Annotated in this window: 47 protein-coding genes and 1 pseudogene (2 of these 48 cut by a window edge); 36 read left to right on the top strand and 12 right to left on the bottom strand. The window is 31.0% G+C overall.

Annotated elements, in window-relative coordinates:
- Nucleotides 1-1,220 carry the 3' portion of an ABC transporter ATP-binding protein gene (locus ACJDT4_RS17455; RefSeq protein ID WP_406788859.1) on the top strand. 535 nt of this gene lie to the left of the window's left edge, so 1,220 of the gene's 1,755 nt are visible here — the last part of the coding sequence; the start codon falls outside the window, past its left edge; the stop codon is at nt 1,218-1,220.
- A complete protein-coding gene (locus tag ACJDT4_RS17450; protein WP_406788858.1) occupies nt 1,217-3,301 on the top strand; it encodes an ABC transporter ATP-binding protein in 2,085 nt (694 codons plus the stop codon). Before ACJDT4_RS17455 ends, ACJDT4_RS17450 begins: the two co-directional genes overlap by 4 nt.
- A gap of 293 nt (nt 3,302-3,594) precedes the next feature.
- Here the strand turns inward: ACJDT4_RS17450 and ACJDT4_RS17445 are convergent, their stop codons facing one another.
- Both ACJDT4_RS17445 and ACJDT4_RS17440 read right to left on the bottom strand, forming a co-directional pair.
- Entirely contained in the window at nt 3,595-3,891 is a 297-nt protein-coding gene (locus tag ACJDT4_RS17445; protein WP_406788857.1) for a hypothetical protein, read from the bottom strand.
- Between the two features lie 231 nt (nt 3,892-4,122).
- Complete coding sequence (locus tag ACJDT4_RS17440; RefSeq protein WP_406788856.1) at nt 4,123-4,629, bottom strand: flavin reductase; 507 nt, start codon at nt 4,627-4,629, stop codon at nt 4,123-4,125.
- Between the two features lie 263 nt (nt 4,630-4,892).
- On the opposite strand from ACJDT4_RS17440, the gene ACJDT4_RS17435 reads away from it, so the two are divergent.
- The 9 genes and pseudogenes from ACJDT4_RS17435 to ACJDT4_RS17395 all read left to right on the top strand — a co-directional run.
- A complete protein-coding gene (locus ACJDT4_RS17435) occupies nt 4,893-7,124 on the top strand; it encodes a ribonucleoside-diphosphate reductase subunit alpha (RefSeq protein ID WP_406788855.1) in 2,232 nt (743 codons plus the stop codon).
- Between the two features lie 67 nt (nt 7,125-7,191).
- Nucleotides 7,192-8,226, top strand: coding sequence for a ribonucleotide-diphosphate reductase subunit beta (locus ACJDT4_RS17430; RefSeq protein ID WP_406788854.1), 1,035 nt, complete (start codon nt 7,192-7,194; stop codon nt 8,224-8,226).
- A 105-nt stretch (nt 8,227-8,331) separates the two neighbouring features.
- Complete coding sequence (locus ACJDT4_RS17425; RefSeq protein WP_406788853.1) at nt 8,332-9,126, top strand: alpha/beta hydrolase; 795 nt, start codon at nt 8,332-8,334, stop codon at nt 9,124-9,126.
- Between the two features lie 561 nt (nt 9,127-9,687).
- Nucleotides 9,688-10,323, top strand: coding sequence for a TetR/AcrR family transcriptional regulator (locus ACJDT4_RS17420; RefSeq protein ID WP_406788852.1), 636 nt, complete (start codon nt 9,688-9,690; stop codon nt 10,321-10,323).
- Nucleotides 10,313-11,056, top strand: coding sequence for an HlyD family secretion protein (locus ACJDT4_RS17415; protein ID WP_406788851.1), 744 nt, complete (start codon nt 10,313-10,315; stop codon nt 11,054-11,056). Before ACJDT4_RS17420 ends, ACJDT4_RS17415 begins: the two co-directional genes overlap by 11 nt.
- Nucleotides 11,057-11,070: 14 nt before the next feature.
- The gene (locus tag ACJDT4_RS17410) at nt 11,071-11,853 is read left to right on the top strand and encodes an ABC transporter ATP-binding protein (RefSeq protein ID WP_406788849.1); all 783 of its coding nucleotides are present in this window, start codon (nt 11,071-11,073) and stop codon (nt 11,851-11,853) included.
- Between the two features lie 8 nt (nt 11,854-11,861).
- The gene (locus ACJDT4_RS17405; protein ID WP_406788899.1) at nt 11,862-12,992 is read left to right on the top strand and encodes an ABC transporter permease; all 1,131 of its coding nucleotides are present in this window, start codon (nt 11,862-11,864) and stop codon (nt 12,990-12,992) included.
- A 132-nt stretch (nt 12,993-13,124) separates the two neighbouring features.
- Nucleotides 13,125-13,484 carry a GerW family sporulation protein gene (locus ACJDT4_RS17400; protein ID WP_406788848.1) on the top strand — a complete coding sequence of 120 codons (360 nt, stop codon included), beginning with the start codon at nt 13,125-13,127 and terminating at the stop codon, nt 13,482-13,484.
- Nucleotides 13,485-13,667: 183 nt separating this feature from the next.
- Nucleotides 13,668-13,874: pseudogene (locus tag ACJDT4_RS17395) on the top strand (methyl-accepting chemotaxis protein); the annotation flags it as partial.
- A 96-nt stretch (nt 13,875-13,970) separates the two neighbouring features.
- Here ACJDT4_RS17395 and ACJDT4_RS17390 read toward each other — a convergent pair.
- Complete coding sequence (locus ACJDT4_RS17390) at nt 13,971-15,245, bottom strand: ATP-binding protein (RefSeq protein ID WP_406788847.1); 1,275 nt, start codon at nt 15,243-15,245, stop codon at nt 13,971-13,973.
- A gap of 241 nt (nt 15,246-15,486) precedes the next feature.
- On the opposite strand from ACJDT4_RS17390, the gene ACJDT4_RS17385 reads away from it, so the two are divergent.
- Nucleotides 15,487-15,942 carry a methylated-DNA--[protein]-cysteine S-methyltransferase gene (locus tag ACJDT4_RS17385; protein WP_406788846.1) on the top strand — a complete coding sequence of 152 codons (456 nt, stop codon included), beginning with the start codon at nt 15,487-15,489 and terminating at the stop codon, nt 15,940-15,942.
- Between the two features lie 169 nt (nt 15,943-16,111).
- On the opposite strand, the gene ACJDT4_RS17380 is transcribed toward ACJDT4_RS17385, so the two are convergent.
- Together ACJDT4_RS17380 and ACJDT4_RS17375 are read right to left on the bottom strand one after the other, a co-directional pair.
- Entirely contained in the window at nt 16,112-17,728 is a 1,617-nt protein-coding gene (locus ACJDT4_RS17380; RefSeq protein WP_406788845.1) for an ABC transporter substrate-binding protein, read from the bottom strand.
- Nucleotides 17,729-18,866: 1,138 nt separating this feature from the next.
- Nucleotides 18,867-20,990, bottom strand: a complete 2,124-nt coding sequence (locus ACJDT4_RS17375; protein WP_406788844.1) for a sodium-translocating pyrophosphatase — start codon at nt 20,988-20,990, stop codon at nt 18,867-18,869.
- A gap of 340 nt (nt 20,991-21,330) precedes the next feature.
- Between ACJDT4_RS17375 and asnS the strand changes: the two genes are divergently transcribed.
- The 5 genes from asnS (at nt 21,331) to ACJDT4_RS17350 (ending at nt 26,705) form a co-directional block, all read left to right on the top strand.
- Nucleotides 21,331-22,722 (top strand): asparagine--tRNA ligase, encoded by a 1,392-nt coding sequence (gene asnS, locus ACJDT4_RS17370; RefSeq protein ID WP_406788843.1) that lies wholly within the window; start codon nt 21,331-21,333, stop codon nt 22,720-22,722.
- 257 nt (nt 22,723-22,979) lie between these two features.
- On the top strand, nt 22,980-24,770 hold the full coding sequence (locus ACJDT4_RS17365) for a leucine-rich repeat domain-containing protein (protein ID WP_406788842.1): 1,791 nt from the start codon (nt 22,980-22,982) through the stop codon (nt 24,768-24,770).
- Nucleotides 24,771-24,859: 89 nt separating this feature from the next.
- Nucleotides 24,860-25,549 (top strand): lysoplasmalogenase family protein, encoded by a 690-nt coding sequence (locus ACJDT4_RS17360; RefSeq protein WP_406788841.1) that lies wholly within the window; start codon nt 24,860-24,862, stop codon nt 25,547-25,549.
- Nucleotides 25,542-25,913: a DUF6483 family protein gene (locus ACJDT4_RS17355; protein WP_406788840.1), complete on the top strand. Its 372-nt coding sequence runs from the start codon at nt 25,542-25,544 to the stop codon at nt 25,911-25,913. Before ACJDT4_RS17360 ends, ACJDT4_RS17355 begins: the two co-directional genes overlap by 8 nt.
- A gap of 27 nt (nt 25,914-25,940) precedes the next feature.
- Complete coding sequence (locus ACJDT4_RS17350; RefSeq protein WP_406788839.1) at nt 25,941-26,705, top strand: nucleoside phosphorylase; 765 nt, start codon at nt 25,941-25,943, stop codon at nt 26,703-26,705.
- A gap of 232 nt (nt 26,706-26,937) precedes the next feature.
- Here the strand turns inward: ACJDT4_RS17350 and ACJDT4_RS17345 are convergent, their stop codons facing one another.
- The 3 genes from ACJDT4_RS17345 to proB all read right to left on the bottom strand — a co-directional run bounded on the left by ACJDT4_RS17345 (nt 26,938) and on the right by proB (nt 29,410).
- On the bottom strand, nt 26,938-27,198 hold the full coding sequence (locus ACJDT4_RS17345) for a hypothetical protein (protein ID WP_406788838.1): 261 nt from the start codon (nt 27,196-27,198) through the stop codon (nt 26,938-26,940).
- 89 nt (nt 27,199-27,287) lie between these two features.
- A complete protein-coding gene (locus ACJDT4_RS17340; protein WP_406788837.1) occupies nt 27,288-28,550 on the bottom strand; it encodes a glutamate-5-semialdehyde dehydrogenase in 1,263 nt (420 codons plus the stop codon).
- 56 nt (nt 28,551-28,606) lie between these two features.
- Nucleotides 28,607-29,410, bottom strand: coding sequence for a glutamate 5-kinase (gene proB, locus ACJDT4_RS17335; RefSeq protein ID WP_406788836.1), 804 nt, complete (start codon nt 29,408-29,410; stop codon nt 28,607-28,609).
- Between the two features lie 214 nt (nt 29,411-29,624).
- Between proB and proC the strand changes: the two genes are divergently transcribed.
- Nucleotides 29,625-30,434 carry a pyrroline-5-carboxylate reductase gene (proC, locus tag ACJDT4_RS17330; protein WP_406788835.1) on the top strand — a complete coding sequence of 270 codons (810 nt, stop codon included), beginning with the start codon at nt 29,625-29,627 and terminating at the stop codon, nt 30,432-30,434.
- 91 nt (nt 30,435-30,525) lie between these two features.
- Here the strand turns inward: proC and ACJDT4_RS17325 are convergent, their stop codons facing one another.
- The gene (locus ACJDT4_RS17325; protein ID WP_406788834.1) at nt 30,526-32,004 is read right to left on the bottom strand and encodes a DUF3369 domain-containing protein; all 1,479 of its coding nucleotides are present in this window, start codon (nt 32,002-32,004) and stop codon (nt 30,526-30,528) included.
- Nucleotides 32,005-32,421: 417 nt separating this feature from the next.
- On the opposite strand from ACJDT4_RS17325, the gene murI reads away from it, so the two are divergent.
- The 5 genes from murI (at nt 32,422) to ACJDT4_RS17300 (ending at nt 37,091) form a co-directional block, all read left to right on the top strand.
- Entirely contained in the window at nt 32,422-33,192 is a 771-nt protein-coding gene (murI, locus tag ACJDT4_RS17320) for a glutamate racemase (RefSeq protein ID WP_406788833.1), read from the top strand.
- A gap of 145 nt (nt 33,193-33,337) precedes the next feature.
- On the top strand, nt 33,338-33,781 hold the full coding sequence (locus ACJDT4_RS17315) for a hypothetical protein (RefSeq protein ID WP_406788832.1): 444 nt from the start codon (nt 33,338-33,340) through the stop codon (nt 33,779-33,781).
- Nucleotides 33,782-33,817: 36 nt separating this feature from the next.
- On the top strand, nt 33,818-34,195 hold the full coding sequence (locus ACJDT4_RS17310; protein WP_406788831.1) for a DUF3783 domain-containing protein: 378 nt from the start codon (nt 33,818-33,820) through the stop codon (nt 34,193-34,195).
- A gap of 187 nt (nt 34,196-34,382) precedes the next feature.
- Nucleotides 34,383-35,048, top strand: coding sequence for a S24 family peptidase (locus ACJDT4_RS17305; protein ID WP_406788830.1), 666 nt, complete (start codon nt 34,383-34,385; stop codon nt 35,046-35,048).
- 243 nt (nt 35,049-35,291) lie between these two features.
- Nucleotides 35,292-37,091: a heme NO-binding domain-containing protein gene (locus ACJDT4_RS17300; protein WP_406788829.1), complete on the top strand. Its 1,800-nt coding sequence runs from the start codon at nt 35,292-35,294 to the stop codon at nt 37,089-37,091.
- 412 nt (nt 37,092-37,503) lie between these two features.
- Here the strand turns inward: ACJDT4_RS17300 and ACJDT4_RS17295 are convergent, their stop codons facing one another.
- Nucleotides 37,504-38,415, bottom strand: a complete 912-nt coding sequence (locus tag ACJDT4_RS17295; protein ID WP_406788828.1) for a radical SAM protein — start codon at nt 38,413-38,415, stop codon at nt 37,504-37,506.
- A gap of 65 nt (nt 38,416-38,480) precedes the next feature.
- The gene (locus tag ACJDT4_RS17290; RefSeq protein ID WP_406788827.1) at nt 38,481-39,542 is read right to left on the bottom strand and encodes a YkvI family membrane protein; all 1,062 of its coding nucleotides are present in this window, start codon (nt 39,540-39,542) and stop codon (nt 38,481-38,483) included.
- Nucleotides 39,543-39,798: 256 nt separating this feature from the next.
- Here ACJDT4_RS17290 and ACJDT4_RS17285 point away from each other — a divergent pair, with 256 nt between their 5' ends.
- From ACJDT4_RS17285 to ACJDT4_RS17250, 7 genes are all read left to right on the top strand, one after another.
- Nucleotides 39,799-40,914, top strand: a complete 1,116-nt coding sequence (locus ACJDT4_RS17285; protein WP_406788826.1) for a hypothetical protein — start codon at nt 39,799-39,801, stop codon at nt 40,912-40,914.
- A gap of 514 nt (nt 40,915-41,428) precedes the next feature.
- The gene (gene mnmL / locus ACJDT4_RS17280; protein ID WP_406788898.1) at nt 41,429-42,361 is read left to right on the top strand and encodes a tRNA modification radical SAM protein MnmL/YtqA; all 933 of its coding nucleotides are present in this window, start codon (nt 41,429-41,431) and stop codon (nt 42,359-42,361) included.
- An 85-nt stretch (nt 42,362-42,446) separates the two neighbouring features.
- The gene (locus ACJDT4_RS17275) at nt 42,447-43,556 is read left to right on the top strand and encodes an ABC transporter ATP-binding protein (RefSeq protein WP_406788825.1); all 1,110 of its coding nucleotides are present in this window, start codon (nt 42,447-42,449) and stop codon (nt 43,554-43,556) included.
- 125 nt (nt 43,557-43,681) lie between these two features.
- Nucleotides 43,682-44,626, top strand: coding sequence for a PucR family transcriptional regulator (locus ACJDT4_RS17270; RefSeq protein WP_406788824.1), 945 nt, complete (start codon nt 43,682-43,684; stop codon nt 44,624-44,626).
- A gap of 228 nt (nt 44,627-44,854) precedes the next feature.
- Entirely contained in the window at nt 44,855-45,772 is a 918-nt protein-coding gene (locus tag ACJDT4_RS17265) for a zinc ribbon domain-containing protein (protein ID WP_406788823.1), read from the top strand.
- A 20-nt stretch (nt 45,773-45,792) separates the two neighbouring features.
- Nucleotides 45,793-47,211 carry a zinc ribbon domain-containing protein gene (locus tag ACJDT4_RS17260; protein ID WP_406788821.1) on the top strand — a complete coding sequence of 473 codons (1,419 nt, stop codon included), beginning with the start codon at nt 45,793-45,795 and terminating at the stop codon, nt 47,209-47,211.
- Between the two features lie 287 nt (nt 47,212-47,498).
- Nucleotides 47,499-48,209: a 2-phosphosulfolactate phosphatase family protein gene (locus ACJDT4_RS17250; protein WP_406788820.1), complete on the top strand. Its 711-nt coding sequence runs from the start codon at nt 47,499-47,501 to the stop codon at nt 48,207-48,209.
- A gap of 479 nt (nt 48,210-48,688) precedes the next feature.
- Here the strand turns inward: ACJDT4_RS17250 and ACJDT4_RS17245 are convergent, their stop codons facing one another.
- The gene (locus tag ACJDT4_RS17245) at nt 48,689-49,864 is read right to left on the bottom strand and encodes a class I SAM-dependent rRNA methyltransferase (RefSeq protein WP_406788819.1); all 1,176 of its coding nucleotides are present in this window, start codon (nt 49,862-49,864) and stop codon (nt 48,689-48,691) included.
- Between the two features lie 499 nt (nt 49,865-50,363).
- Between ACJDT4_RS17245 and ACJDT4_RS17240 the strand changes: the two genes are divergently transcribed.
- The 6 genes from ACJDT4_RS17240 to helD all read left to right on the top strand — a co-directional run.
- Nucleotides 50,364-51,920, top strand: a complete 1,557-nt coding sequence (locus ACJDT4_RS17240) for an ABC-F family ATP-binding cassette domain-containing protein (RefSeq protein WP_406788818.1) — start codon at nt 50,364-50,366, stop codon at nt 51,918-51,920.
- A 240-nt stretch (nt 51,921-52,160) separates the two neighbouring features.
- Entirely contained in the window at nt 52,161-53,873 is a 1,713-nt protein-coding gene (locus ACJDT4_RS17235; protein ID WP_406788896.1) for a methyl-accepting chemotaxis protein, read from the top strand.
- 325 nt (nt 53,874-54,198) lie between these two features.
- Nucleotides 54,199-55,338, top strand: a complete 1,140-nt coding sequence (locus ACJDT4_RS17230; protein ID WP_406788817.1) for an IS30 family transposase — start codon at nt 54,199-54,201, stop codon at nt 55,336-55,338.
- Nucleotides 55,339-55,779: 441 nt separating this feature from the next.
- Nucleotides 55,780-56,256, top strand: a complete 477-nt coding sequence (locus ACJDT4_RS17225) for a DUF2975 domain-containing protein (RefSeq protein WP_406788816.1) — start codon at nt 55,780-55,782, stop codon at nt 56,254-56,256.
- Nucleotides 56,257-56,278: 22 nt separating this feature from the next.
- The gene (locus ACJDT4_RS17220; protein WP_406788815.1) at nt 56,279-56,500 is read left to right on the top strand and encodes a helix-turn-helix domain-containing protein; all 222 of its coding nucleotides are present in this window, start codon (nt 56,279-56,281) and stop codon (nt 56,498-56,500) included.
- Between the two features lie 330 nt (nt 56,501-56,830).
- Nucleotides 56,831-57,671, top strand: the 5' end (the start) of a protein-coding gene (gene helD / locus ACJDT4_RS17215) for an RNA polymerase recycling motor HelD (RefSeq protein WP_406788814.1). The gene runs 1,400 nt beyond the window's last position; the window shows 841 of its 2,241 coding nt (coding positions 1-841); its start codon is at nt 56,831-56,833; its stop codon lies off the right edge, out of view.

Raw genomic sequence — 57,671 nt, 5'->3', positions numbered from 1 at the left:
TACTTATAGGAGGAGGGGTTGTCCCACTCTTTAAGCTTATGCAGAAAAAGGTTGATAAGATAAATCTTGTACTTCGTGAAGGACTTACAGGTATAAGGGTTATTCGTGCTTTTGATAGACAGGAAGTTGAAAAAAAGCGTTTTGATGAAGCAAATGCTGATTATACAAATACAGCTATTAAAGCCAATAAAATTATGGCTGGAATGATGCCACTTATGATGTTAGTTATGAATTTAACTTCAATCTCTATTATATGGTTTGGAGCAAAGAGAATAGATTTGGGAGAAATGAAGGTTGGAGACATGATGGCATTCACCCAGTATGCAATGCAAATCATGATGTCTGTTCTTATGGTTGCAGTTATGTTTGTATTAATCCCACGTGCACAAGCTTCAGCAGTAAGAATTAATGAAGTTCTCGATATGAAACCTGAAATTAATGATCCTAAAAATCCTATGAAATCTTCTGAAGGTGAAAAAGGATATGTTGAATTTAGAAATGTAAGCTTTAATTATCCTGGGGCAGAAGAACCAGCTATATCAAATATTTCTTTTAAAGCAAGACCAGGTGAGACAACGGCTATAATAGGAGGAACAGGATCTGGTAAATCTACCCTCATTAGTCTTATCCCAAGATTTTATGATGCGAGTGAGGGAAGCATAATTGTTGATGGTGTTGACATTAAAGAAATGAGTCAAGAAGATTTAAGAGCTAAGATTGGATTTGTACCACAAAAAGCAATACTCTTTAGTGGAACAATTGAATCCAATATAAAATTTGGAAATGATAATGCTAGTTTGGATGATATTAAGCATGCTGCTCAAGTTGCCCAAGCAAGTGAGTTTATATCTGGAATGAAAGATGGCTTTAATTCACCTATATCAGAAGGCGGAAACAATGTATCTGGAGGTCAAAAGCAGCGCCTTTCTATTGCAAGAGCTTTGATTAGAAGACCTGAAATATATATATTTGATGATAGTTTTTCTGCTCTTGATTTTAAAACAGATGCTAAACTTAGAGCTGCACTTAACAAGGAAACTTCAAATTCAACAGTTATAATAGTAGCTCAAAGGGTAAGTACAGTAATGAATGCGGACAGAATAATAGTACTTGATGAAGGTAAAGTAGTTGGAATAGGAACTCATAAGGAATTACTTAATAGCTGTGAGATATACCATGAAATAGTAGCTTCTCAGCTTAGCGAGGAGGAATTAGCATGAGTGAAAATAGAAAAACACCCCCAATGAAGCATCATAGAGGTCCTGGTGGCGGCCCGCCAATGGGAAGACCAGCAGAAAAAGCCAAGGATTTTAAAGGCACTTTAAGAAAACTTATGAAGTATCTAGCACCTTATAAGGTGAGATTTATAGTAGTTGTTATAACTGCAATTTTAAGTGTTATGTTCAGCGTTGTTAGTCCTAAAATTATGGGTAAGGCAACTACAAAACTTGCAGATGGGCTTATAGGTAAAATGGCAACTCAAAAATTGGATACTCAAAAAGACAAGATTGCTAAACAGGCAAAGGAAATAGAAGCACAAAAAAATAAATTGGATGCTGCTATAAAGATGAATCCGGCTATGGCAAAGAGTCCACAAATAGTTCAAGGACAGGCAAAATTAATTGCAGCAGAAAAAGCAATCAATAATGGAGAAGCAAAAATAAATCAAGCTATAACTAAAGTAGTAAATAAGTATGGAAGAAAAATTGACTTCGACTATATAGGAAGAATAATTCTTATTTTAATTGGACTATATGTAGTAAGTTCTGCATTTAATTTTATACAGTCATTTGTAATGGCATCTGTTGCTCAAAAGACTGTTTATACAATGAGAAGGGATGTTGAGGATAAGCTAAATAGATTACCGTTAAAATATTTTGATTCAAAAACTAATGGTGAAATACTTAGCCGTGTAACTAACGATCTTGATACTGTAGCAACTACCCTTCAACAAAGTTTAACACAGCTTATATCTTCTATTGTACAAATTATTGGAGCTATAGTTATGATGCTTACAATAAGCGGATGGTTAACACTTATATGCGTATTAACATTACCGGTTTCTGTTTTCATAACTATGTTTATTGCTAAAAAGTCTCAAAAGTTCTTTGCAGCTCAACAGAAGGAACTTGGAATGATTAATGGGCATGTAGAAGAAATGTTTACAGGGCACAAAATAGTTAAGGCTTTTGGTAAGGAAAAGGATTCTATAGAGGAATTTAATAAAATTAACAATAGATTGTATGCTTCTGGATGGAAGGCACAGTTTATGTCTGGTATAATCTTTCCTTTAATGAACTTTGTAAACAACCTAGGATATGTTGCTGTATGTGTAGCTGGAGGAATTCTTGTTTCTAATGGAGCTATTGCAATAGGTGATGTTCAAGCATTTTTCCAATATAACAGACTCTTTACAATGCCTATAGTTCAAACAGCTAATATAGCTAATATAATTCAGTCAACAATGGCAGCAGCAGAACGTGTTTTTGAACTTCTTGAAGAAACAGAAGAAGAACCTGATAAGGAAGATTCAGAAGTGCTTGAGGCAGCTAAGGGAGAAGTTAAGTTTGAAAATGTTCATTTTGGATACAAAGAAAATGAGCTTCTTATGGAAAATCTTAATATACATGTAAAACCAGGCCAGACTATAGCTATTGTAGGACCAACAGGTGCTGGAAAGACTACAATCGTAAATCTCTTAATGCGTTTCTATGAGATTAATGATGGAAGAATTACTGTGGATGGAATTGACACAAGAGAATTTAAGAGAAATGATCTTAGAAAAATGTTTGGTATGGTTCTTCAAGATACATGGCTATTTAATGGAACTATAAGAGATAATATTGCCTACGGAAGAGAGGGAGCAACAGAAGAAGAAATTATAAAGGCTTCAAAGGCAGCTCATGCTGATCACTTTATAAGAACTCTTCCTGAAGGATATAATACAATATTAAACGAAGAAGCTTCAAATATTTCGCAAGGACAAAAACAGCTATTAACAATAGCTCGTGCAATACTTGCAGATCCTCAAATATTAATACTTGATGAAGCTACAAGTAGTGTAGATACAAGAACTGAACTTGCTATACAAAAGGCTATGAATAACTTAATGAAGGGCAGAACCAGCTTTGTAATAGCACATAGATTGTCTACAATAAGAGATGCAGATTTAATACTTGTTATGAATCATGGAACTATAATAGAACAGGGAAATCACAATGAACTCCTTGAAAAGAAAGGTTTCTATGCAGATCTTTACAATAGTCAATTTACAGGAGCAGCTATAGAAGAAACAGCATAATGCGAAGTAAGTGCACCACAGGATATTAAATAAAATTAATAAATCTAAGATAAAAAACTTTAAAAGCCTAAGAAGTTTCAATAACTCGCTGAGAAAAGCTCAAGCAATTGAAACATCTAAGGCTTTTAAAGTTTTTTGCCTAAGATTTATAAAATTTTATTTAAACTATCCTGTAATACACGTACTTCGCATTCACAGTGGATTAAGGAAGATTTTCCTCCGCACCTACGGAATTTTAGGCATGAATTTTTGTAATCAATTAAATTCTTACCTGATAATATTCCAAGATACTGTTATTTCGCATTGTTCTTTTGTTGCATATGTGTATTTATACCTAGAGCTATTCCCCATAAAATAGCATATATGTTTGAAGATATGTCAGTAAAGTAAATTCCTATAATGGAAATTGATAATAATGGTATGAATAAAATTAAATAGTAAATAAGGCCTTCCCACTTTTTATTAATTTTGAAATGAACTCGTGCTTTTTCGGTATATTTATATTTGAAGTCAAGATTTTTAAAGAATAAATAAGCTATAGCACCAGCCAATATGAAAATACTAAGAGTTTTGATATGATCTATAAACAAAGTTTATGCCCCCTTCTAATCTTTAGCTATATGTTTTTCTGGTAATTTAATAAAGGCTTCCACGGTAAAATAGATATGAGTATATAATATATTTAACTAAATGTAAATTATATAGTGTATTTTATCAAAAAGTTTTGCTAGAATTCTAAAAGTCTAAAGAAAAACCGTGTGAATTTTAAATTGTATTTTTTTCACGCGGTTAATAAATAAAAAATTATTTAATTAATTAATTTATTTCTCATTCTTAAGTACTTTTTCAATTTTAGCAATATACATTGTATGATAGTCTTTATTTGGATACATTTTTTCATCAGTTTCTTTTGAATAAAAATCTTGTGGAGATATAGTATGATTATATATTTTCTTACAAACCATTATCATGCTTGCTTCTTCAAAGGCTGCAGTGTCATCAATAAAGTAAGGAGTGAGACCAGCTTTTTTTACTTTATCAGTATCCCTTCCTGAAACACTGCCACATATATTAAGAGCGTTTCTATATTTCTCATCAAAAAATGCTATTGTAAAGGTGTCATTTGAATCAACAAATTCTTTTGTATATCTTTGAGGGCGAATGTACACTGTAGCCGTATTCATGCCCCAAAGAATTCCAAAGCCACCCCAACTAGCAGTCATTGTATTAAATTTTTCTTTAGTCCCAGCTGTTATAAGCATCCATTCGTTGTTTATTTTTGTAAAAGGATTGAATTGTAGTTCTTTAATATCAATTTCTTTAAACATGTATAGCCTCCTATAAACTTTTAATTATAGGTATAGTACAACAAAACTATTAACTTTTCAAGCAAGAGTATAAAAAGTATGAAACTATTGGAATTTGAGAAAAAGTAAAGTATACGATAATGGTATACTTTAACGGGAGATTTTAACCCAAAATCTTGTTTTACAAAATACTAAAGCAGGCACTATAATGAATATGCCAATATATTGTGGTTTGGACTGGATAAACACAATATATATACTAGATGTTGTGGAGGAGTATTGAAATGAGAGATTTAACAGAATTATGTGATGAGGCAATGAAAGCCATAAACGATGAATGGGATTTATATGATAGGAAAAAGCTTTTAAGCTCACTTGAGCATATTTTAAGAGAAGGTATGAGTAGTAAAGAACTAATCGATTCGATTATTCAGGTATGTTTAGAACTTACAACACCTACAGCACCTAAGTGGCTTGATTGTGCCTCAAGATTATACATAGTAAAATTATATGATGAGGTAAGAGAAAATAGGAATATACCAGATGGAAGAAATCCTTATGGAAATTTCTATGATTTTATTTTAGAGTTGACGGAAAAAGGTTTATATGGAAAGTACATATTAGATAATTATTCAAAAGCTGAGGTAGATGAACTTGAAAAATTCATAAAACAAGATAGAGACTTTTTATTTACTTATAGTGGAATAAAACTGCTTTCAAGCAGATATTTAATTCAAGATTTTAATAGAAAAACAATTGAGCTTCCACAGCAAATGTTTATGGGAATAGCTATGCATCTTGCTATACCAGAAAAAAGCGAAAAAAGAGTGTATTTTGCAAAGAAATTTTATGATGTATTAAGCTCTTTAAAGGCAACCATGGCGACACCAACTATGTCTAATGCTAGAAAGCCCTTTTATCAGCTTAGTTCCTGCTTTATAGATACAGTGCATGATAGTTTAAAAGGCATATATAAATCGTTAGATAATTTTGCTAATGTATCAAAATTTGGAGGGGGAATGGGAGTATATTTTGGAAAAGTAAGGGCTATGGGATCGTCCATAAGAGGATTTAAAGGTGCATCAGCAGGAGTTGTTCCTTGGGTTAAACTTTTTAATGACACAGCTGTAGCTGTAGATCAACTTGGTGTTAGAAATGGAAGTGTTGCAGTTTGGCTGGATGCTTGGCACAAGGACTTGCCAGAGTTTCTTCAGCTTAGAACCAATAATGGAGATGACAGAAAGAAAGCGCACGATGTTTTCCCGGGAATATGTTATCCAGATCTTTTTTGGAAGCTTGCAGAGGAAAATATAGATGCTGATTGGTACATGATGTGTCCTCATGAGATAAGCACAGTTAAGGGCTATTGCCTAGAAGATTTTTATGGTGAAGAGTGGGAAAAAAGATATTTTGAATGTGTGAAGGATGATAGGATTGTTAAAAGAGTCATGTCAGTTAAGGATATAGTTAGGCTTATAATAAAGAGTGCTGCAGAAACAGGAACTCCATTTGCTTTTTATAGGGATGCTGCAAATAAAATGAATCCTAACAAACATAAGGGTATGATATATTCATCAAATTTATGTACTGAGATAATGCAAAACATGAGCTCAATGGACATATTGCAGGAGGAAATAATAGATGAAAATGGAGATAAAATTATAGTTCAGAAGACTAAAGCTGGTGATTTTGTAGTATGTAATCTTTCATCTATAGTTCTGGGAAATCTAGATGTTAACAACGATAAAGAGCTTGAATATGTCGTTGAAACACAAATAAGAGCTATGGACAATGTAATTGATTTAAATTATTATTCTGTTCCTTTTGCAGAGGTTACGAATAAAAAATATAGAGGAATAGGGCTTGGAACCAGTGGATATCATCATATGCTTGCAAATAACAAAATCCCATGGACTAGTGACGCACACCTAGAATTTGCAGATAAGGTTTATGAAAAAATAAATTATTATGCAATCAAAGCATCTATGAAGCTGGCAAAGGAAAAGGGAGCATATGAGTTCTTTGAAGGCTCTGACTGGGATAATGGAGCTTACTTTGAAATGAGAGGATATGAAGCTGCTAAATGGCAGGAATTGTACGGAGAAATAAAGAAATATGGTATGAGAAATGGATATCTTATGGCAGTTGCACCCAATGGCTCTACAGCAACTATTGCAGGAACTTCTGAGGGAATAGACCCAGTTATATCAAGATTCTGGATGGAAGAAAAGAAAGGCAGCATAACACCAAAAACTGCTCCAAATCTTTGTCAGGATAATTATTGGTTTTATATTTCAGCGTACAATATAAATCAAGAACTATGTGTTAAGGTAAATTCTATAAGGCAAAAGCACATAGATCAATCTCAATCCTTTAATCTTTATGTAACTACGGATTATACAATGAGACAAATCATGAATTTATATATTGAAGCATGTAAGCTTGGAGTTAAGAGTATTTATTATGTTAGATCAAAATCGCTAACAGTAGAAGACTGTGAAAGCTGCACTGCATAATTGTAATTTTTATACTTTGCTTAAAATAAAATTATTAAATTTAAAAGACAGAAGGGGAGGAATTCAATTGTCTATAACTAGAAAGCCATTGTTTAATGAAAATGGGGATACAGAAACAGCTAAAAAGAGGATGGTTAATGGAAATACCACTAATCTAAATGATTTTAATAATATGAAATACACCTGGGTTTCAGATTGGTACAGACAAGCTATGAACAATTTCTGGATACCAGAGGAGATAAATTTATCGCAGGATTTAAAGGACTATGGAAAACTTAATAAGGATGAAAGAATTGCCTATGACAAAATACTTTCATTTCTTATATTTCTTGATTCTGTTCAGACAGCTAATCTTGGAAATATAAATAATTATATTACAGCAAGTGAAGTTAACTTGTGTCTTACTATTCAGGCTTTTCAAGAAGCAGTACATTCTCAAAGTTACAGTTATATGCTTGATACAATATGTTCTCCAGAGAAAAGAAATGAAATATTATTTCAGTGGAAAGATGATAGTATACTTCTAAATAGGAATAAATTTATAGGAGATATATACAATAATTTTGTTAAGACTCCAAATGAAAGAAATTTTTTAAAAACGATAATGGGAAATTACATACTTGAAGGTATTTATTTTTACTCAGGTTTTATGTTTTTTTATAATCTTGAAAGAAACGGAAAAATGCCAGGCTCAGCACAGGAAATAAGATATATAAATAGAGATGAAAATACACATTTGTGGTTATTTAGAAATATTATAAAAGAACTTCAGGTGGAAGAACCACAGATGTTTACAAAAGAAGTAAAAATGGAACTTAGAGAAATGATTAAAACTGGTGTAGAACATGAAATTGCTTGGGGAAGCTATGTAATAGGTGATAAAATTCAAGGATTGAATAAGAAACTTATAGAAGACTATATTAAATATCTTGGAAACAAAAGACTTGAGGCAATTGGGTTTGAACCACTATATGATGGATATGATGAAAATCCAGCTCTTTGGGTAGATATTTATTCCGATGCGAACTCAGTAAAGACGGATTTCTTTGAAGCAAAATCTACAGCATATGCAAAAGCAAGTACTTTAGTAGATGATTTATAGAAATATGTGAAAAATTTAGGTGTTTTTTTATGGAGTGTTTATATATAGTTATGGTATATTATAAATAATACTTAAGTTAAGCATATATAAATGGGGTGAAAAGTTATGGCACTTATTGATTGTAAATTTTATTCTGAAGTTTTAGGATTATCAACGTCTGCTAAGGTTATACTTCCTCAAAATACCAAAACTCAGATAGGTATGGGAGGAGCAAAGGCTAATGGTAACTCTCCTGTTTTGTATCTTTTACATGGACTGTCAGATGATGAAAGTATTTGGATTAGAAGAACTTCCATAGAAAGATATGTTGCAGAAAAAAACTTGATTGTTGTTATGCCAAATGGGGGAAGAGGATTTTATACTGATATGGTACATGGATATAAGTATTTTACGTTTATTACTGAGGAACTTCCAACATTGATGCAGCAGTTTTTTCATATATCTAGTAAGAGAGAGGATACATTTATAGCAGGTCTTTCCATGGGCGGATATGGTGCGCTTAAAATTGCCTTAAGCTGTCCAGAAAGATATGCTGCAGCAGCAAGTTTATCTGGGGTTACCGATATTGTTAGAACTTATGAAGATACTAAAAAGGATCCTTATAATTCTGTTATGACTGCAGATGAGATTGAGAGTATTTTAGGAACTTTCACAGATATTGAGGGAAGCAAGCATGATTTATTTCATTTGACAAAGGAACTTTCACAAAAGAGATGTGAAAAGCCAAGGATATATCAATGCTGTGGTACAGAGGATCTTCTATACCAAGATAATGTTAAATTTAGAGAATTTATAAAAAAACTTGATTATGATTACACATATGAGGAAGAGAATGGAATTCATGAATGGGGTTTTTGGGATAGGAAAATACAAGATGTACTAAATTGGCTGCAAGTATAAAATATTTGTTAAAAAGCTAAGAAAGTTCATTATATTAAAAACTTATATTTTTTAATCTGAAAATTAATAGATAGATAATAGTTTCATATAAAAGTGAAGCTATTATTTTTTATTTTAAATTAAGAACAAGGACAGATAGTATAAACCTGTGTATTATTTTATCCACAAGGTGTGTTTATATAATTTAGTCAGATAGTGTTGCATTTACGGGAAAAATCTACTTTAGTGGAGGATACAATTGTGTATAAGGTTTGAGATATTCACATATAATTGTGAGTTATGCACAATAATTGTGGATAAGCTATATGAAACTGTGAATAGTTATCTAGAAATTTAAAAGAATGTGAAGAAAAAAATTTCTCGGTGCCTACGAAATTTTAGGCGCCGAGGAATTTTTGTAACGGATATAAACAAGAGTAAGATTAAGCTAATAACAGCTGAACTTATTAATTTTTTTATTTAACTGGTAAATAGGTAGTTGACTTTATCCAAAACAGGAATATAATAATAAGTGAGTACTCACTCATTAATAAAAACTTAGATAGGGGGAATAAAAAGTTTATGGTGAGAAAAGCAGCAGAAAATAGAGAACAGGAAATATTAGATGCAGCAATTAGAATTTTTTCTGAAAAAGGGTACAATGCGGCAACAACTAGTGAAATCTCTAGAGAAGCTGGTATAGCTGAGGGAACCTTATTTAGATATTTTAAAAATAAAAAAGCGTTGCTTGCCAAGATAGTAATACTTTCTTCAAAAACTATAGGTAAGAATATTATAGCGAAAAGATTAGGCAAGTTGATAGAAAAAAATAAAGATAAAGATTTAAGGGAAATAGTTAAGATAATAATGCTAGATAGAATTGATTTACTTGAAAAGAATAAAGAGCTTTTTAAAATTGTATTTACAGAAATTCAATATCAAGAAGATTTAAAACAGGCTTTTAAAGAAAATATAATTTTAGCAGCTAAAGATATTTTAGTTGATTACATTGATAAAAGCCAATTTAAAGAAGTGTTTAAGGATGTTGATCCAATGGTGGTTGGAAGAACAATGATTGCTAGTGTGATTGGATATGTAGTCCAAAGTACGGTTTTCCCTGAATTAATAACAATTAGTAAAGAACAGCAGGTAGATCAAATGGTAGAGGTATTTCTAAATGGAATAATAAAGAAAGGTGATGAGAACAATGAAAAATAAGAAAATGGTATTTGCTCTTTTAGGAATTATCTGTTTTAGTTTAACTGCATGTGGTACTAAAACGGCGTATAGAAATAAGTATACAGGTACAGTAGAATGTAGAAGTTCTTATATAACTTCAGAAGTTAGTGGAAAGGTTGATAAGTTAAATATAGAAGAGGGAAATAAGATTAGAAAAGATGATGCTATTGCAACTATAAATTCTGATGCTTATAAAATTCAAAAGAATCAAGCAGAAGGTTCACTTGAAACTGCCAAGGCAAATTTTGATAGTTTACCAGATGGAGTAGATGATAATAAGAAAAAACAAGTGGAAGGCTCGGTAAAACAGGCGCAAGCTACATTAGATTTGGTTAATTTAAATATATCGAAATGTGATATTAAAAGCTATCAAAGTGGTGTTGTTTCAGATGTACTTGTCCATGAAGGAGAAATGGTTCAGCAGGGTGGTAATATAGCAAAGGTGCTTGATACAGATAGCAGATATATAAAAATATATGTTGAGCAGTCAAAACGTCATGATATAAAACTCAAGGATAATTTAAATTTATACTATAATGACAAAAAAGTTGGAACGGGTGAAGTTATTTTTATATCTCCCCAGACGGAATTTACACCTAAAAATACAGAAACAAAAGAAGATAAACAAGGAATGGTATTTGAGGTGAGGGTTAAACTGTCAAATAATCTAGATTATACTCCTGGAACTTTGATGGATGTTGAAGTTAAGTAGGGGAGATGATTAATATGAATGCTATAGAAATAAAGGGTCTAACTAAAAGATTTGGAAGCTTTACGGCAGTAGATAATATAAGTTTTAATGTACCTACGGGTAAGGTATACGGATTTATAGGTCCTAATGGTTCTGGAAAATCTACTGTTATAAAGATGCTGTGTGGAGTTTTAACCCCTACAAGCGGAACCGCATATGTACTTGGAAATGATGTAAGAAAATCTAAAGCAGAAGTAAAGGCTAAAATAGGATATATGTCTCAAAAATTTAGTTTATATGAGGATTTAACTGTAGATGAAAATTTGAATTTTTATGCTGGAATTTATGGACTTAATAAAAAAGAAAGAGATGAAAGAAAGAAATATATTGTGAGTATGGCTGGACTTAACGGAAGGGAGCACAATATAACAGGTAATTTATCGGGAGGCTGGAAGCAGAGACTTGCACTTGGCTGCGCGCTTATTCATAGACCAGAAATATTAATTTTAGATGAGCCAACCTCAGCTGTTGACCCAGTGTCTAGAAGAATATTTTGGGAGATGATATTTACTCTTGCAAAGGAAGGTATAACAGTACTTGTGACAACTCATTACATGGATGAAGCTGCTAGCTGTGATATGCTTGCCTTTATATTTAATAGCAAGCTTATGGCTACAGGTACTCCAAAAGAATTAATAGAAAGAGAAGGAGTTAAAAATGTGGAAGATGTATTCATAAGGTATGTTGAGAGAACTACTAATGAAAAAGTAGAGAACTCCTTTGAAGAACTTAAAAAGATGATAGGAAAGGGGGAATAAAAGTGAATATGCAAAGATTTTTTTCTATAGTAAAGAAAGAAGTAATTCAACTTAAACGTGATAAGGCTAGTTTTGGAATTGCAATTATGATGCCGATAGTTATGATACTTTTATTTGGATATGCAGTTAACACGGAACTTAGCAATATATCAATGTCCGTAATTGACCAAAGTGATACAACAGAAAGTAGAGAACTTATACAAAGCTTTCAAAATACAGGGTATTTTAATGTAGTTTCAAGGGAGCACAATATTGATAAAGTAAATGAAGATATTGATAAAGGAAAGGTGCATTCAGCTTTAATTATTCCTCCGGATTTTAGCACAAAGCTTCAAAATAAAGAAAAAACTAATGTACAGCTCTTAGTTGATGGCTCAGACCCAACAACAGCGAGAACAGTTTTTAGCAGCGGAGTTTTATCGGGACAACAGTATGGAATAGGTAAGCTTCAAGAATTAAATGAAAAGGCTAATTTTAGGGTATCAAATGGTGGAGTTAATGTGAATACAAAGGTACTATATAATCCAGATTTAAAAAATCAAAACTTTACAATACCAGGTTTAATAGGACTTATAATGCAGAACATTACTATACTTTTAACAGCATTTGCATTAGTAAGGGAGCGTGAAAGGGGTACAATTGAACAGCTAACAGTTTCACCACTTAAATCTCCGGAAATTATTTTTGGCAAACTTGTACCATATATTTTTATAGGCTTTGTAGATTTCTTATTTTCACTTGTTCTAGGACTTGTGTGGTTTAAGGTACCTATAAATGGAAGCTTGCCATTACTACTACTGCTTGGCGCTGGTTTTGTAATATGTGCACTTGCTATAGGGATTTTAATATCTACAATTTCAAAGACGCAGCTTCAGGCTATGCAGCTTACAATACTAGTACTTCTTCCAAGTGTTCTTCTTTCAGGCTTTGTTTTCCCAATAGAAGCTATGCCTAAATTTGTTCAGGTTATAAGTAGTATTTTGCCTCTTACTTATTTTATTGATATACTAAGAGGAATAATAACGAAGGGAGTAGGTTTTGAGTATCTTGTTAAAGACGTAGCTTGCCTATTTTCTATAGGAGGAATATTGCTTATAATAAGTATGGTTAGGTTTGCAGTTAAACCGTACAACAGTTAAGGAAGAAGAGAAACTTTATATCATTACTTCCATTGACGGCTAATATATTTGGTTAAATATTCATTTTGTGGATATAATTAATAGATAAAAAGGTTAAGCATGGATGTTAGTTGGCTTATGGAGGAAAATTAAATGGAAATTGATATAAAAAGAGATTTAGATAGTCTATTTATACGATATGAAAAATCCTTAAAAACCGAAGTGGTTATTGGAAAGCCAATAACTATTGGAAAAGTTATATTAGTACCCATAAGTAAGGTCATTTTAGGATGTGACATACCAAAAGGTAGAAGGGTTTATAATAATAAAAAAGACAGAGTGGTTGCTATTGGGGCAAGGATTAGTCCGAATGCCATTGCTGTAATAAAAAATGGTGAAGTAACTATGCTTCCTATAAGAAAAAAAGAAAATTTAGATAAACTTCTTAAAATGATCCCAGAGATAATGTCAAAGGTTAGCAACCCAAATAAGGATAGCAAGATTGATAATTAAAATTGAACTAAAGATGAACCACCTTGAAGCTTGAAATTTATTTGCACCAAAATGCCAATATTCAATGGATTATGGTGCATGTATAGTTTGAAGTTGAGCTAGCTTCGCTATATACTAAAATAAAAACTAACATTAAATTATAATGTTGGTTTTTATTTTTAGAAAAAATCTGCTGGAAGTGGTAAAGAAGGTTTAGGGCTTGGCGTTGTAGCTCAAGAAATTAGAAAATTATCCTTAAGTAGTTCTAATGCAGTTAAGCAGATTGAAAAGAGTGTACAAGATATGAATGCTTCTATTGAGAAAATAGTTCGAAATATTGAAAGTGTAAATGAGATAGCACAAATGCAGGCATCAATTACAGAAGAGGTAATGCCTTTGTGGAAGAAGTAAATTCAAATGCTGCTAATGATATAATTAAATAATGAGAATAGTTTATATAGAGCATAGTGAACATGCTTAAAATTATTTCACTATGCTCGTGTCTACTTATTCTGATATTGAGTTTATAAATTGCTTAGCTGTTCTTCCAGAACGTCCATTTTGAGAAGCCGCCCATTTTACAGCTTCACTTCTTAAAGTTTCTACAGGAATATTTAAATTGTGCTTTTTAGCTAGTTCTTCAACTATTTTAAAGTATTCATTTTGATTTGGGGATATGTAAGTAAGTTTTATACCAAATCTATCTGAAAGGGATAATTTCTCGTTTACAGTATCTGAACTGTGAATTTCTTCTTCTCCAACTTGAGTTCTATCATTCCAGGTTTCTTTTATTAAGTGCCTCCTATTAGAAGTAGCATAAACTAAAACATTAGAAGGGATTTTTTCTATACCTCCATCAAGAAAAGATTTCATTTGTTTGTATTCAATTTCTCCTTCTTCAAAGGAAAGATCATCTATAAATACAATAAAGTATTTTCCACGGCTTTTAAGTTCCATAAGTATTTCTGGAAAGCATAAAAGTTGATTTTTTGTTATCTCAATAAGCCTAAGACCTTTTTCATAGTATTCCGTAACTAGTGCTTTTACAGAAGAAGATTTTCCGGTTCCCCGAGCACCTATTAATAGAACATTATTTGCAGAGCGTCCGCATACAAAAGCTTCAGTATTTTTGATAAGAGTTTCCTTTTGATATTCATACCCTACAATGTCAGAGAATTCTACGTAATCATAATCTTTAACACCAACAAGGCCATCTCTCCACATAAAAGCTATATGGTCAGACATTTCACCAGAGCCTATTTCAAAATAATATTTTATAACGTTATTAAGCATTTCTTTAGGTGAAGTAGAATTTATAATACCAGCCTTTTGATTTTCGAACATACCTATAGGTGCCTTGTTTAAAGTTGGAATGTAATTTTGAGTTAAGCTGTCATCTAAATCGAAAATTTTTCTTAAATCCAGCTTAGTAAGCTTATATAATATTTCCATATCGTTTAATGCTGCATTGTAAAGACTTTTTTCTATATTTATCCCATATTTTTCACAAGCTTTTGTAAAGAAATTTTTGGATTTTACTATGGAATCTATCATGTATGATTTTAATAAATTTCCGTTTAAACCCGATTTCTCAGAGCAAGAAATTAAGTTATAGTTTAATTCATAATAAAGATTTATAATTTCATCTTTGTTTCCATTAGCTAAGCAAACTTCATCAATTAGTCTTTTTAAAATGGTGATAATAGGATCTTTTAATAATTCTCTGTATACAACTAATTTGTTTAAACTTGATGCAAATTCTTTTACTGATAAATTATTCATTAAAGTGCCCCCTTTTTTATGCATGTTAAAATCACATGAAAGTTTTAAAATATTTTAAGTAGGATTTACAAGTAATATTTGTTTAGTTTACAATGCACAGTTAAGGTTGATTTTTTTCCTTATATTAGACAAAGCAACCATCATTGTGCACTGATTTAAGTGTAGTTTTTTATATTATAGAATATTCCCTTAAAGTAGTATATAATTATATTAATTTTTATGAGAAAGGTAATAAAACAATATGAAATTTGCTTATTATGAATCAGAAATTGGACTTATAAAAATATCAGCAGATGAGGATAATGTACTCGGCTTAGATTTTGTGGCTGAAAAAGATAAGGAAGCTTCAGAGTCAGAATTACTTTCAGAAACTTTAAAGGAACTTCATGAATATTTTAAAGGCAAAAGAAAGGAATTTAATTTGAATTTATTTTTAGATGGTACAGATTTTCAAAAAAAGGTTTGGAGAGAACTCATGAAAATACCATATGGAAAAGTTGTAACTTACGGAGAAGTTGCAAAGTCAATTGGAAATGAAAAAGCATCAAGAGCTGTTGGAAATGCAAACAATAAAAATAAAATAGCAATAATAATACCCTGCCACAGAGTTATAGGTGTCAGCGGAAAACTTGTGGGATATGCTGGGGGACTATGGAGAAAGGAATGGCTTTTGCAGCATGAAAAAAATGCAAAGTAACAGTATTGAAGGAACAGTTTAAATAAAATCTTATAAATCTTAGTGGAATATCATTAAAAGGCTTGGAAGTTTCAATCTGTTTCAACGATAGTGAGTTATTGAAACTTCTTAGGATTTTAATAATATTCCCCTTAGATTTATTGATTTTATTTAATGTTCCAAGATACTGTTACTTTGCAACGTCCCACTTTTCGGTATTTGCATACATGCCAAAGGATACTGGTTTTGCATTTATAACTCTTTTATTTACAGCACCTATATCTTGAGGAGCATATACACTACAAAGAGGAAAATCATTAGAGTAAATTTCTTGGAGTTTATTGTATACTTCTTTTCTTTTTGAAGCATCAACTGTTACTTTACCTGTTGCAAGAAGATTATCTATTTCAGGACTACTGTAGGCACTTAGGTTCATAAGCTGTCCAGTTCCTATATTTTGAGTAAAGTCAGGATTTACGGGATCTATTAAAAGTCCCATAAAGCATATGTCAAATTGATGCTTTTTTGCGAGGTTTAAAGTAGTAACAAAATCGTATTTTTGGATTTCAACTTTTATTCCTACATCTTGAAGATTTTGTTGTATGATGTTCGCCGCTTGTTCACGTACTGTGTTTCCAGTTGGAACATTAAATTTTAGTACTTTGCTTGAATTCCAATTTGCTTCTTTTAAAAGTTCTTTTGCTTTTTCTTTATTGTAGCTAGGGAAATTAACATTCTCGTCATAAAATTTACTTGATTTTGTATAAGGTCCTACTGCTTCTTCTCCAGAACCTTTAAGAAGGCTTTTTACAATTTGCTGCCTATTTATAGCGTAAGATATAGCCTTTCTTATTTTTGCATCAGTAATTGTTTTATTATTTAATTCTAGTACTTGAAGTGTATTTGTTAGTGTCTTTTCAGTAGTTATATTTTTCATAGCTTTAATTTTTGAAACATCATCTGTTGGAACCACACCTATATTAGGTTCATTCATATCAATTTCTCCACTTTGAAGTTGTATAGTTATTTCAGTTCCCTGCATTATTTTGAAATTAATTTCAGAAAGCTTTGGTGTATCTCTAAAATAATTTTTGTTAGCAGCTAATTGGACGTACTGATCTTTTTTATATGTAGAAAATTTAAAAGGACCATCAGTTACAGTAGGATTTTGGAAAAATGCTGCTTTAAATATTTGATCTGGAGCAACATCCTTTAGCATGTGCTTTGGAACTGCTCTTAAATATTGACTGATTAAATCATTAAATATGGTATTGTCTACAGGCTGTTTTGTAACTAAAGCTATTGTGTGGTCATCAATTTTTTTTGCACCAGCAAAATCTTCTTTGCCAGATGTATTTTTACCGCTGTCATCGAGTCCGGCAAGCATATTTAGCTGAGAGGCTAGTGAAGAAGTAACCTTAGGATTTGTGATTAAGCCTATAGTAAACATGAGGTCATCTGCAGTAACAGGCTGTCCATCTGTCCATTTTGCCTTTTTATTTAAGTTTACAGTAAATGTTTTATTATCAGTTGTAGTTATAGAGTCTGCAAGTGCAGGTATAAATTTTAAATTAGAATCAAGATCCATTAAAGGTCTAAAAAGTATTTCTGTCATATAGGTTTGCGCTGAATCAGCAGTATCTAGTGGGTTAAAAGCACTTGGAGCATTCATTATTCCTATATTTATAACTTTTTTAGAAGAACCTTTGGAGCTTGTATTAGCTGAAGAAGTTCCACAACCAGAAAAAGTAAGTGCAGTTATGCATGCTAGCGATATAAGCAATGCTTTAACAAATTTTGTTTTCATTTTTTGTCCCCCTCGTTACATAAACACTTTGAATAAATATTCAATAATATGTATAAAATTTCATATGAGTTATATTAGCACAAAAAAGGATGGTTGTCAAAATGGCGAAGTAATAATGCTTCGTCACATACACATATGCGGGGTTTGGGCTTAAGCCCATTATCATTCTAGAACAATATAAAACCACTCTTGATAATAAATTCTATAAATCTAAGTGGTGATTCTAAGCGAGTGCTTGCTTTTGGTTATAGAAGGATAATGGGCAAAGCCCATGCCCCGTGTATGTTTACTCGCATACGCTCAGACAAATTGAAACCTCTAAGTATTTTATGATTTTTTTACCAAGATTTATTAGAATTTTTTTAAACTGTTCCCTTAGCATTGCTACTTCGCCTTAACGGTAGTGCAAGGAAAAAATAATATATTTATCCAGTAACTAATTTTGTGTGATATTTCATCAGCTAAACTTACTAAGTGTGCTTAATTAACGGAACCAGTTTTTTCGTGCTACACAGAATTGTCTCCTAACTGGACTTATCATTTTCTTTCAGATGTTTTAAATCTTTTGTATAGCTTCTCTATAAGCGTAAAGATTCCTAGAAGCAAACCTACTGAAAAAGTGAATATAAATATAAAACCTCCACAGCCATCATAATGTAAGAAGTAAATAAAAGCATAAATTACGACTGAAGTAATTAGAAATAGTAAAATTACATATAACATTATATTTTTTTTAAGATTGGATTCAATAATTTTTACAACATAGCATAAAAAAATATATAATATTATTAATATAATAAGGAATGTTCCAGTAGTACTCATAGCATATCTCTCCGTGTATATGTTTTTTAATAAATTTATATTATATGTATAATAATGAATCTGAGTTAATTTAAAATTCCGTAGGCACGGAGGAATTTTTTCATTTAATATTAGTAAGTGAGAAGTAACGGTATTGAAGGAACAGTTTAAATAAAATCTTATAAATCTTAGAGCGTAATCATTAAAAGACTTAGAACTTTCAATTGTCTGAGCATTTTTTCAGCGAGTTATTGAAAGTTCTTAGTTTTTTAATGATTAGGTTCTTTAGATTTATTGATTCTATTTAATGTTCCAAAATACTGTTAATTCTCATTTGTTACCTAAATAATGATATAAATACTAATGTTAAAGTACTTACAAGCTTTATTAATACGTGAAGTGAAGGACCGGCAGTATCTTTAAATGGATCACCAACGGTATCACCCACAACAGCTGCTTTGTGAGCTTCAGAGTTTTTACCTCCATGTGCTCCAAGTTCAATAAGCTTTTTAGCATTGTCCCATGCACCACCACCATTATTTAAGAATAATGCCATGACTACACCAGCTATAGTAGTTACGAGAAGGAAGCCACCTGCTGCCTCTTTACCTAAAAGAATGCCTATAACAATAGGAGTAATTACAACTATTATTCCAGGAAGGATCATTTCTTTTAAGGCACCTTTAGTAACTATGTCAACACATTTTGCATAATCAGGCTTTGCTTTTCCTTCCATTATTCCAGGTATCTCTTTAAACTGTCTTCTTACTTCCAAAATTACGTATTGAGCTGCATTGCCTACGGCTCTTATAGCAGTAGAGCTAAAGAGAAAGACTATCATAGCACCTATAAAAGCAGCTATAAATACTTCTGGTTTTCCAATATCTATAGCAAACCATGAGCTTAGAGGTTTGCCAAGGATTTTTTTAACTTCATCTAGATAAGCGGAGAATAATAAGAAGGTAGCAAGAGCAGCTGAACCAACAGCATATCCCTTTGTAAGAGCTTTTGTTGTATTACCACAGGCATCAAGTCTGTCTGTTATAGTTCTTATTTCTTCAGGAGCTCCAGACATTTCAGTTATTCCACCTGCATTGTCTGTGATAGGCCCGAAAGTGTCCATTGCAAGTATATAAGCACAACTTGAAAGCATTCCCATAGTGGCTATAGCTGTTCCATAAAGACCTGCATTTGCTACTCCAGGGAGTGCAGCTGAACCTAACTTGTAAGCTATAAATATAGCCAAAGATATAAATACTACTGGTAATGCAGTAGATTCCATTCCAACAGATATACCTTTAATAATATTTGTGCCAGCACCTGTTTCACATGCTTCTGATATTTCTTTTACAGGCCTTTTGTTTATTGAAGTATAGTAATTTGTAACTACTACAAATATAATACTTAAAATTATACCTGTTACAGCACATCCGTATAGTAGCCAATAATTAACATTGCCATTTAATCCACTTAGCATAAATTTAACAACAAATATTAGTAAAATTAGGTTCAATACAGATGTTATAACATATCCAACTTCAAGTGATTTCATAGGGTCGTCATTATCATCTTTAACTTTAACAAGAAATATGCCTATTATAGATGTAATTATACCCAAGGCACGAGCAACAAGTGGAAATAATATACCTTTTATTCCGAACACAGGATATAAGGCTACACCTAAAATCATTGCACCTATGTTTTCTGCGGCAGTAGATTCAAACAGATCAGCACCTCTACCGGCACAGTCGCCTACGTTATCGCCAACAAGATCAGCTATAACTGCAGGATTTCTAGGATCATCTTCAGGTATTCCGGCTTCTACTTTTCCAACAAGATCGGCACCTACATCGGCGGCTTTTGTGTATATTCCACCACCAAGTTGTGCGAAAAGAGCGACAAAGGAGGCACCAAATCCAAAACCTACAATTAGAGATGGAGCTTCTTTAATTATATTGATGTCGCTTGACATACCACCGTAAAGTAAGAATAAAGTGGCTACACCGAATAGGGAAAGAGTAGTAACAGCAAGGCCGGTAACGGCACCGCCTTTTAAAGCTATTTGAAGTGCTTTATTAAGCCCTTTTTTTGCACCAGCAGCAGCCCTTATGTTAGAGTTGACAGCCATGTACATGCCAATATAGCCTGAGAGTGCTGAACACAGAGCACCAACTATAAAAGCAACACCTGTACGTAGGGCTATACTAAGTGCAGAGGAAGAGCCTTTAGAAGAGTTTCCTAAGTAATTCGCCAAAACGATTACAACTAATAATAGTACAGAAAGCATTGCAATGGTTCTATATTGCCTTTTAAGAAAAGCCATGGCACCTTCGCTTATTGCATTTGAAATTTCTTGCATATTTTTTGTGCCTTTGTCTTGATTGAAAATGAATTTAGCAAAATAAATAATAGCTAAAATAGAAATAATTACAACGCCATAGATAACAAAATAAGAATTCATGTTATACACGCTCCTTTGTTAGAACATTTTAATTATTCCGGGAAATTTCTTGTATAAATTATCGCCTTCCTTTATCAGAAGATTTAAACTATTTATTATTTATGCACTATTAGAATTCTTCATAAAATTCAAAACTCCTTTCCAAAACAAAAAAATTTTTCCTCTATAAGTATATTGTGATATGATATAAAAAATTACATAAATAATAAAATAAGGCCACAATTCATAATTTAGTTGACATACAATACGGTTGTGATATTATAATTCGTGTAATAAAATTAGAATATAGTGATTAAAATTTTGATGAAAATTTATATATAATTAAATTGGAGGAAATATAATGGGAAACGTAATTGTAAAAGAAATTTATAAATCACCTGAAGAATATTCAGGAAAAACTATTGAAGTTTCTGGGTGGGTCAGAACTATAAGAGCTTCTAAGTCTTTTGGATTTATGGAAATAAATGATGGAAGCTTTTTTAAAAACATTCAAGTAGTTTTTGAAGATAAGCTTTCTAACTTTAAGGAAGTTTCAAAATTCATTATAAGCTCCACTGTATACATAGAAGGAGAATTTGTGCTTACTCCAGATGCAAAGCAACCATTTGAAATTCATGCATCTAAAGTTGAACTTTTAGGTAAATCAAATAATGATTATCCTCTTCAGAAGAAAAGGCATACTTTAGAATATCTAAGAACAATTGCACATTTAAGGCCAAGAAGCAATACCTTCTCAGCTGTGTTTAGAGTTCGTTCATTAGCGGCTTATGCAATACATAAGTTTTTCCAAGATAGGGATTTTGTATATGTGAACACTCCACTCTTAACTGCAAGTGATGCAGAAGGTGCTGGAGAGATGTTTCAGGTTACAACACTGGACTTAAATAATGTACCTAAGAATGAGGAGGGCGGAATTGATTATTCAAAAGATTTCTTTGGCAAAAAGACGAATCTTACTGTAAGTGGTCAATTATCTGCTGAGACCTTCGCACTTGCTTTTAGAGATGTTTATACTTTTGGACCAACATTTAGAGCAGAAAATTCCAATACTGCAAGACATGCAGCAGAGTTCTGGATGATAGAACCTGAAATGGCTTTTGCAGAACTTAAGGATTACATGGATGTTGCAGAAGCAATGGTTAAGTACATAATAAATTACGTCATGGAAAAAGCACCAGAGGAAATGGAGTTCTTTAATAAGTTTATTGATAAAGGTCTTTTTGAAAGACTTCATAATGTTGTAAGCAATGATTTTGGAAGAGTTACTTACACTGAAGCAGTTGATATACTTAAGAAATCTGGAGAGCAATTTGAATATCCTGTTGAATGGGGTATAGACCTTCAAACAGAGCATGAAAGATATTTAACTGAAAAAGTATTTAAGAAGCCAATATTTGTAACAGATTATCCAAAGGACATAAAAGCCTTTTATATGAGAATGAATGAAGACAATAAAACAGTAGCTGCCGCAGATCTTCTTGTTCCTGGAATAGGAGAAATAATAGGAGGAAGTCAAAGAGAAGAAAGACTTGATGTTCTAGAACATAGAATGGAAGAATTAGGACTTAAGAAAGAGGATTATTGGTGGTACTTAGAGCTTAGAAAATATGGAGAAACTAAGCATTCAGGTTATGGACTTGGATTTGAAAGAATGATAATGTACCTTACAGGTATGTCTAATATAAGAGATGTTATTCCTTTCCCAAGAACTACAGGTTCAGCAGAGTTTTAAACATAAAGAATGGCATAAAAATAGAACTAAACCGCATAAAATGGTTTAGTTCTATTTTTATGGTGTGCAATTACATTAAATTTTAGTGTTAAGAATGCTTTTAGTATAAATTATTCACATAGATTACAGTTTAAATACATTTTATACAAATTAGAGGGAAATGACGCTATATATGGAATAATAATATGTATAAATGGTAAGCAAGCTTAGTGTAGTTATAAGCGTAATATTAATTGTAAAAGAGGTAATAAAGTAAAATGAAAAAAATAATAATAATTGCAAGTACAATCATCATATTGATGTTGTCTACATTTAAAGTTAAAGCAGCAACTTTCAAGGACAATCAAATAGTGCAAGCTAATAAAATTTGGACAATATGCTTTAATCAAGAGGTTTCCCTTGATGATTTGTCAAAACAGGGGATTACAGTAGTGGATAGCAGTGGAACAAAGGTAAATATAACCTTGAGCATAGAAAGTGATGGTAAAACAATTGAAGTAAATCCACCAGATGAAGGATACAGTGAAGGAAGTACGTATAAGCTAATTATTGGAAGTAAGGTTCATTCTAAGCAAAATAAAAATATAAAGCAAGAAATTGCAATGAATTTTAGCATTAAAAAAAGCAATGAAGATGATGTTGTAACATTTAAAGATATTAATTTGGAAAAAGCTGTACGAAATACCATAGGAAAGCCTAATGGGACTATATATAAAAAAGATGTAGATAAAATGACATATTTATATGTCAACGGTGATAATATAGTTTCTTTAGATGGAATAGAAGAATTTACAAGCTTAGAGGATATAGGCTTAAAAAAAAATCAAATTACAAATATAGCTCCGCTTCAAAATTTGCATAATTTAAAGGAGATAGATATAGGCGATAATCCTATAAAGGATGTAAGTGCATTGGCAAAGTTAAGTAACCTAAGATTGTTAGACATCGAAAATGAGCCGGTTGATGTAGAATGTTTAAAACAAATAAAAGACCTTAAAATAAGTTCATATTATATGAGTGATTTTAATCAGTACTGTGCAGTTTATAATAAATGTAAAGAAATTTTAAAATCTATAATTAAACCAGAAATGTCAGATTTGCAGAAGGAAAAGGCAATTCATGACTATATTGTTTTAAATGCTAAATATGATTATTATAATTATGTAAAAAATACGGTGCCACAAGATGATTACTCTCCTTATGGAATATTAATAAATGGAACAGGAGTTTGCAATGGATATGCGTACACAACTCAATTGTTACTTAATATGGCAGGGGTTAATTGCATTGTTGTGGTAGGAACTGTAAATGGTGAGAGTCATGCATGGAATATAGTACAAATAGGCGGAAAAAACTATCAGTTAGATACAACTTGGGATGACAGTGATATAGAAGAAGATGTTAGTTATGAGTATTTTAATATAAGTGATAGTGAAATGGCAAAAGATCATGAGTGGTCTATTCATTATTATCCTAAGTGTACAAGCAGTTTGAATGAATATGGAGTTAGTGGGGATACAGTTCTTAAATTTAAAGATTGCAATCTTGAGCAAGCTATTAAGCAGCTGCTAAATAGAACTGATGGGAATATTCTTGTGAGTGATATTAGAGATATTGACAATATTGAGTATTCGCCAACTGATGAAAGTAAGAAGATTAAAGATTTATCGGGTATAGAAAACTTTGAAAATTTAGTACAGTTACAATTGGATGGCAATTGTATTGAAAATATTGAACCGTTAAAGGATGTTCAAAATTTAAGAATGTTAACTTTAAATAATAATAAAATCTCTGATGTAAGTATGTTAAGTAATTTGAAAAAATTAAATAGTTTAAGTTTAGCAAATAATAATATTTCAAATATTGATGCATTGGGAGGCATAACGAATTTAAAAAGTTTAGACCTTAGTAATAATAATATTCAAAATGTAGATGCACTTAAAAACTTAACTAATTTAACTTTTTTATATTTAAAGGGAAATCCAATAAAGCAAAGTGATATAGATGCACTTAAAAAAGTATTGAATAATTGTAAAATTTCATATTAAAAAAGTGATGGTAAGTTATGCAAGCATATTTTTAAATGAACTTAATAAAAAAAATAGATATATTAAAGTTCAACTTTGGAGTGATAGTTATGCTTTTTACATTTAAATTAAAAAGTTACAGAATTAGTTTGGTGTTCATATTTCAAATAGTTGTGCTTATGGTTGGAATAATATTAGGCAAAGGTAAACAAATGAATAAATATATAGTTGTATTAATAAGTATAACTTTTTTAATAACAGCATTATACATTTTTTTGAAAAGAAGAAGCGTTTATAGTAAGTTTATATTTATTGCAATGATATTTTGTTTTTTGGGTGATATAACACTTGCTGGATTTATTCCTGGTGGATTTATATTTGGTGGAGGCATGTTTGCAATTGCACACATAATTTTTATAATAGGATATATAAGAACTATAAGAGCCCAAAATGGTATTGTTTTTAATAAAGCATTTTTTATAAGTGCAGTATTTTATTATGTAATTTTAATAGCATTATGGATAGTAAAGCTTAGATATATGAAGAATAGTGGAGGTTTACAAATTGGTATTTTTGCTTATGGGATATGCTTAACAACTATGGCCTCATTGGCAGCAGCTTTATGTAAAAATAATAAAAAATACTTAAAAACAGCAGTTGGAGCGGTATTTTTTATTATTTCTGATAGCTTTATAGGCATGAGTCATGCAATAAAAGTATCTTATTCTGAGGCAATTATATGGACAACTTATGTTATTGCATTGTATGGGATAATTTATGGGGGTGAATTGTGTGAATGAAGAAAATGATTATATATTAAGATTGATAAAATCTGCAATGGATTTTATGGTTACTGTTTTTTCGAAAAAAAATGCTATAGGCAACTGCATGGATGAAGCAAATCATAAGGTAAAGGTTTCGGAGGATGATCTTCTTCGATTCATGGTTAATAAATACATAAGTGATGGTAAAATTAATGAAGCGGAAGACATGATATTCGAAGCAATAGAAGCAAATAAATCAGAGGAAAATTTTAAGACGGCAATATCATTTTATGAAGAATTAAGTGGCTGGAGTGACGATAAGCTTTCTAAATATAATTTTTCGAAAAGAGAGATAATACAAGGATTAAAGGATGTAAAAGAAATATACAAACAAGCCTAATTAAATATTTAGAGGTGAGTGTATAAAGTGGAAAATATTTTAAATGATTTCGATTGGGATAAATCTGCAATTCTTGAACCTTGGATGACGATAACGAAACTTGATAATTTTCCCGAGATTGGAGTAGCAACGTTCTCAGGAAAATTAATGGAAAGTTTAAAAGAATGGGATAATACAGAACAAATTGGTGAAATAACTACTGCAAATGGAGCATCACCAATTTATAAAATTATTTATGAGGGACAGCCAGTAGCAGTATTTAAAGCCTTGGTTGGTGCACCAGCTTGTGTAGCAGCTTTTGAGGAAGTTATAGCTATGGGGCTTAATAAACTCATATTATTTGGATCTTGCGGAGTATTGAATCATAAAATAGCAGATGGACACATTGTGATTCCTACTTCGGCTGTTCGTGATGAGGGTACAAGCTATCATTATCTACCGGCATCTGATGAAATAAAATTAGAGGGTGAATGTATTGAAGTAGTTGAAGGTGTTTTAAAAAAATTAAATTACCCATATGTTCTTGGAAAGACATGGACTACTGATGGAGTGTACAGGGAAACTAAGGTAAAGGTAGAAAAAAGAAAAAAGCAAGGATGCATTTGTGTTGAAATGGAATGTTCAGCAATGGCTGCTGTGGCCAAGTTTAGAAACGTAAAATTTGCACAATTTCTATATGCAGCTGATAATTTAGATTCACCTAACTGGCAGCCACGTGGATTTGGAAAACATAGCTTATCACAAAAAGAAAAACTACTAGCAGCCGCTTTGGAATGTGGAATTAATTTATAATTAAAAAATGTTTATGTATAAAAAGATTGATTAGAAAGTTTATACTAAAAATTATGGGATATCTTTAAGGGAATTAATAGTGTTTTCAAATGATTTAAATAAAAGTTGATAAATCTTAGAATACTTAGAGATTTCAATTTGTTTGAACGATAGCGATTTATTGAAGTCTCTAAGTATTTTTAGATTTTGCTACTTTAGATTTATTAATTTTATTAAATATTTCAAAACACTATTAGTTCCCATTTTGGATATCATTAAGTATTTGCTTTGCAATAGCATCTGCATCTAAGTCATTTTCTACATCTAGCATTAAGTTTTGATATTTGCCTTTTGCTTGTCCAGTAAGGTACATTATTTGACCAGTCTTTTCATCGACTTTTTTTATAACCCTTGCAGTATCGCCCTTTTTTACTAGAACCTTTCCGCCTTTTTCCAGAGAAATATAATGATCACTTTGAAATCTAATTACTTGACCAAGTTTAACCTTTTGCATAAAGTTTCCTCCCCTAACTTAAAAACTGATAAACTTTTTAACTGTTAGCCTGTAACTATCAATTGTTCTCTACAAATTGTCAACTGATATTATTCTCTTATTTGTCCATTTCCATATATAATATACTTTAGAGTTGTAAGCTCATTGAGTCCCATAGGTCCTCTTGCATGAAGTTTTTGAGTGCTTATGCCGATTTCTCCACCAAAGCCAAATTGCCCACCGTCAGTAAAACGTGTTGAAGCATTTACATAAACTGCAGCAGCATCTACTTCAGCTAAAAATTTTTGAGAATTAGCATAATTATTTGTTATTATGGCCTCTGAGTGTTTTGTGCCATATTTGAATATGTGATCAATAGCTTCATCTATGGAATCAACTACTTTTACAGAAAGAATTAAATCTGAAAACTCTGTTGCAAAGTCCTTTTCTGTAGCGGGAATAATCTTTACAGTTTTAACTATAGCACTGGTTTTAGCGCAGCCTCTTATTTCTACGTGAAGGGAAGCTAGTTTTTCGCACATGATAGGTAAAAAATCCTTTGCGATATCCTTGTGAACGAGTAAAGTTTCCATAGCATTGCAGGTAGATGGACGCTGTACTTTTGCATTTACAATTATGTTTTCTGCCATTTTAAAATCAGCGGCTTTATCTACATAAACATGACAGTTTCCTACTCCTGTCTGTATGACTGGAACTGTTGAATTTTGGACAACATTTCTTATGAGGTTTCCGCCGCCTCTTGGTATAATTACATCTATATAGTCATTTAATCTCATTAGTATGTTTACTGCTTCTCTGCCACCAGCGTCTATAAGCTGTATGCTTCCATCAGGAAGACCGGCCTTCGCTGCTGCATCAGTTATGATTTTAGTAATTGCAAGGTTTGAATTTAAAGCCTCTTTGCCACCCTTAAGTATAACTGCATTTCCAGATTTTATACATAAAGCAGCTGCATCAACAGTTACATTTGGTCTGGATTCATAAATCATTCCTATTACCCCAATAGGAACTCTCGTTTGACCTATTTGTAGTCCGTTAGGTCTTTTCCACATTTTTACCACTTCACCAATTGGATCTGGGAGTGCAGCTGTATCCTTAAGACCTTGTGCCATCTCATTTATTCTTTTTTCTGTTAGAGTTAACCTATCAATAAAAGCTTCAGAAAGCTCATTTTCTCTGGCAAGTTTAATGTCTCTTTCATTTTCAGATATCAGATAATCTTTATTATTTAGAATAGCATCGCTCATCATTAAAAGAGCTTTATTTTTAGTAGTTGTTTCTGCATAAGATAACTTTTTCGATGCGAGCTTTGATAGTGCTGCCATTTCTACAATGTGATCTTTTAAATCCATTTAAATTCCTCCTAGAGATAAACCACACTTAAACTTGGGATTTATTTATCTATATTTTAGTTACGATGTGAAATAAATAATGTTCCTATATTTTTATAATTAAGTATATCAACTACTACATTTTGAGCTTCACCGTTAGCTATTATCATTGAGGCTCCTGCTTCAATTGCAATTTTAGCAGCTTGAATTTTTGTAAACATGCCACCGGTGCCAAGGTCAGAGCCAGCTCCTTCAGCAGAATGTTCTATATCAGTTGTTATTTCATCTACTTCATTTATAAGAAATGCATTTTCATTAGTTCGGGGATTACAATTATATAAGCCGTCAATATCTGATAGCAAAATAAGGAGATCTGCACCTATAAGGGAAGCAACATGTGCTGATAAAGTGTCATTATCTCCAAATTTAATTTCTTCTACTATTGTAGCATCGTTTTCGTTTACTATAGGAATGATTCCCTTTTTTAGAAGCTCGGAGAAAGTATTTTGAGCATTTTCAAATCTTTCTTCATTAAAAATGTCTTCTCTATTTATTAAAATTTGAGCTACAGTTTGACCATATTCGGAAAAGAACTTTTCATATGTATGCATTAATATTCCTTGACCAACAGCAGCAGCAGCCTGTTTTTCAGGAATGCTTTTTGGTTTCTCGTTAAATCCAAGTTTCCTAAAGCCAGCACCTATAGCTCCAGAGGTTACTAAGACTACTCCTAGTCCCCTATTGTTTAAATCTGAAATTTGTCTTACAAGATGTTCTATTCGATATATATTTAGGAGACCATTTGGATGAGTTATAGTTGAGCTGCCTACTTTTATTACTACCTTCCGTACTTTGCCTAGATGATTTTCTCTATTATTCATTTGAACTAGTTATGTAAGTGACTGCATAAATTATACCGTTTTATGCAATAATATAATTCTATGATTAGTCCTTATATAACTGACGCCCCCTTCGCTATTTAAATTCTATTTATAAAATAAGTTTTATATAATCCTACATAGGTGTATAATCATGTATATATTTATTTCTAGATTATAGCATAAAAAATTGATTATTTTCAAGGAGTGATAAGTTTTGGAGAAGAAAATAGGTTTTATTGGATGCGGAAATATGGCACAAGCAATGATAAAGGGGATTGTTAAATCAAAGGATGTTTCGCCGGAGAATATATTTGTAAGCAATCCTTCCGAAGAAAAGCTTAAAAGTATTAAAAGAGAATGCGGCGTAAATGTAACTCACGATAATAAAAAGGTTGCTTTAAATTCGGATATATTAATTTTAGCCGTAAAACCAAATAAATATAGTGATGTAATTAAGGAAATAAAGGACGAAGTAAGTAGAAGAGCCATAATTGTAACTATAGCAGCAGGTATATCTATAGATAAAGTAAGATTATTTTTCAAAAGTGATGATGTAAAGGTAGTAAGAACTATGCCAAATACTCCAGCACTTGTAGGAGAGGCTATGACGGCTTTATGTGTATCTGATAATATAAAAGAAGAAGAAGTCGATTTAATAAGAAACTTATTTGATACCTTTGGAAAAACGGAGATTATAGAAGAAAGGTTGATGGATGTTATAACTGGGCTTAGTGGTTCATCTCCAGCCTATGTCTATATGTTTATAGAAGCAATGGCAGATGGAGCTGTGCTTCAAGGAATGCCAAGAGAAAAGGCATATAAAATTGCAGCTCAATCAGTTTTAGGAGCAGCAAAAATGGTACTTGAAACAAAAAAACACCCAGGAGAACTTAAGGATCAAGTATGCTCACCTGGAGGAACTACAATAGAAGCAGTATATTACCTTGAAAAGAGTAATTTTAGAGCTTCTGTTATGGGAGCAGTTGATAAATGTACTGAAAAATCCAAAGAAATGGCGAAGTAACAATGCTTCGTCGCATTAAAAGAATCCTAATAAATCTAAGATTTATTAGGATTCTTTTAAACTGTTCCTTCAGCTGTCAACTATCAACTGTTTAAACGTCTGGAAATTTATCTCTTATTTCTAATATTTGCTCTAGACTCTTAAAAAATATTTTGACTATTTTAGGATCAAAGTGTTTTCCACTTTCTTCTTTGAAGTGATTAATAATTTTAGTTAGTTCCCAAGCTTTTTTGTAAACTCTATCACTTCCAAGTGCATCGAACACATCAGCAACAGCTGTTATTCTTCCATATAGATGGATGTCTTCACCGGATAGTCCATAAGGGTAACCTGTTCCATTATATTTTTCATGGTGTTCAAGTGCAATAATTGAAGCACTCTTCATAAGTCTTTTGTTTGATTTTTTTAACATTTCATATCCTATCCTTGAGTGAGTTTTCATAATTTCAAATTCTTCATTTGTTAGTTTAGCAGGTTTATTAAGGATAGAATCTGGGATTGCAAGCTTTCCGACATCGTGCATAGGAGAAGCCATACGTATCAATTCTGCTTCTTTGTGCGATAAACCATAGTTTAAAGCTAAAATCTTAGAGTATTCTGCTACACGTTTAACATGATGGCCTGTTTCTCTTGAACGTGCTTCAGATATTTCACCAAGAGTAAAAATCAACTCTTTTTCTGTAGTTTCCAGTTCTTCATTAAGATACATGTTATTTATAGCAGCAGAAATGTTTGTACAAAAAATTTCTATTAAATCGATTGTAATTGAAGATAATGGTTGAGGAATTTCAAAGTAAATTATGTTTTGATTTATTTGGTTTTCTCCTAAAAAAATAATAAAATAATCATCAAAATACCTATTTCTTCTAAAGCTTGAGGCATCATATAATTTCTCAACAATATCTGATGGTATGTTGTTTTTTATAAGATTTGAACCATACTTACCAGTTCCACAGAGAAAGTAAAAATTATTTTGTGATTTAGTTATCATAAAAGAAGACAATGTTTTCGAGGATATTATAGAGGACAATTGATTTAAGACCATAAGTGCAAGCTTTTTCATTGATTGAGTTCTGAAGAGGGTAGAGGATGATTTTATTATTTTTTCAAGGCCTTTTCTATTCTTATTCATGGCATATAGATCTTCAAAACTTCTGAGGCATGTTAATATAGAGGTAGTAACTGAATCGTTATCCAATGCCTCATTATTTATAAAGCCGTTAATATTATATTTTAGGGCGTAGGTTGTAGAAGTATTTTTTTCTGAAAAAGTTCCCTTCAATATAATTCTCATTGTTTTATTTTTTAATACGTTTCTTATATAGTTAATCATTTCTAGTTTTAAAGCTGCTGCATCTTTATCATCATCTAAATCTATAATACTTAAAGCGGTATCTGGATTACTACTTATAAATTTTTTACAATCTTCAATTAGATTTAAAGAAGTTGTTTCTAAGTACATATTATTAAATTTTATATGCGATAATATTTTTAACAAATAATCTTGATTAATATTATAGTCGCTTAAAATTAATATTTTTAAGTATTTAGTCTTACTGTTTTTATACAATTTAATCCCTCCCACTCATTGGGTTTATAGGTCTTATTATTCAATGTTTTAATGTAAGGTCTATTTTATTAACTAAATTATTAACTTATATAATATTCGAATCATTCTTGAAAAATTATAGACTAATAATTGTCTTTATATAGTGAAACTTAATCCATTTAATTATTAAAATGGAAAATGCTAAAGAATAATATATACATATAGTTTGATTATCTAAATGTATACATTAATATTAATATAATATTGAATAGTTTTCAATATATGGCAATAAAAATATTGTAGTGAAGGATTTTATTGAATTAAATTCAAGTATAATCTATACATTTTCAATTTTTAATTTTCAATTACTACATATTATAGTTAAATAATTTTATATGTTGTATAATTATGTGGTATGAATTATTAGAGGTGATATTCTTGGAAAATAAATATAAGTCTATAGGCGTTTTTGATTCTGGAGTTGGTGGCATAAGCGTTCTTAGAGAAGCGGTTAAAAAACTGCCAAATGAGGATTTTATATATTATGGGGATTCTAAAAATGCACCATATGGAGAAAAAGGTGTAGACGAAATAAGAAAATTAGTATTTCAGGTTGCAGAAACCTTAGTAAGTAGACAAGTTAAGGCAATTGTTGTTGCCTGTAATACTGCCACAAGTGCAGCCATAGATAAACTTAGAGAAAAGTATAAAAATATGCCTGTTATAGGAATTGAACCAGCACTTAAGCCTGCAATAAAACTTAAAAGGGGTGGAAAAATAATAGTTATGGCTACTCCTGTAACACTTAAAGAAAATAAATTTATGAGACTAATGAAGCAATATGAGGATTTTGCAGAAATGGTACCAGTTCCTTGTCCGGGACTTGCGGAAATAATAGAACAGGGACATTTTAGTGGACCAGTTGTTAATGATTATATTGAAACTAAATTAGCTACATATAAAGAAGAAAAGATTGCAGCTATTGTGCTGGGATGTACCCATTACCCATTTGTTAAAGAAGAGATTTCTAAAGTAGTTAGTGCTAATATTCCAATTATTGATGGAAGCGAAGGGACTGTAAGACAGCTTAAAAGAAAGCTTCAATCGTATAACATAATAAATGATAAAACGGAAAAAGGGAAAATTGAAATATTTAATTCACTTAATGAAGAAATGGTTGAATTAAGTTATAACTTACTTAATAGTTAGTAAATTACATAAGAATAGTTCTTAAAGTTTGTTAATATAGTAGCATTTAATTTTATTTCACCATAACCTAGTTATTTGAATAAATTATTAGTATTGGAAGCTTAAAATGGCATCAATATAACTATGGAAATAAGGTGATTTAAAAATGAAAGTTTTTGCTTGTGGGAAAGTTAATGGTTATAGTACGTACTTAAATAACAGTGAGATAAAAGAGAAGTCCATAAAAATTTCATCTGATGAATTATTTAATTCTTTAAAACTCATTAATCCTGAAAATGGAAATTTAATATACATTATTGAAAAACTTGAGATAGTTCCGTATGATTCCGATAATAAGCTTGAGGTCCTTATAGGAGAAGAAAATTGCAAAGCTCAAAATGATGACTTGAATATAAACTGCAATTTTACAAAGAATTTTGATAATTGTATTGAAATTAAAAATTTCTGTGTGGTAAAATCTAAAGGGAAAGAAATATTTAAAGAGCAAAGAATCTTTGTTCTACCTGGTGGATGTATAGTATTAAATTTTGACAGGAAAGTTAAAAGCCTAGGGGTAAATATGATGTGGAATGAAGAAACTATTTACTAAATAACACAGGATGTTATAAAAGAAAGAAGGGGCTTTATGGAAAACAACAGTAAAATATTAATATATGGTTATAATGAAGAAGAAATTCAAAGGATTAAGGATTTATTTAATAAACATAATATGCCAACGTTACTAATAATAAATGAGAATATGGCTAAGATGAAAATATGCGATATATTAAAAGGACTTGAAATTTTAACTTATGATGTTAAGTTGCCAGATGAGAGGTTGGTGTTATTTAACAACATTACTGATAAGAACGTAGATAAGGGAATACAAATTATGAAGGATATATCAAATAAAAAGCCGATATTTGCACAAGTTACACCAGTCTCTCAAAATTGGTCATTGAAATATCTTATGGATCACATGATTGAAGAGCGACAGTGGTATATAGATAACGGATATAAATAATAGTTGTACAATAACGGTGCACAATTACGGTTGGCTTTCTGTTTTTTTAAATATTAATTATGGGGAGTATAAATCAACCTTAATTGTGCATTGTTAACTAGATGGGCATTAATTGATGCTTATGGTAAATATAATCTAAATCTTTTAGACAATTTTTGTATATAACATAAAACAGAGGGATGATAGAATGAGTAGAGCTGGAGAAAAGGTAAAAAGCATAAGATTAGAAGCTAAGCTTAATGAAAAGCAATTTGGAAAGAAGCTTGGAGTAAATGAAAACTTTATTAAAGAAATAGAAAATGGTAAAAAGGTTATAAATGACAGCCTAATATTAAGAATAAAAAAGGTATTTGGAAAAGATATAAATGACATTAGCATGAATGATTTGAATGAAGATATAGTAGAGGAAAAGAGGAACTTGGCATTCAAGCCTAAAACAACAGAGGCTAATGAAACATGGACAAATGCAATGAGTTCTATATTAAAGGAAGTTCCTGTGTATGATTATAATTTTAATAAAAAGCTCGGTGCAAGGGAGCTTCCAGTAATATCAAACAAAATCGAAGGCTTTAACCACGATAAGGTATTTTTTGTTAAAATAGAAGATAATGATATGGCTGGCTTTAGAATAATGAAGGATGATATAGCTTTTGGACATATAATACATGAAATAGAGAATAATTCAATATGCATTTTAGAACTTAATGGTAAGAGATTCATAAGGCAGATAAAAAAATTGGATAATACTAAGGCACTTTTAATTAGTAATAATGGAAATGTACAAACACAAACTGTAAACATAAAGGATATTAAAGTTGTAGGAAAGTTAGAAAAGGTTGAATTTAAGTTATAATTTACACTAAAATTTTATTAAAAATTCATTTAAGATTTCAGAAGGTTTATTTATAATACTACCTGAAATCTTATTTTTTTACTATATTTTAAGTAATAAGATAATTTTGATTTAAGATTTATTATTAGATAAAAAAAATTATTAATTATTTAAAGCAAACGTTTACCTGGAAATAAAAGGCTTCAAAAAACAAGTGATTATATGTATAATTTAAGTAAGAAGAAATTGATTGGGGGGAATTTAATGAAAGGTACTGTAGTTGGTACATGGGTTAATACATGTAAAAAACTGTATGGTGAGGAAATTACAAAAGGCACTCTTGAAGAATGTGCTCTTGGAAGAGATAAAATATTTTCACCAATGGAGGATGTACAGGACAATGTAGTATATAAATTAATTGAGACTATAGCTGGAAAGGTTAATAAGGATAAAAAGCAAATATGGGAAAGCGTAGGGGAAGATAATATAAATGCTTTCTTTGAAAGCTTTCCTGCTTTTTTTGAACATGAAAATTTGTTTTCATTTTTAAAATCCATGTTTGATGTTCATGTTGTCATGACAAAAAAGTTTCCTGGTGCTAAGCCACCGCTAATTACAATAAAACCGATATCCAAGAGGGAAGCAGTTTTTTTGTATAAATCAAAACGTGGAATGTTTGATTATCTTCAAGGAATGCTAAAAGGAAGTGCTAAATTTTTTAATGAGGAAATTAAATGCGATATCTTGGAACAAGGTGATGATTTTGTAAAAATAAAAATAACTTTTGATAAAGATATCTACTATAAGAAAACTTTTAGATTTAATAAACTTTTATCATTTGGATTTATAAAAAGTTTTGGTGCTAAGGTTGGAATATTTACATTTATTATATCCATAGTAACGTTTATTCCTATAATGGGGTTAAATAATTACATAAAAGCAATTATAGCGGCTTTGATATCTTCAGTATCAGCCTTTGTTGCTGCTGAAATTATGATAGGACCTAAAAGAATTATAAGTGAAACTATAGAAAACTTAAAAAACAACAATTTTGTTGTTGATGGTAATATAGTGACTGGTGACTTCTGGGAAGAGTTGTATGATGAATTAGGAGCTTACATAAAATCTATGACTGCTAACTTTGTTGGCTTTAAAGGTCTTACTGATGAAATGAATGCATTCGTTGGCAATGTTAGCGATATATCTGGTTCTATGAAGGAAACTTCTGGACAAATATCTACAGTTGTTGAACAAGTATCTGAATCATTTGTAAGTCAAGCTGAAAACACTCAGGATAGTGTAACAGTTCTTAATGCAAATATCGAATCTTTAAATCAAGTAGTTGAAAATGAAAATGCAAACAAAAAACAGCTTGAAGAAACAATAGATAAAATAAATAATAGCTATAAAAGCGTTGATACAACAAGTAAAAATATACTTGAAAGTCTTACAAAATTCCAGGAGGTAAAGAGTAAGGGGCTGGAACTCTCAAATAAAGCTAAGGACATAAATAATATAGTGCTTATAGTGGCTGAAATATCAGATCAAACAAATCTTTTAGCACTTAACGCATCTATAGAGGCAGCTAGAGCAGGAGAAATGGGTAAAGGTTTTTCAGTTGTAGCAGAAGAGGTAAGAAAGCTTGCTGAGGAAACTAAAGATGCAGTTAAAAATATAAATTCTAACCTTGAACTTTTTGTAACTGATATCGGTGAACTTGTTCAAAAAATAGAAGCTCAATATTATGTTCTCGAAAAAGAAACTTCAAATCTAGAAAATGTAAGAACATTAAGTAAGGATGCTAATGCCTCAGCTAAGGCGGTTGCAGATTCAATGATTGAAACTGTGGAAAAGTTAAATAGTGAAGCAAATTCAATATCAAAGATTTATGAAAATATAGAAGCTATTGCTGCTATATCAGAAGAAAATTCAGCTTCATCAGAAGAGGTAAGTGCTAGTGTTACAGAGTATATGTCTCAGATAAGTAAGCTTACAGAAGGAATAGATGAATTTAAAAAGATTGCAGAAAATTTTAAAGGAGATCTTAAAAAATATAAAATTTAAAAATAATGCGAAGTAACAATGCTTCGTCGCATTAAAAAAATCCTATAAATCTATGTGGTGATTCTAAGCGAGTACCTGCTCAGGGTATAGAAGGATAATGGGCGAAGCCCAAGCCCCGTGTATGTTTACTCGCTGAAAAAATGCTCAGACAATTGAAATATCTAAGTATTTTACAATTTTTCCACCAAGATTTATTAGGATTTTTTTAAACTGCTCCTTCAGCATTGTTACTTCGCTCCCACAGTGGTATAAGGAAAAAATTCCTCCGTACCTACGGAATTTTAAGCATGAATATTTGTAGTTAATTAAATTTCTCAAAAATATATTGCCCTTAATTTTTATTGATTAACAATGTTTACAGGGAATTTTTTATAGGAAAGCGGAGAAAAATTTTCATTGATTTTCTGCCATGTTACTTAGCATAATCGACTCCACGGAGATCAAATTCTGGGACAAATTCTTTTGAGTTTGTGCCTGTTTCTTGTATAAAGCCGTTCTTAACCCCAATAGATAAGCTGTAGTCTATAAGTGCATCGTAGTGTTTAGGGTTAAGCGGCTTATTTATTTCTGGATATTTTTCAGCATCATACATAGGTGTGTATTGGTTCATTATGCTTATGTAAACAGAGTCTCCGAAGGTATTATAAATATAGTCAATAACTTTTTTAGAATCAAAAAGTAGACCAGGAAGCATTAAATGCCTTATTATAACACCCTTTTTTATTAAATTATTTTCATCAAATAGAGGGGCCCCAACTTGAGATACCATTTCCATTATGGCATTAGAGGCTATTTTAAAATAATTTGGAGCTTTTGAATATTTAATTGCATACTTATCGTTGAAATATTTTAAATCAGGAAGATAAACGTCTATATAACCATTAAGCATTTTAATGGTTTCAACATTTTCGTATCCATTTGAATTATATAAAATTGGTATTGATAAACCATTTTTTTTAGATAATTTTATTGCTTCAACTATTTGATAAGCGTAATGCGTTGGAGTAACAAGATTTATATTATGAGCCCCTCTTTCTTGCTGTTCTAGGAAAATTTCACTAAGTCTTTCTATTGAAACTTCCTTTCCAAAACCCTCTTGACTTATAGTGTGATTTTGGCAAAATACACAGCGAAGATTACAGTTTGAAAAAAATACAGTTCCAGAGCCCTTTGTGCCAGATATGCAGGGTTCTTCCCAATTATGAAGGGAAACTCTTGATATTTTTACATTTTCGCCAGACGAGCAAAAACCTAATTTATTATCTAATCTATTAACATTGCACTTTCTAGGACATAAGCTGCATTCTGAAAGTAAATTGGTCAACTTCAAACAACTCCTTTATACTTTAGCTTTAAAGTAAAACTACATGAAAACTTTAAAATACAATTTTATTTGTGTTTCATGTAGAAGTAAGTACATTGTATCATAAAAAATACACTTATGACCCCAAAGGCAGGGTATAAAATCGAAATTAAATTTTTAAAGCCTATTTGAGAAATTGGAAGAGCAATAATTATTACGAGTATTATAGACTTTTTATATGAAATTTTTAAAAAGCTATTTTCTAAACTTTTGGCAATACTATATATATCTGAGATTTCTGTAGATAACATTTCGCACCATATTGTTATGAGTAATATAAGCTGAATTATTTTTCCAAACCTACTTGAAATATATAATAAAGGTATTTCATATTTTAATGTATAAGGTAGATTAAGTATTAGAAGAAAGTTTATCATTGATGAAATAATTAAAAGTGCTATGGACCCTAAAGCTACACCTAAAATTAAATTCTTAAAACTGTTATACTCTTTTTCTGTACTCAAAGGTACGAGAACGCCGGAGCAGCATAGTATATTGAAGCCTGAATACAAAACACTGGAGATTAGCCAATTTTTTTTGTAGGTAATAAATTGAACTTGATGAATAGAACCTGTATTGTTTGAAAATGCAAGATAAAGTATAAAAATTGATGAGACAACCGTAATTAATATTGGAACTATAATTGAATTTATTTCAATAATTCCAGCAGTATTTCTAAATAGTACAATTAAAGTGCAGGTTATCATTATGATTATACCTATGATTTTTGGTATTTTAAAAAATTGGTTTAATAAGGCTCCACTCCCAGCCAAAATTATAGCTGCACTACTAAGCATAAAAAAACTTACAATAACAGTAATTGCATCTCCTAGTATTCCAATGCTGGCAAGGCTTATTAATTCTTTATAGGAATTGAGGTTAAAAGCTCTACTTAATTTTATTATTATGTTTCCTAGAATTATGTATAATAATGTACATATTATAAGACCTAAAAAGCTTTTGGTTCCGTATAAAGTGAAAAACTGAGAAATTTCTTGTCCGGAAGCAAGTCCAGCTCCAACAATTGTTCCTATGAAAACAGCTGCAATTTGAAATATTGCTTTTAAATTACTTTTTAAAGTATTCATATTTCAATATATCCTCCAAAGAAAATGTTTCTATATATGTATATAGATTTAAATTAAAATAATGATTATGATTATGAATTTTGTGACAAACTATATATAAATTAAAGTTGCATTAAAAAACTTATTATGATACATAAAAGCTAAAAATTGTTTGACTATGAGGTACTGTTTATTTAATGCAGGTTTTGACGCTTAAGTGAAAATAATAAGCACTTATTCAAATAAAATATGAGAGTATATATTGGAGGCAGTATATATGAAAAAAATAATTTGCTTTTTTATAGCTTTGTTTTTTATCTTTAGTTTTACAGGTTGTGCTAATAAAAAAGATAAAATTACAAATGTAAATGAATTTGAAATTACAAAAGCCAATAAAATGGTTGAAACTTATATTAAATATTATATGAAAAATGACCTTACAAGTATGGACTATATGTATAGCAAAGATTTTAAGAATAAAGTTAAGAAGCAAAATGAACCTTCTCTTAGGATAACAGGATATAAAATTATGGATTCAACTGAAATGGGGACTAAGGCAAATATAAAGGTAAATGTAGTTAGTGTAGATGAAGCATCACCATATACAAGCACAGATATTTATACTTTTAAAGTAAAAAAGGAAAAAGGGGCTTATGTTATAGATGACATACAAACTAATAATGAAAAGGAAGTATATATATATAAAAGAAGCTTAATGGTTAGAGCAAGAGATGAAGCTATGAGCAATGTTCTTATTAATTTACGAGGTATCCCAGAATATTATTTTGAAAAAAGTGATATTGCAAATGTTAATAAATTGAAGGTATCTAAGGATGGTTTTAAAAATGTAAGTTTATCATATACAGCCGATAATATAGCTGTATCCACACAGGGAGCAAATGCTTTTGTAGGAATATGTCCAATAACTGATCTCCAGCAGCAATCAGGTGGAGGAGACCAAGGCGGAGGCGGAGGCCAAGGTGGAAGCAGTGGTGTAAGTCAAATTGAAGGAATGGGAGGTACTCAGGATGATTTACAGCCATTAAAGGTATCTGCACAGGCTTTAACGGCTATTGATGTATATAAAGATTCCGAGGTGCAAAAGATGGCGTTTTCAAGGGATGAAAAAAATATTGCGGTTCAATATAAAGGTAGCGAGGGGACTAATTTAAAAATATATGCAATACAGAGCGGAAAAATTTTATCAAAGGATATAGAAAAGAAATTTCCTAAAGAAAAATTTGATTTGAAAATAAATATGTTTGATGATGAAAATCTTATATTTGAGAGTTCGCCTAAAGAAAAATATACAAATGATGATTCTGCAAAAAAGTTAATTGGAATGTGGAAATGGAATATAAAAACTCAAAAGATAGAAAAGCAAAATGAATAAAATAATGCTAAGTAAAACTGCTTCGTCGTGTTAAAAAAGTACTATAAATCTAAGGCGCAAAAATCATAAGATACTAATATATTTCAATAGGTGGCATACTCTCAGACAGATTGAAATATCTAAGTATTTTGCAATTTTTGAACCAAGATTTATTAGTGCTTTTTTTAATCGTTCCTTCAGCAGTGTTACTTCGCTCTCACGGTAAGTGCAAGGAAAAAATTCCTCCGTATCTACGGAATTTTAAGCATGAATCTTTGTACCTCGTTTTACTACAGAAAATCTAAAATTTATTGTACAATTTTAGATTTATTCTAACGGGAGGAAGATAAATCATCCTTCACTGTACTTTGTACTCTGTCATCTGTACTCTGATTTAAGGTTTTCAGCATTTATAAATTGCCACTCAAACAATTATTAGTGCAATAGCCCTTAAATTTTATTTTACAGGTGTTATAATTATATTGTCGTTTTTGTAGGAGGTTGAAATAAGTTGGATAATGTTAATGATAAAAAAATGTGGGGAGATAAGCCTTATTATAACTTAAATTATTTTTTAAGAAATAAGTTTGGAGAAAAGGTATTTAAAATATCCTTAGATGCAGGCTTCTCATGTCCTAACAGAGATGGTACTATAAGCAGCGGTGGGTGCATATTTTGCAGTGAAAGAGGTTCTGGTGATTTTGCAGGAAATAGAAATTATTCAATAGAAAAACAATTTCAAGATATAAAAGCTATGATGAGCAAAAAATGGAAGAGTGGAAAATACATAGCCTATTTTCAAGCGTATACTAATACCTATGCTCCGTGCAGTGTTCTTAGACAAAAATACGATGAAGCACTTAGTCAGGAAGGGGTAGTTGGACTAGCTATTGCTACACGTCCAGATTGTCTAGGTGAGGATGTACTTGATTTGATAGAAGAATTCAGCAGCAAGACCTATGTTTGGGTAGAATTAGGCTTGCAAACAGTAAATGATAAGACGGCAAAAATAATAAATAGGGGTTATAATTTAAAGACTTTTGAAGATGCAGTAAATAGACTTAGAAAAAGAAACATAGATGTTGTAGTTCATACCATATTTGGGCTACCCTATGAAGAAAGAGAGGATATGCTAAATACAGTAAAATACATATCCCAAATTGATGTACAAGGAGTGAAATTTCATTTGCTTCATTTACTTTATGATACTCCTTTGGTTAATTTGTATAAAGAGGGTAAGCTTAAATTTATGCATAAAGATGAATATGTTGATATAATTTGTACTGCAATTGCAATGCTTCCTCAAGATATAGTTATTCACAGGCTTACGGGGGATGCGCCTAGGGACTTACTTATAGGTCCAATGTGGAGCCTTAAGAAGTGGGAGGTACTAAATTCCATAAATAGTAATATGACGGAAAATGGCTTATATCAAGGTTTGTACTTTTATACAAATAAGATAAAATAGTTTTGTGTTTTTTATGTATAGATAAAAGGTTTTCAATAAGATATCATATACTCAATGAGAGAAAAAAGTTGAGGAGGAGTTAGCAATGTCAAATTTATCATTAAGACATATTTATAAAGTATATGAAGGAAACGTAACAGCCGTTAAAGATTTTAACCTTGAAATAGAAGATAAGGAATTTGTCGTATTCGTAGGACCTTCTGGATGCGGTAAATCAACAACACTTAGAATGATTGCTGGACTTGAAGAAATTTCACAAGGAGAGCTTTACATAGGAGATAAATTAGTTAATGATGTTTCGCCAAAAGACAGGGATATAGCTATGGTTTTCCAGAACTATGCTTTATATCCGCACATGACTGTTTTTGACAATATGGCATTCGGATTAAAGCTTAGAAAAGTGCCTAAAGCAGAAATAGAACAAAAGGTTAAAGAAGCGGCAAAAATACTTGATATAGATCATTTATTAGACAGAAAACCAAAAGCACTTTCTGGTGGACAAAGACAAAGAGTTGCCATGGGAAGAGCTATAGTAAGAAATCCAAAGGTATTCCTTCTTGATGAACCTTTATCAAACTTGGATGCTAAACTTAGAGTTCAAATGAGAACTGAAATATCAAAACTTCATACTAAATTACAAACAACATTTATATATGTTACACATGATCAGACAGAAGCTATGACATTAGGAACAAAACTTGTTGTTATGAAAGATGGTATAGTTCAGCAGGTTGATACTCCTCAACATATATACGAGCATCCTATAAACATATTCGTTGCAGGCTTCATAGGAAGTCCTCAAATGAATTTCATAGATGCTAAAGTAGTTGAAAGTGATGGTAAAGTAGCATTGGTAGTGGAAGGTGACACTATACCACTTCCACAAGATAAGGCAGAAGTAGTTAAAAAAGGTGGATATGTTGGAAAAGAAGTTATCATGGGTATAAGACCAGAAAATATCGATGAAGATCCTGAATTCCTAGAGAAACACAAAGATGCTATAATAGAAGCTAAAGTAGAAGTAACAGAGCTTATGGGTTCAGAAACTTATATATACCTTACTAAAGGTAAATCTAATTTCACTGCAAGAGTTGCAGGAACTTCACAAGCTAAAGCTGGAGATACTTTAAAGATAGGCATGAATACAGCTAAGATTCATATATTCGATAAAGAAACTGAACAAACTCTAGTTTAATAAAATTGTTTCCCAATAAATATATTTTAAATATACTCAGAAAAGCTCCTTTTTTATAGGGGCTTTTTCACAGTATAATGATATAATTATACTTACAAGTATGGGATGACATAGGAGGAATAAAAATGTACGAATTTAAGGACTTTCTACAGGAATTAAGTGAAAATACCAATATATCATTTAAGCTTACTGGGGAAAATGGGAAAGTAATATATGCTAGTGATTCTTATGTAGAAGACTGTGATAAGATTTATTTTCCTGTGTATTTGGGGAAAAACAAGGATGCTGTAAGTATACATAAAGGAAATGAATCTTGCGTAAAGCTTTTAAGATACACCATAGAAAATAAATATAAAGAACTTTATTCTGCAAAGGAACAATCTATAATTAATTTATTAGAAACAAATGAAGTTGATAAGGATAAGTTTGAAGGCGAAGAATTTTTTATATCTAAGGGTTCTAGTCTCTTCATTATAAATATAAGCGGTAGTAGATATGAAGGAATAAATGTAATAGAGCAACTTTATAATGATGAGAATGTTATAAGTATAATATACAAGGGAAATATCATTGTAATAGGATATTTTGAAGATCCGTATGAGCATGCTGTGAGTATTAGAGATGGTATAATTTCTAACTTGTTTTGTGAGTGTACTATAAGTTACAGTAAAACTATAAACGATAAGTACGAATTAAAAGAAGCTTATGACGAAGCAAAAGAAGCCTTAGTGCTCGGTAAAAAATTTTCCCTAAAGGAAGGGGTTCTTAATTATAACAAATTGCTGTTTGAAAAAATAGTTTATAATATTGAACCTAAATTAAAAAAGGAATTCTTAGATAAATTTAAAGAAAAGTTTAATCAATTTGATTCAGAAATGATAAATACTATAGATGAGTTTGTTAAAAGTGGATTAAATATAAGTGAATCTGCTAGAAAGTTATATATACACAGGAATACTTTAATATATAGACTTGATAAAATAAAAAAAGAAACGGGTTTTGATATAAGAAATTTCAAGGAGGCAACGGTTTTTATAACTGCATTCCTTGTTTGGAAAGAGATGAAATAAAAAACAGCTTATATGCTGTTTTTTTTATTTTGAACAAATATATTTTCTGCTTGAAGTATATAAATTGAGTATATGACAAATTTATTTACAAGTGGTAAAATGGAAAATGTGTGAATTTATAATTAATAAAGTATGATTTTTTTGTGAATAGCAATACAAATGTGTAAATATGCTACTTTTTAAGAAATTTGTATGCGGATAAAGTAAACAGGAGGATGATTATTAGAGATGAAGTATTGTTACAAATGTGGATGTGAACTTCAAGATGATGATTTATTTTGCGGTAATTGTGGAACTAAGCAAACACAAAATAATGATTTTGATGAAAGGAATTTAAATGATGACAGGGATAAGGAAAATCACAGATTTACCCAAAGCAAAAATCAAAAAAAGTATAGTACAGACAGTAGTATAAATTTAACAAATACAATAAGTATTTTGATAAAAATGTTTACTAGACCAATATATGCTAGTAAAAAGTTTGTAGGGGACAATGATAATAACACTGTTATAGCATTAAGCTTAATTTCAATTTTATTTTATGGAGTTTTAGGAATTTGGAGAATTAAGCAACTATTTTATAGTGCCCAAAATATTATAATGGACGTATTAAAGAAAATTGAAGGTATATATAGACTAATTGAAAATAGTACATCAAGTAGTAATATATTAGATATTAATGAGGCTATGATTGGTATTAATAAAATAAAACAATTAGTTGTTGTGCCTTATGGAAAGATATTTATTCAAAACTGTATTGTTTTTGTTATGCTTGCAGTAATTATATTTATATTTATAAGTGTTGGAACCAACATCACTGGCCATAAACAGATTTCTGCATTAGAAATGTATAAAACTTCTCTTATTGTGTTAATACCATTTTTATACTTTAAAGCGCTTTCCATACTAATAGCATATGTATCAAATTATGCTGGAATTGCAGTTCAATTAATAGGAATTATAATTTCAATAGGATGCTTATTTGTATTAATTAAAGATGTACTTGGAGTTAAAGAGGATTGTAGTTTATTTATTGTCTCAATATGTTTTGTAGTTATTTGTGTTGCTTATTTAATATGTACATCAAGTTTTATATATTCAGATTTACAACAAATAATAACATCATTTAAAGGTATTAATTTTTAATATAATGGGAGATGATTAAATTGAAGTTTTGTTCTAATTGTGGTGCTGAATTAAAAGATGGACAATTATTTTGTTCCAAGTGTGGAAGCAAATTAGAAATTAACAATGTGAATAATAATGATGATAAAACAGAGGAAATTGAAGTTATAGAACAGGATTTGCCTAGAATTCCAATAGAACAAGCTGTACCTGAAATTCAAAAATCAAGCTTTAAATTTGATTTAAAAGCAAAAGTTGTTTCTTGTGTCATATTCGTTTTAATTGCAACGGCTATAGGATTTTATGTTATAGGAAACACTCTTACAAAACCAGATGTAGTTGTTGATAAATTTAAAAGTGCAGTTACATCTAATAATAAGAGTGAACTTGAAAGTATACTGTTTTGTGATGATAGCGAATTAAGTATAAATGATGGAAATACATCATTGCTTTTAAAGTATTTTAAAAGTAATCCTTCTAATTTAAACAGTATTGTATCAAATTTAAACAAACAAGCGGCAGTGGCATCAGAAATAAAAAACTTTCAAAATGATTCTAGTCAGACTTTTAATATTGAACTTGTAGGTAAAAAATATCTGTTTTTTCCTGAGTATAAAATAAATATACAGCCATCATTTATAGAGATAAAGGCTTCAACTAAAGATATAAAATTTACATTAGATAATAAAGAAATAGGAAAAAGTGATAGCGATAACTTTAAGAAAAAATATGGACCTTTTATGCCAATAGGGCATACTCTTCTTGCTGATTATAAGGGAAAGTATGTGTCTTTAAGTAAATCTTATGATGTTAGTCTTGATAAGGGAAGTCATGAAGAAAGCATAGAGGTTTTAAATGATTTAAAATACATAAACATTGATAGCGATAATCCAGAAGCTGAGATATTTGTAAACAATAAAGATACTGGAGTTAAGGTGGCAGAGGCTAGTAATTTTGGACCTGTCGGCAAAAATACGCAGATATACGGTGTTGTTCAAAAGGATGGCGCAAAATTAAGAAGTAATAATTATAATGTTTCTGATGAGGATAGAATTTATTTGGATTTTGGTGATGCTGAAAACGAGCTTGATGATGTACAAGATAAAGTTAAGAATCTTGTCTACGGGTATACTAATGCATTTACTCAAGCTGTTAATTCAAATGATATTTCACAAATAGGATCATATGTATATCCTGGAAGTGATCTGTATAATGAACAAGCGAAGTATATTCCTAGTACATATGAAAAGGGAATAAAAGAGTACCTTAGAACTTGCAATGTTGTTTCTGTAAATGTAAATGATGATAATAAGTCTGGAACAGTTACTACAAGTGAAGTTTATGATATAGAGGATAGCAGCGGCAATATTACTACAAAATCATTTGATTATAAATATACGTTTAAGTACAATGATAGTATTAATAGTTATCAGCTTACAGGTATAGCAAACACGCAATAACAATAGAGGAAAAACATTTATAAAGAATAGTAAATTATTTTTTGTACAAAATGTGTTAATAAGTTAAAGGATGGGGCAAGATTTTGTGACAAGTACGGAGCTCCAGCACGATTAAAAATTGATGTGCAAGATGATGAAAAAATAAGACTATGTTTAAAGTAAAGAAAGATGGAATTGAGGAACAATCCATAGTACAATAGCAATTATAGAAGAGTACAGATGACAGATTACAGTAACTGTTAATTGTTCTCTGTCAACTGTACTCTGTTTTAGAGGAGGGGTATACAATGAAAATTGATTTAATAATATCCGCTGGTGATATAAAAAAGGAAAAGGTACTTCATAAATCTGCTGTTGTAATTGACATGCTTAGAGCTACTTCTGTAATAACTACAGCTATGAATAATGGATGCAAAAGGGTTATTCCTGTACTTACTATAGATGAAGCTCTTGAAACAGCAAAAAATATCAAAGAAGAGGTTATACTTGGTGGTGAAAGAAAAGGACTAAAGATAGATGGATTTGATTTCTCTAATTCTCCGCTTGAATATAGTAGGGATGTAATAGGTGGAAAAACATTGATTATGACAACAACAAATGGAACTAAAGCGATAAGAGGAAGCATAGGAGCTAGTAGCATACTTATAGGCTCTGTTTTAAATGCAAGAGCAGTGGCGGAAAAGCTTTTAAAATTAAAAGATGATGTCGTTATAGTAAATGCCGGTACATATGGTCAATTTTCAATAGATGACTTTATATGCAGTGGATATATAATAAATTGTCTAAAAGAAATGACAGCTGTAGAGCTATCCGATGTTGCTAGTACTGCAAATTATGTATATGAAAACAACAGCGATATAAAAAGTTTTGCCAAGTTTGCAAAGCACTATAAAAGAATAATGGAATTAAATCTTCAAGAAGACTTTGAATATTGCTGCAAAAAAGACACTATAAAGATAGTGCCAGAATTTGTTGATGGAGAGATAATAATTAGATAATGCGAAGTAACAATGCTTCGTCACATTAAAAAACTCCTATAAATCTAAGTGGTAATTTTAAGCGAGTACTTGCTTGAGGCATAGAAGGATAATGGGGCAAAGCCCAAACCTCGTGCATGTTTACTCGCTGGAAAGATGCTTAGACGATTGAGATATCTAAGTATTTTGTGATTTTTTCACCAAGATTTATTAGGAGTTTTTTAAATCGTTCTTTCAGCATTATTACTTCGCTACCACCGTATGTGCAAGGAAAAAATTCCTCCGTTCCTACAGAACTTTAGGTGTAAACTTGTACAGTCCAGTATATATAAATCCTTATATTAAAATAGTATCATGTATAAGTTTTAGATTTTCTGTAGTGAAACGGAAGAAAATCAACCTTCACTGTCCTCTGTCAATTGTACTCTGTACTCTCAGTAAAATACTAGATTTGAAAGATAGCCTTGGTATTAGTCATTTCAAGCTTCCAAGTTGTTTATCTATAGTACCTGGAATATATAAAATTTTAAATAATATGATTCGTCATCAGTCCAAAGTATTGGATGATCTGGTGCCTGCGTTCTAAATTCTACCTGTCTTAGTGTTTTTTCAGCATCAAATGCTGCAGAAGCTATGGCATCTTTAAATAGTTCTGGACTCATAAAATGTGAGCATGAGCAAGTAACTAAAAATCCACCTGGTTTAACAAGCTTCATTCCTCTAAGATTGATTTCCTTGTAGCCTTTAGAAGCACTATTTATTGTAGTTCTTGATTTTGTAAACGCAGGAGGATCTAATATTACTACGTCAAAGGTTTTACCTTCACCTGACCATTGCCTAAGTACATCAAAGGCATTATGACATTCAAATTTTACTGTATCTGATAAATTGTTAAGTTCAGCATTTTTTCTGCAAAAATCAACTGCGTGCTGAGATATATCTACACCAAGAACGCTTTTGGCACCAGCTATTCCTGCATTAAGTGCAAAGGAACCAGTATGGGTAAAGCAGTCTAGTACAGTGCTGTCTTTGCAGATTTTATGTATAGCTTTTCTGTTTTCCTTTTGATCAAGGAAGAAACCTGTTTTTTGACCTTCTGCAATATCAACATAATATTTAACGCCATTTTCTGTTATTTGAACCATAGTATCAAAAGGTTCTGTTAAAAAGCCTTTAGTTTGCTTTAAGCCTTCTTTTTCTCTTACAGCAGCATCGCTTCTTTCGTAAACACCTTTTGCACCGTAATCTTCCTTAAGTATTTTAACAATTATGTCTTTATATTTATCTATGCCAAGAGCTAAGGATTGAATTACATAATAGTCTTCAAATTTATCTATTATAAGGCCAGGAAGAAAATCAGCTTCGCCAAAGACAAATCTGCAGCTAGATGTATCTATAACCTTTTTTCTATACTCCCAAGCAGCTTTAAGTTTTCTTTTGAAAAAATCTTCATTTATTTCTTCGTTAATATCTCTTGTTAAAAGTCTAATTGCTATTTTAGAAACATCATTTACATATCCTTTTCCTATAAAACGATTATTATGAGCATATACTTCAACAATATCCCCATTTTTATAGGTTCCATAAAAACCTTCTATATCTGATGAAAATACCCATGGATGACCGAATTCTGCTAAAAGGTTTTTTCTTTTAATTAAATAAAATTTGCATGCCATTTACACATGACCTCCAACTTATATAGAGTAGAGAGTAAAGAGTAGAGAGTAGAGTGAAGGTTAATTTTCTGATGTGGCAGAAAATTTTAGAATTTATTGCTGACGCTAGTTTAAGAGAATGTTTTATTGCGTTAGTTCAGTTAGCTGAACATCATACTATGTTTTTTTATATAATTTTAGATTTATCCAACGCAAGGAGAATCAACGTATGCGAGGTTTGGGTAGAGCCGATTATCCTTCTAAAACTAGATATTTGTAATTTTTTTATTCCTTCACTCTACTCTTTACTCTCTACTCTCTGCTCTTAATTTTATAATTTACTTGTAAAACTAAAATATATTCAATTTTAAACTTTCAGGCTATATATTTAATATTACCAATAGAATTATATCATATAGTAAAATTATGTGTTAAAAAGAAATAAAAATACTTTGACTTTCAGCTTTTGTTAATTTAATATTTTATTATATATTTTAAATTTTAATGGCGGAGGTTTAGGATGAGCATTTTAACAGTTAAAAATGTAAATCATGGTTTTGGAGATAGAGCTATTTTTGAAGATGTATCCTTTAGACTTTTAAAGGGAGAGCACGTAGGACTTATAGGAGCTAATGGTGAAGGTAAGTCTACCTTTATGAATATAATCACAGGCAGCTTAATGCCAGACGAAGGAACAGTTACCTGGTCAAATAAGGTTAGGGTTGGCTATATGGATCAGCATGCTAAGTTAACTAAGGGAATGAGCATTAGGGATGTTTTAAAGGGTGCATTTAAGTATCTTTTTGATATGGAAGCTGAAATGATGCAAATTACAGACAAGATGGCAGAAGCTTCTCCAGAAGAATTAGAAAAGCTTATGGAGGATATGGGAACTATTCAAGATACTTTAGATAACAATGGCTTTTATACTATAGATATAAAGATAGAAAGTGTTGCAAAGGGACTTGGACTTACAGATATAGGTCTTGATAAGGATGTTTCTGATTTGAGTGGTGGACAAAGAACAAAGGTGCTTTTGGCAAAACTTTTGCTTGAAAATCCAGATATTTTATTATTGGACGAGCCTACAAATTACCTTGATGAAGAGCACATTGAATGGCTAAAAAGATATTTGAAGGATTACGAAAATGCCTTTATTTTGATATCACATGATATACCTTTTTTAAATGAAGTTATAAATCTTATATACCATATTGATAATAGAAAACTCACAAGATATGTTGGAGATTATGATAATTTTCAGAGAGTTTATGAAGCAAACAAAAAACAAATTGAAGCAGCTTATGAAAGGCAGCAGCAGGAAATTGCAAAGCTTGAAGATTTTGTTGCAAGAAATAAAGCTAGAGTTGCTACAACAGGTATGGCTAAATCAAGACAAAAGCAGCTTGATAAAATGGAAAGAATAGAACTTGATAAGGAGAAACCAAAACCAGAGTTTAATTTCAAAGAAGCAAGAGCAGCTGGAAAGCTTATATTTGAAACAAGAAAGCTCGTTATAGGCTATGATGAACCTCTTACAAGACCACTTAATCTTATGATGGAAAGAGGACAAAAAATAGCCTTAGTTGGAGCAAATGGTCTTGGAAAAACCACTCTTTTAAAGAGTCTTCTTGGAAAAATTCCTCCCATATCTGGAGAAGTTGAACTTGGAGATTATCAATATTTAGGTTATTTTGAACAGGAGATAAAGGAAGCGAATTATAACACTTGTATAGATGAACTTTGGAAAGAGTTCCCAGCCTTTAATCAATATGAAGTAAGATCAGCCCTTGCAAAGTGCGGACTTATGACTAAGCATATTGAAAGCAAGATGGCAGTATTAAGTGGAGGGGAACAGGCAAAGGTAAGACTTTGTAAGCTTATTAACAAGGAAACAAATATATTGATATTGGACGAGCCTACTAATCACTTAGATGTTGATGCTAAGGATGAACTTAAAAGAGCATTACAAGAGTATAAAGGAAGCATACTTCTTGTTTGCCATGAACCTGAATTTTATAGAGATGTTGTTACAGATATTTGGAATTGTGAAGATTGGACAACTAAAATAGTATAATGACATCCCATTTAGTAATTAATGTAAATAGCTTAGGCAGAAGTGTCTAGGCTATTTTTTTTTACAAAGTATATATTTTATTATAACATTTTATTATTGCATTAAACTTTTTGATTTAACTTCCATATATATTATGAGTATCTTGAAAAAAGTATTTTTAAATCGAAAAATGTAGAAATATACTGAAACGTATTATATAATGATAACAATAAATATTTACCAGAGGGGGGCTTTAAAATGATGAAATGGTTTACGAATTTGAAAACAAAACAGAAACTTATTTCCAGTTTTATATTAGTAGCATTATTTATTGGGGTTGCTGGAGCTGTTGGGATAGTCAATCTAAACAAAATTAATTCTAATGCAATGGATATGCATGATAATAACTTAGCATCTATAAAAAACTTAGCTTCTATTAAGCAGGACCTTGCTAATATACGTTCCGATTTGCTGAAACTTGTATATCAAAGGAAAGATGGTCAGAGTGATTCAATTATTAATGATATTAATACTTTAACCAACTCGAGTATGAAATCAGTACAAGAGTATGAAAAATCATTGGTATCAAAGGAAGAAAAATCAACTTTCTCACAGTTTAAAAAGGATTTTGAAACATATAGCACAATTCGTGGTGTCGTGATTAAATATGCAAAGGAAAATAACTATAAGGCTGCTGATGAGAACTTTGATAATGTAACAAAAGCTAGAAAACAATTATTTTCTGACTTGGATAAGTTAATTGATATAAATACCAAGCAAGCTGACGAGGCATACAATGAAAACAGTGCTATTTTTAAAACTTCATTATATACAATAATTATAGTAACTACCTTAGGATTTTTTATTGCAATCATACTTGGAGGAGTAATATCTCTATTTATTTCAAATGGATTAAAAAAGGTAGGGATTTTTGCACAGACAATTGGTAATGGTGATTTAACAAATAAAATACAGTTAGATACTAAAGATGAAATTGGAGATCTTGCAAGATCATTGAATTTAGCTGGAGATAAAATTAGAATGTTAATTTCAGAGATAATAAATAGTTCTAGTGATTTGAGTGCAACAAGTGAAGAATTATCTGCTACAACAGAGGAAATTTCATCCAAGATGGAAGCAGTGGCTGAATCTGTGGATCGAATAGCAAAAGGAACTCAAGATTTGAGTGCAACTACTGAAGAGGTTTCTGCATCAGCAGAGGAAATTGGCTTGACAACAATGAACCTTTCAGAAAAGGCGGACAGTGCTAAAGAGTCATCAAAGGAAATAAATAGCCGAGCTATAAGTATTAAGAATAAAGCAGAAAAAGAAATAAGTGTAAGTAATTCTATATATGAAAAACAACATGCCAATATAACTAAGGCGATTGAACAAGGAAAAGTTGTTGAAGAGGTAAAGGATATGGCTGATTCTATTGCAAGTATTGCTGAGCAAACAAACCTTCTTGCTTTAAATGCGGCTATAGAAGCAGCAAGAGCTGGAGAGCAAGGTAAGGGATTTGCAGTAGTTGCAGATGAAGTAAGAAAACTTGCTGAGCAGTCCTCACAAGCAGTTTTAAACATTCAGAGTATGGTAGTTCAGGTGCAAAGTGCATTTAATAACCTTACTCAAAGCAGTCATGATATGTTGGAATTCATGCTGAGCAACGTTAAACCAAGTTATATACTACTTTCTGAAACTGGCTTACAATATGAAAAAGATTCAGAATTTATTAGTGATATAGCTTCAGGAATAGCATATGCAGCAAATCAGATGTCAGAAACTATAGAACAAGTAAATATAGCTATTCAAAATGTATCCAATACTGCTGAAGAGTCAGCATCAAATTCTGAAGAGATATCAGCTAGTATAGATGAAACAAATATAGCTATCCACGAAGTTGCTAAATCAGCACAAAGTCAAGCTGAGCTTGCTGAGAAACTTAATTTTATGGTTCAACAATTTAAAATCTAGGCAACTGCTTTTTTATAATAGTTCATCAAATAAAAAAATATATAAGCGAAATGTTAAAACTTGTTAACTAATAAAATATATCATTTTTAATACCTTTTTTTATACACTTCTTGTATATATGCTAGTTAATAAAGCATACCTTAATTGTAAATCGAATTGCAACCCTTTCGACATCAACTAGGTTGTATTAATAATAATAAATATTTATCCACTAGGTGGTTGTATCCTAGGTTACAAAAGATTGGTTAATTACCAGTCTTTTTATTTGCTCATTAATTTTATTTTATATATCCTATATTTGTTGGCGGTAGAACGGAGGATATATATGTCTAAATTTTTTACTTATGAAGAAAGACTTGAATTGCAAAAATACTTAAAAGATAGTCTTTCTTTTAAAGAAATTAGCCGCAGGCTAGAAAAAAATCCAACTACCATTTCTAGAGAAGTTCGAAAGTATAGTTCCGAAATTGCTACAGGTTACCCTGGATTTCCATTCAATGCTTGTAAAAGTCGCATTAACTGTAGAAATAAGAAGGTCTGTGATAAACAATGCACTAGAAAATCGGCTATCTACTGTAAGCTTTGCACTTCTTGTAATTCAAACTGTCTAGAGTTTATTGAAGAAGTTTGCACCGCCAGATTGAATAAGATTATTTCGCCACTTGTTCAAAATGGTCAGTCTGTAAATCAGATTTACATTAATCATCAAGATGAACTTATGTGTAGTGAAAAGACTATTTATAATTACATCGATGCATGTCTTTTTGATGTCAGGAACATTGACCTTCCAAGGAGAATCAAGTTTCGTGAGCGTTATAAGAAGCCTGAATTTAAAGTAGATAAAGGTTGCCGCATTGGTCGCAACTATGAAGCTTTCTGTACGTTTATTGAAAAGAATCCCGATACTGCAGTGGTACAAATGGATTCAGTGATTGGTATCAAAGGTGGTAAATGCCTATCGACCATTCACTTCGTAGATTGTAGTTTAATGTTGGCATTCTTAAGAGATGCCAACACCTCAAAGTCTGTAATTGATGTTTTTAATCAACTTGATAAATTACTGGCAAAAGACACTTTTAGTAGATTTTTTCCTGTTATCCTTACGGATAATGGGAGTGAGTTCTCCAATCCTAAAGCAATAGAATATCGGGAATCTCCACCATTTTGGCGTACTAATGTTTTTTACTGTGATGCAGGTAGCCCTTATCAAAAAGGGGCTATTGAAGTAAATCATGAATTAATACGAAGAGTACTTCCGAAAGGAACAAGTTTTAATGAACTTACCCAGGAAGATATCAATCTAATGATGAATCATATTAATTCATACAAAAGAAAAAAGCTGAATAATCGAAGTCCATACGAAACATTCAGCTTTTATCACGGAGAAGAAGTCTTGCATAAACGTGGATGTGAACCAGTTGCCACCAGCGACATCATGTTAAAGCCTACTCTTCTAAAAAAATAATAAAAATGCGTGCCGCCAACCACTAATTTATCTAAGAAATTAAGGGGTGGATTCTCCGATTACAAAAAAATCGAGAGGGAGTCAACCTCCATTTAGCATGCTTATTTTTAATATAATACTTCAATAAATGTGAAAAATCAAACTGCATTTTAGTTACAAAAACTGCATCTCATTTACAAAACATGCATTTCGAATACAAAAGTGGCGTTTCGTTTACAAATATTCACTTGTCAGTTACAAAGATTGCTTTTCAATTTACAAAATGGCATCTTGTGTTACTATTGAGTTCTTTCAATTAATCAACAATAAATATATAATAAAAAACAATAAGTTTTTATTGATAAACGATAAAAACTGTGCTATCCTATTTATAGAATTTAAAAGCGATGCATAAGGATTAATAATCTTTAGGCACAGTATAAGGAATGCAGGAGGTTTTTTATGAAACAATATTCAACAATTTTTTTAAAGTTAGCTGTTATTTTTATTGGAGTTCCGGTTCTTACTCTGTGCGTATTTGGATTGATTTGGCTAGTAAATAATCCAGTAAATCCACATTATGCTACTATACTATATCCTATTTTATTGGTTATATCTGTATCAGTTGTACCGTTTTTAATTGCGCTGTATCAGGCTTTAAAACTTTTGAGCTATATTGACAAAAATAAAGCTTTCTCTGGGTTATCTGTAAAGTCCTTAAAAAATATAAAGCACTGTGCAGTTACGATTTGTACTTTGTATGTAATAATTATGCCATTTGTTTATCTCGTAGCAGAGAAAGATGATGCTCCGGGGCTCATAATAATCGGAATGGTACCTATCTTTGCTTCAATGGTAATTGCGGTCTTTGTTGCTGTTCTTCAAAGACTTTTAAAAGAAGCTATAGAAATAAAATCAGAAAATGATTTAACTGTTTGAGAAATGCAGGAAGGTAATAAAAGTGGCAATTATAATTAATATTGATGTTATGCTGGCTAAAAGGAAAATGAGTGTAACAGAACTTACAGAGAAGGTTGGAATAACCATGGCAAACCTCTCAATACTAAAGAATGGAAAGGCAAAGGCTATTAGGTTTTCAACTTTGGAGGCAATATGCAAGGCTTTGAATTGCCAGCCGGGTGATATTTTAGAATATAGAAATGATATACAAACTGAAAGTTAAATACAGCATGGTTAATAAGATAGCTTAAACAGCAGTGTTTAGGCTATTTTTGTTTTAAATAGATATTTTATTTAAAGAAAATGCCATAATGTGGGAAAAGGTGATAAGAGTTTATTTAAAAATAGCTAAGTTATACATTAACACAAAAAGACACTTGTCCACTGACAAATGTCTTTATATTGACAAAATAAAATAAAAATGATACACTAAATCAGTATCATTTACGATAAATAATGATATAATTCCATAATTAAATTATACACTGTTGCTGCGATGATGTCAATAGCACCGCGAAAAATATTTCATTATTTATGAAAATGGGGGGATATTATGGAGAGAAACGATGCTCAATGGAAGCATGAAAATGCATGGCTGCAGGAGGTGCTTAAAGAAGTTCAAAAACAGTATAATGAAAAACGTGATTTTAAAGAAAAGTTTAAAAAGGACGGTATTGAAACGCAGAGAGAGCTTTGGCAGGAGGTAGGGCCTGTTTCCGTGAGCAATGGACTTCAGGAAATTGTAGATTTTATGCAGTATATCAATACAATGAAAATAGAGAAAAGAAACCATGAGTTTACTAGAAAACTTGAGGAGAAATATAAGAGAATGCTTTTATCACCTTACTTTGGAAGAATTGATTTCTTTGAAAATGGGGATGAGAGAGAAGAAAAGTTCTATATTGGAATGGGAAATCTTATTAATGATGATTACGATATCCTCATATATGACTGGCGTTCACCAGTTTCTAGTATGTTTTATGATTGTGAAATTGGTGAAGCAGGCTATGAGTGTCCAGAAGGAATTGTAGAAGGAAAGCTTACACTTAAAAGACAATATAAAATTAATAATGGTAAACTTGAGTATATGTTTGATAGCAATCTTAAGATAGATGATGAAATGCTTCAGGATATTTTGAGTAAAAGCACAGATAGTAAGATGAAGACAATAGTAACAACTATTCAAAAAGAGCAGAATAAAGTAATTCGTAATGAGGAGTACAAAAATTTGATTGTTCAAGGTCCTGCTGGAAGTGGAAAGACTTCTATTGCTCTTCATAGAATTGCGTATCTCTTATATAAACATCGAGATAAGATAAAGCCTCAAAATATAGTAATATTCTCTCCAAATAATATTTTTAATGATTATATTTCTAATGTGCTGCCGCAGCTTG

Source organism: Clostridium neuense (assembly GCF_045310695.1).
GTDB classification, from domain to species: Bacteria; Bacillota; Clostridia; order Clostridiales; family Clostridiaceae; genus Clostridium_S; species Clostridium_S neuense.
The sequence above is the reverse complement of the archived record's forward strand: the minus strand, read 5'-3'. Positions and strand labels throughout refer to the sequence as shown.

Excerpts from the sequence above, each read along its gene's own strand:
- ACJDT4_RS17450 (WP_406788858.1), top strand. The coding sequence starts at position 1,217 with ATGAGTGAAAATAGAAAAACACCCCCAATGAAGCATCATAGAGGTCCT.
- ACJDT4_RS17440 (WP_406788856.1), bottom strand. The coding sequence starts at position 4,629 with ATGTTTAAAGAAATTGATATTAAAGAACTACAATTCAATCCTTTTACA.
- ACJDT4_RS17435 (WP_406788855.1), top strand. The coding sequence starts at position 4,893 with ATGAGAGATTTAACAGAATTATGTGATGAGGCAATGAAAGCCATAAAC.
- ACJDT4_RS17425 (WP_406788853.1), top strand. The coding sequence starts at position 8,332 with ATGGCACTTATTGATTGTAAATTTTATTCTGAAGTTTTAGGATTATCA.
- ACJDT4_RS17420 (WP_406788852.1), top strand. The coding sequence starts at position 9,688 with ATGGTGAGAAAAGCAGCAGAAAATAGAGAACAGGAAATATTAGATGCA.
- ACJDT4_RS17415 (WP_406788851.1), top strand. The coding sequence starts at position 10,313 with ATGAAAAATAAGAAAATGGTATTTGCTCTTTTAGGAATTATCTGTTTT.
- ACJDT4_RS17410 (WP_406788849.1), top strand. The coding sequence starts at position 11,071 with ATGAATGCTATAGAAATAAAGGGTCTAACTAAAAGATTTGGAAGCTTT.
- ACJDT4_RS17405 (WP_406788899.1), top strand. The coding sequence starts at position 11,862 with ATGCAAAGATTTTTTTCTATAGTAAAGAAAGAAGTAATTCAACTTAAA.
- ACJDT4_RS17400 (WP_406788848.1), top strand. The coding sequence starts at position 13,125 with ATGGAAATTGATATAAAAAGAGATTTAGATAGTCTATTTATACGATAT.
- ACJDT4_RS17390 (WP_406788847.1), bottom strand. The coding sequence starts at position 15,245 with ATGAATAATTTATCAGTAAAAGAATTTGCATCAAGTTTAAACAAATTA.
- ACJDT4_RS17385 (WP_406788846.1), top strand. The coding sequence starts at position 15,487 with ATGAAATTTGCTTATTATGAATCAGAAATTGGACTTATAAAAATATCA.
- ACJDT4_RS17380 (WP_406788845.1), bottom strand. The coding sequence starts at position 17,728 with ATGAAAACAAAATTTGTTAAAGCATTGCTTATATCGCTAGCATGCATA.
- ACJDT4_RS17375 (WP_406788844.1), bottom strand. The coding sequence starts at position 20,990 with ATGAATTCTTATTTTGTTATCTATGGCGTTGTAATTATTTCTATTTTA.
- asnS (WP_406788843.1), top strand. The coding sequence starts at position 21,331 with ATGGGAAACGTAATTGTAAAAGAAATTTATAAATCACCTGAAGAATAT.
- ACJDT4_RS17365 (WP_406788842.1), top strand. The coding sequence starts at position 22,980 with ATGAAAAAAATAATAATAATTGCAAGTACAATCATCATATTGATGTTG.
- ACJDT4_RS17360 (WP_406788841.1), top strand. The coding sequence starts at position 24,860 with ATGCTTTTTACATTTAAATTAAAAAGTTACAGAATTAGTTTGGTGTTC.
- ACJDT4_RS17345 (WP_406788838.1), bottom strand. The coding sequence starts at position 27,198 with ATGCAAAAGGTTAAACTTGGTCAAGTAATTAGATTTCAAAGTGATCAT.
- ACJDT4_RS17340 (WP_406788837.1), bottom strand. The coding sequence starts at position 28,550 with ATGGATTTAAAAGATCACATTGTAGAAATGGCAGCACTATCAAAGCTC.
- proB (WP_406788836.1), bottom strand. The coding sequence starts at position 29,410 with ATGAATAATAGAGAAAATCATCTAGGCAAAGTACGGAAGGTAGTAATA.
- ACJDT4_RS17315 (WP_406788832.1), top strand. The coding sequence starts at position 33,338 with ATGAAAGTTTTTGCTTGTGGGAAAGTTAATGGTTATAGTACGTACTTA.
- ACJDT4_RS17310 (WP_406788831.1), top strand. The coding sequence starts at position 33,818 with ATGGAAAACAACAGTAAAATATTAATATATGGTTATAATGAAGAAGAA.
- ACJDT4_RS17305 (WP_406788830.1), top strand. The coding sequence starts at position 34,383 with ATGAGTAGAGCTGGAGAAAAGGTAAAAAGCATAAGATTAGAAGCTAAG.
- ACJDT4_RS17300 (WP_406788829.1), top strand. The coding sequence starts at position 35,292 with ATGAAAGGTACTGTAGTTGGTACATGGGTTAATACATGTAAAAAACTG.
- ACJDT4_RS17290 (WP_406788827.1), bottom strand. The coding sequence starts at position 39,542 with ATGAATACTTTAAAAAGTAATTTAAAAGCAATATTTCAAATTGCAGCT.
- ACJDT4_RS17285 (WP_406788826.1), top strand. The coding sequence starts at position 39,799 with ATGAAAAAAATAATTTGCTTTTTTATAGCTTTGTTTTTTATCTTTAGT.
- mnmL (WP_406788898.1), top strand. The coding sequence starts at position 41,429 with ATGTGGGGAGATAAGCCTTATTATAACTTAAATTATTTTTTAAGAAAT.
- ACJDT4_RS17275 (WP_406788825.1), top strand. The coding sequence starts at position 42,447 with ATGTCAAATTTATCATTAAGACATATTTATAAAGTATATGAAGGAAAC.
- ACJDT4_RS17270 (WP_406788824.1), top strand. The coding sequence starts at position 43,682 with ATGTACGAATTTAAGGACTTTCTACAGGAATTAAGTGAAAATACCAAT.
- ACJDT4_RS17265 (WP_406788823.1), top strand. The coding sequence starts at position 44,855 with ATGAAGTATTGTTACAAATGTGGATGTGAACTTCAAGATGATGATTTA.
- ACJDT4_RS17250 (WP_406788820.1), top strand. The coding sequence starts at position 47,499 with ATGAAAATTGATTTAATAATATCCGCTGGTGATATAAAAAAGGAAAAG.
- ACJDT4_RS17245 (WP_406788819.1), bottom strand. The coding sequence starts at position 49,864 with ATGGCATGCAAATTTTATTTAATTAAAAGAAAAAACCTTTTAGCAGAA.
- ACJDT4_RS17240 (WP_406788818.1), top strand. The coding sequence starts at position 50,364 with ATGAGCATTTTAACAGTTAAAAATGTAAATCATGGTTTTGGAGATAGA.
- ACJDT4_RS17235 (WP_406788896.1), top strand. The coding sequence starts at position 52,161 with ATGAAATGGTTTACGAATTTGAAAACAAAACAGAAACTTATTTCCAGT.
- ACJDT4_RS17230 (WP_406788817.1), top strand. The coding sequence starts at position 54,199 with ATGTCTAAATTTTTTACTTATGAAGAAAGACTTGAATTGCAAAAATAC.
- ACJDT4_RS17225 (WP_406788816.1), top strand. The coding sequence starts at position 55,780 with ATGAAACAATATTCAACAATTTTTTTAAAGTTAGCTGTTATTTTTATT.